General features: G+C 72.2%; 53 protein-coding genes (1 of these 53 running past the window's edge). 21 read left to right on the top strand and 32 right to left on the bottom strand.

The features are described 5' to 3' along the window. Position 1 precedes the first annotated feature (1 nt). From V6U79_RS09055 to V6U79_RS09040, 4 genes are read left to right on the top strand one after another with little or no spacing between them, the layout of a single operon-like run. The gene (locus V6U79_RS09055) at positions 2 to 742 is read left to right on the top strand and encodes a DUF1223 domain-containing protein (RefSeq protein ID WP_334521987.1); all 741 of its coding nucleotides are present in this window, start codon (positions 2 to 4) and stop codon (positions 740 to 742) included. 2 nt (positions 743 to 744) lie between these two features. Beyond that, complete coding sequence (locus V6U79_RS09050) at positions 745 to 1,626, top strand: thioredoxin family protein (protein ID WP_334614216.1); 882 nt, start codon at positions 745 to 747, stop codon at positions 1,624 to 1,626. Between the two features lie 42 nt (positions 1,627 to 1,668). Beyond that, complete coding sequence (gene msrA / locus V6U79_RS09045) at positions 1,669 to 2,178, top strand: peptide-methionine (S)-S-oxide reductase MsrA (RefSeq protein ID WP_334521981.1); 510 nt, start codon at positions 1,669 to 1,671, stop codon at positions 2,176 to 2,178. Between the two features lie 54 nt (positions 2,179 to 2,232). After that, complete coding sequence (locus V6U79_RS09040; protein ID WP_334614215.1) at positions 2,233 to 3,465, top strand: epoxide hydrolase family protein; 1,233 nt, start codon at positions 2,233 to 2,235, stop codon at positions 3,463 to 3,465. Positions 3,466 to 3,571: 106 nt separating this feature from the next. Here the strand turns inward: V6U79_RS09040 and V6U79_RS09035 are convergent, their stop codons facing one another. Then, positions 3,572 to 5,035: a protein adenylyltransferase SelO gene (locus V6U79_RS09035; RefSeq protein ID WP_334614214.1), complete on the bottom strand. Its 1,464-nt coding sequence runs from the start codon at positions 5,033 to 5,035 to the stop codon at positions 3,572 to 3,574. Positions 5,036 to 5,243: 208 nt separating this feature from the next. Here V6U79_RS09035 and V6U79_RS09030 point away from each other — a divergent pair, with 208 nt between their 5' ends. Next, on the top strand, positions 5,244 to 5,639 hold the full coding sequence (locus V6U79_RS09030; RefSeq protein WP_334521975.1) for an STAS domain-containing protein: 396 nt from the start codon (positions 5,244 to 5,246) through the stop codon (positions 5,637 to 5,639). A 105-nt stretch (positions 5,640 to 5,744) separates the two neighbouring features. On the opposite strand, the gene V6U79_RS09025 is transcribed toward V6U79_RS09030, so the two are convergent. Next, positions 5,745 to 6,461, bottom strand: a complete 717-nt coding sequence (locus V6U79_RS09025; protein WP_334521973.1) for a GAF and ANTAR domain-containing protein — start codon at positions 6,459 to 6,461, stop codon at positions 5,745 to 5,747. A 112-nt stretch (positions 6,462 to 6,573) separates the two neighbouring features. Next, positions 6,574 to 7,044, bottom strand: coding sequence for an ANTAR domain-containing protein (locus V6U79_RS09020; protein ID WP_442933761.1), 471 nt, complete (start codon positions 7,042 to 7,044; stop codon positions 6,574 to 6,576). A gap of 550 nt (positions 7,045 to 7,594) precedes the next feature. Here V6U79_RS09020 and V6U79_RS09015 point away from each other — a divergent pair. The 4 genes from V6U79_RS09015 to V6U79_RS09000 all read left to right on the top strand — a co-directional run bounded on the left by V6U79_RS09015 (position 7,595) and on the right by V6U79_RS09000 (position 11,743). Further along, positions 7,595 to 8,743 carry a zinc-dependent alcohol dehydrogenase gene (locus V6U79_RS09015; RefSeq protein ID WP_334521969.1) on the top strand — a complete coding sequence of 383 codons (1,149 nt, stop codon included), beginning with the start codon at positions 7,595 to 7,597 and terminating at the stop codon, positions 8,741 to 8,743. Positions 8,744 to 8,762: 19 nt separating this feature from the next. Beyond that, positions 8,763 to 9,338 (top strand): hypothetical protein, encoded by a 576-nt coding sequence (locus tag V6U79_RS09010; protein WP_334521966.1) that lies wholly within the window; start codon positions 8,763 to 8,765, stop codon positions 9,336 to 9,338. A gap of 110 nt (positions 9,339 to 9,448) precedes the next feature. Next, the gene (locus V6U79_RS09005; RefSeq protein ID WP_334614211.1) at positions 9,449 to 10,606 is read left to right on the top strand and encodes a low temperature requirement protein A; all 1,158 of its coding nucleotides are present in this window, start codon (positions 9,449 to 9,451) and stop codon (positions 10,604 to 10,606) included. Positions 10,607 to 10,810: 204 nt separating this feature from the next. Beyond that, the gene (locus V6U79_RS09000; protein ID WP_334521960.1) at positions 10,811 to 11,743 is read left to right on the top strand and encodes an NAD-dependent epimerase/dehydratase family protein; all 933 of its coding nucleotides are present in this window, start codon (positions 10,811 to 10,813) and stop codon (positions 11,741 to 11,743) included. Positions 11,744 to 11,774: 31 nt separating this feature from the next. On the opposite strand, the gene V6U79_RS08995 is transcribed toward V6U79_RS09000, so the two are convergent. The 3 genes from V6U79_RS08995 to V6U79_RS08985 form a co-directional block, all read right to left on the bottom strand. Further along, positions 11,775 to 12,563: an SIR2 family NAD-dependent protein deacylase gene (locus V6U79_RS08995; RefSeq protein ID WP_334521957.1), complete on the bottom strand. Its 789-nt coding sequence runs from the start codon at positions 12,561 to 12,563 to the stop codon at positions 11,775 to 11,777. Positions 12,564 to 12,589: 26 nt separating this feature from the next. Next, entirely contained in the window at positions 12,590 to 12,979 is a 390-nt protein-coding gene (locus V6U79_RS08990; protein ID WP_334521954.1) for a RidA family protein, read from the bottom strand. Between the two features lie 106 nt (positions 12,980 to 13,085). Beyond that, the gene (locus V6U79_RS08985; protein ID WP_334521952.1) at positions 13,086 to 14,612 is read right to left on the bottom strand and encodes a glycerol-3-phosphate dehydrogenase/oxidase; all 1,527 of its coding nucleotides are present in this window, start codon (positions 14,610 to 14,612) and stop codon (positions 13,086 to 13,088) included. 46 nt (positions 14,613 to 14,658) lie between these two features. Here V6U79_RS08985 and V6U79_RS08980 point away from each other — a divergent pair, with 46 nt between their 5' ends. Together V6U79_RS08980 and V6U79_RS08975 are read left to right on the top strand one after the other, a co-directional pair. Then, positions 14,659 to 16,224, top strand: coding sequence for an FAD-binding oxidoreductase (locus V6U79_RS08980; protein WP_334614209.1), 1,566 nt, complete (start codon positions 14,659 to 14,661; stop codon positions 16,222 to 16,224). A gap of 1 nt (position 16,225) precedes the next feature. Continuing rightward, positions 16,226 to 17,098: a diacylglycerol/lipid kinase family protein gene (locus V6U79_RS08975; protein WP_334614208.1), complete on the top strand. Its 873-nt coding sequence runs from the start codon at positions 16,226 to 16,228 to the stop codon at positions 17,096 to 17,098. 8 nt (positions 17,099 to 17,106) lie between these two features. Here the strand turns inward: V6U79_RS08975 and V6U79_RS08970 are convergent, their stop codons facing one another. The 5 genes from V6U79_RS08970 to V6U79_RS08950 form a co-directional block, all read right to left on the bottom strand. Beyond that, positions 17,107 to 17,667, bottom strand: a complete 561-nt coding sequence (locus tag V6U79_RS08970; RefSeq protein WP_334521946.1) for a TetR/AcrR family transcriptional regulator — start codon at positions 17,665 to 17,667, stop codon at positions 17,107 to 17,109. Positions 17,668 to 17,727: 60 nt separating this feature from the next. Beyond that, positions 17,728 to 19,281: a PP2C family protein-serine/threonine phosphatase gene (locus tag V6U79_RS08965; RefSeq protein WP_334614207.1), complete on the bottom strand. Its 1,554-nt coding sequence runs from the start codon at positions 19,279 to 19,281 to the stop codon at positions 17,728 to 17,730. Positions 19,282 to 19,418: 137 nt separating this feature from the next. Next, positions 19,419 to 20,276 (bottom strand): hypothetical protein, encoded by an 858-nt coding sequence (locus V6U79_RS08960; RefSeq protein ID WP_334614206.1) that lies wholly within the window; start codon positions 20,274 to 20,276, stop codon positions 19,419 to 19,421. Positions 20,277 to 20,410: 134 nt separating this feature from the next. Then, positions 20,411 to 20,557 carry a hypothetical protein gene (locus V6U79_RS08955; protein ID WP_334614203.1) on the bottom strand — a complete coding sequence of 49 codons (147 nt, stop codon included), beginning with the start codon at positions 20,555 to 20,557 and terminating at the stop codon, positions 20,411 to 20,413. A 215-nt stretch (positions 20,558 to 20,772) separates the two neighbouring features. Further along, complete coding sequence (locus tag V6U79_RS08950; protein ID WP_334614201.1) at positions 20,773 to 21,114, bottom strand: HflX GTPase family protein; 342 nt, start codon at positions 21,112 to 21,114, stop codon at positions 20,773 to 20,775. 372 nt (positions 21,115 to 21,486) lie between these two features. Here V6U79_RS08950 and V6U79_RS08945 point away from each other — a divergent pair, with 372 nt between their 5' ends. After that, on the top strand, positions 21,487 to 21,762 hold the full coding sequence (locus tag V6U79_RS08945; RefSeq protein ID WP_334521934.1) for a hypothetical protein: 276 nt from the start codon (positions 21,487 to 21,489) through the stop codon (positions 21,760 to 21,762). A 21-nt stretch (positions 21,763 to 21,783) separates the two neighbouring features. Here the strand turns inward: V6U79_RS08945 and V6U79_RS08940 are convergent, their stop codons facing one another. From V6U79_RS08940 to V6U79_RS08930, 3 genes are all read right to left on the bottom strand, one after another. Next, the gene (locus tag V6U79_RS08940; RefSeq protein WP_334614199.1) at positions 21,784 to 22,431 is read right to left on the bottom strand and encodes a GNAT family N-acetyltransferase; all 648 of its coding nucleotides are present in this window, start codon (positions 22,429 to 22,431) and stop codon (positions 21,784 to 21,786) included. A gap of 269 nt (positions 22,432 to 22,700) precedes the next feature. Next, positions 22,701 to 23,678: a hypothetical protein gene (locus V6U79_RS08935; RefSeq protein ID WP_334521930.1), complete on the bottom strand. Its 978-nt coding sequence runs from the start codon at positions 23,676 to 23,678 to the stop codon at positions 22,701 to 22,703. Positions 23,679 to 23,819: 141 nt separating this feature from the next. After that, positions 23,820 to 23,990, bottom strand: coding sequence for a hypothetical protein (locus V6U79_RS08930; RefSeq protein WP_334521928.1), 171 nt, complete (start codon positions 23,988 to 23,990; stop codon positions 23,820 to 23,822). A gap of 97 nt (positions 23,991 to 24,087) precedes the next feature. Between V6U79_RS08930 and V6U79_RS08925 the strand changes: the two genes are divergently transcribed. After that, positions 24,088 to 24,543 (top strand): VOC family protein, encoded by a 456-nt coding sequence (locus V6U79_RS08925; RefSeq protein WP_334521926.1) that lies wholly within the window; start codon positions 24,088 to 24,090, stop codon positions 24,541 to 24,543. Between the two features lie 133 nt (positions 24,544 to 24,676). Here the strand turns inward: V6U79_RS08925 and aceE are convergent, their stop codons facing one another. Beyond that, on the bottom strand, positions 24,677 to 27,370 hold the full coding sequence (gene aceE, locus V6U79_RS08920; RefSeq protein WP_334521925.1) for a pyruvate dehydrogenase (acetyl-transferring), homodimeric type: 2,694 nt from the start codon (positions 27,368 to 27,370) through the stop codon (positions 24,677 to 24,679). Between the two features lie 190 nt (positions 27,371 to 27,560). Next, positions 27,561 to 28,184: a GntR family transcriptional regulator gene (locus tag V6U79_RS08915; protein WP_334521924.1), complete on the bottom strand. Its 624-nt coding sequence runs from the start codon at positions 28,182 to 28,184 to the stop codon at positions 27,561 to 27,563. Positions 28,185 to 28,340: 156 nt separating this feature from the next. Here V6U79_RS08915 and V6U79_RS08910 point away from each other — a divergent pair, with 156 nt between their 5' ends. Beyond that, complete coding sequence (locus V6U79_RS08910) at positions 28,341 to 28,727, top strand: alpha-galactosidase (RefSeq protein ID WP_334614197.1); 387 nt, start codon at positions 28,341 to 28,343, stop codon at positions 28,725 to 28,727. An 81-nt stretch (positions 28,728 to 28,808) separates the two neighbouring features. Here V6U79_RS08910 and V6U79_RS08905 read toward each other — a convergent pair whose 3' ends face one another. The 4 genes from V6U79_RS08905 to V6U79_RS08890 are packed head-to-tail and all read right to left on the bottom strand — an operon-like array spanning position 28,809 to position 30,828. After that, positions 28,809 to 29,255, bottom strand: coding sequence for a (4Fe-4S)-binding protein (locus tag V6U79_RS08905; RefSeq protein ID WP_334521921.1), 447 nt, complete (start codon positions 29,253 to 29,255; stop codon positions 28,809 to 28,811). Further along, positions 29,252 to 29,548 carry a GNAT family N-acetyltransferase gene (locus V6U79_RS08900; protein ID WP_334521918.1) on the bottom strand — a complete coding sequence of 99 codons (297 nt, stop codon included), beginning with the start codon at positions 29,546 to 29,548 and terminating at the stop codon, positions 29,252 to 29,254. Before V6U79_RS08900 ends, V6U79_RS08905 begins: the two co-directional genes overlap by 4 nt. Beyond that, on the bottom strand, positions 29,541 to 29,786 hold the full coding sequence (locus V6U79_RS08895; RefSeq protein WP_334521915.1) for a hypothetical protein: 246 nt from the start codon (positions 29,784 to 29,786) through the stop codon (positions 29,541 to 29,543). The genes V6U79_RS08900 and V6U79_RS08895 overlap by 8 nt, the downstream gene beginning before the upstream one ends. After that, positions 29,779 to 30,828 (bottom strand): LLM class flavin-dependent oxidoreductase, encoded by a 1,050-nt coding sequence (locus V6U79_RS08890; protein WP_334521913.1) that lies wholly within the window; start codon positions 30,826 to 30,828, stop codon positions 29,779 to 29,781. Before V6U79_RS08890 ends, V6U79_RS08895 begins: the two co-directional genes overlap by 8 nt. A 107-nt stretch (positions 30,829 to 30,935) precedes the next feature. On the opposite strand from V6U79_RS08890, the gene V6U79_RS08885 reads away from it, so the two are divergent. Next, on the top strand, positions 30,936 to 31,421 hold the full coding sequence (locus tag V6U79_RS08885) for a MarR family winged helix-turn-helix transcriptional regulator (protein ID WP_334521910.1): 486 nt from the start codon (positions 30,936 to 30,938) through the stop codon (positions 31,419 to 31,421). 239 nt (positions 31,422 to 31,660) lie between these two features. Here V6U79_RS08885 and V6U79_RS08880 read toward each other — a convergent pair whose 3' ends face one another. From V6U79_RS08880 to V6U79_RS08870, 3 genes are read right to left on the bottom strand one after another with little or no spacing between them, the layout of a single operon-like run. After that, positions 31,661 to 32,431, bottom strand: coding sequence for a TVP38/TMEM64 family protein (locus V6U79_RS08880; RefSeq protein WP_334521907.1), 771 nt, complete (start codon positions 32,429 to 32,431; stop codon positions 31,661 to 31,663). Then, entirely contained in the window at positions 32,428 to 32,994 is a 567-nt protein-coding gene (locus V6U79_RS08875) for a hypothetical protein (protein ID WP_334521904.1), read from the bottom strand. The genes V6U79_RS08880 and V6U79_RS08875 overlap by 4 nt, the downstream gene beginning before the upstream one ends. After that, complete coding sequence (locus tag V6U79_RS08870) at positions 32,991 to 34,571, bottom strand: PQQ-dependent sugar dehydrogenase (RefSeq protein WP_334521901.1); 1,581 nt, start codon at positions 34,569 to 34,571, stop codon at positions 32,991 to 32,993. Before V6U79_RS08870 ends, V6U79_RS08875 begins: the two co-directional genes overlap by 4 nt. Positions 34,572 to 34,783: 212 nt before the next feature. On the opposite strand from V6U79_RS08870, the gene V6U79_RS08865 reads away from it, so the two are divergent. The 5 genes from V6U79_RS08865 (at position 34,784) to V6U79_RS08845 (ending at position 43,726) form a co-directional block, all read left to right on the top strand. Beyond that, a complete protein-coding gene (locus V6U79_RS08865; protein WP_334521898.1) occupies positions 34,784 to 36,175 on the top strand; it encodes an MFS transporter in 1,392 nt (463 codons plus the stop codon). Between the two features lie 61 nt (positions 36,176 to 36,236). Next, on the top strand, positions 36,237 to 36,992 hold the full coding sequence (locus V6U79_RS08860; RefSeq protein ID WP_334521895.1) for a formylglycine-generating enzyme family protein: 756 nt from the start codon (positions 36,237 to 36,239) through the stop codon (positions 36,990 to 36,992). Positions 36,993 to 37,330: 338 nt separating this feature from the next. Further along, a complete protein-coding gene (locus tag V6U79_RS08855; RefSeq protein ID WP_334521892.1) occupies positions 37,331 to 40,144 on the top strand; it encodes an AfsR/SARP family transcriptional regulator in 2,814 nt (937 codons plus the stop codon). A 159-nt stretch (positions 40,145 to 40,303) separates the two neighbouring features. Then, positions 40,304 to 40,783 (top strand): sigma-70 family RNA polymerase sigma factor, encoded by a 480-nt coding sequence (locus V6U79_RS08850; RefSeq protein WP_334521889.1) that lies wholly within the window; start codon positions 40,304 to 40,306, stop codon positions 40,781 to 40,783. Between the two features lie 138 nt (positions 40,784 to 40,921). Continuing rightward, positions 40,922 to 43,726 carry an AfsR/SARP family transcriptional regulator gene (locus V6U79_RS08845; protein WP_334614195.1) on the top strand — a complete coding sequence of 935 codons (2,805 nt, stop codon included), beginning with the start codon at positions 40,922 to 40,924 and terminating at the stop codon, positions 43,724 to 43,726. Positions 43,727 to 43,769: 43 nt separating this feature from the next. Here the strand turns inward: V6U79_RS08845 and V6U79_RS08840 are convergent, their stop codons facing one another. Continuing rightward, on the bottom strand, positions 43,770 to 47,102 hold the full coding sequence (locus V6U79_RS08840; RefSeq protein WP_334614193.1) for a S8 family serine peptidase: 3,333 nt from the start codon (positions 47,100 to 47,102) through the stop codon (positions 43,770 to 43,772). Between the two features lie 313 nt (positions 47,103 to 47,415). On the opposite strand from V6U79_RS08840, the gene V6U79_RS08835 reads away from it, so the two are divergent. After that, positions 47,416 to 48,696: a ThuA domain-containing protein gene (locus V6U79_RS08835; RefSeq protein WP_334614192.1), complete on the top strand. Its 1,281-nt coding sequence runs from the start codon at positions 47,416 to 47,418 to the stop codon at positions 48,694 to 48,696. A 159-nt stretch (positions 48,697 to 48,855) separates the two neighbouring features. Here V6U79_RS08835 and V6U79_RS08830 read toward each other — a convergent pair whose 3' ends face one another. The 8 genes from V6U79_RS08830 to V6U79_RS08795 form a co-directional block, all read right to left on the bottom strand. After that, positions 48,856 to 49,014, bottom strand: a complete 159-nt coding sequence (locus V6U79_RS08830) for a hypothetical protein (RefSeq protein ID WP_334521877.1) — start codon at positions 49,012 to 49,014, stop codon at positions 48,856 to 48,858. A 23-nt stretch (positions 49,015 to 49,037) separates the two neighbouring features. Then, entirely contained in the window at positions 49,038 to 50,078 is a 1,041-nt protein-coding gene (locus V6U79_RS08825) for a LacI family DNA-binding transcriptional regulator (protein ID WP_334521874.1), read from the bottom strand. Between the two features lie 208 nt (positions 50,079 to 50,286). Further along, positions 50,287 to 52,500, bottom strand: a complete 2,214-nt coding sequence (locus tag V6U79_RS08820; RefSeq protein WP_334521863.1) for an ADP-ribosylglycohydrolase family protein — start codon at positions 52,498 to 52,500, stop codon at positions 50,287 to 50,289. A gap of 1,021 nt (positions 52,501 to 53,521) precedes the next feature. Continuing rightward, positions 53,522 to 53,788 (bottom strand): nuclear transport factor 2-like protein, encoded by a 267-nt coding sequence (locus tag V6U79_RS08815; protein ID WP_334521860.1) that lies wholly within the window; start codon positions 53,786 to 53,788, stop codon positions 53,522 to 53,524. A gap of 23 nt (positions 53,789 to 53,811) precedes the next feature. Beyond that, on the bottom strand, positions 53,812 to 54,465 hold the full coding sequence (locus V6U79_RS08810) for a 3-oxoacid CoA-transferase subunit B (protein ID WP_334521857.1): 654 nt from the start codon (positions 54,463 to 54,465) through the stop codon (positions 53,812 to 53,814). Beyond that, on the bottom strand, positions 54,462 to 55,160 hold the full coding sequence (locus tag V6U79_RS08805; RefSeq protein WP_334521854.1) for a 3-oxoacid CoA-transferase subunit A: 699 nt from the start codon (positions 55,158 to 55,160) through the stop codon (positions 54,462 to 54,464). Before V6U79_RS08805 ends, V6U79_RS08810 begins: the two co-directional genes overlap by 4 nt. Positions 55,161 to 55,163: 3 nt before the next feature. Next, on the bottom strand, positions 55,164 to 56,354 hold the full coding sequence (locus tag V6U79_RS08800; protein ID WP_334521851.1) for a thiolase family protein: 1,191 nt from the start codon (positions 56,352 to 56,354) through the stop codon (positions 55,164 to 55,166). Positions 56,355 to 56,357: 3 nt separating this feature from the next. Further along, on the bottom strand, positions 56,358 to 56,731 hold the final stretch of the coding sequence (locus V6U79_RS08795) for a hydroxyquinol 1,2-dioxygenase (protein ID WP_334521848.1). Its footprint extends 520 nt past the window's final position; 374 of the gene's 894 nt are visible here — the last part of the coding sequence; its start codon lies off the right edge, out of view; it ends in the stop codon at positions 56,358 to 56,360.

Raw genomic sequence — 56,731 nt, 5'->3', positions numbered from 1 at the left:
CATGACGGACACATCGCGCACAGGGTCGGGTAGTGGACGGTCGGGGGCGGGCGGCGGCTTCGCCGTCGTGGAGCTGTTCACCTCCCAGGGCTGCAACAGCTGCCCACCCGCGGAGAAGGTGCTGTCCGGGATCGACCACGACGCGCGGAAGCGGGGGCAGGCCGTCTACGCCCTGGGTTTCCACGTCGACTACTGGGACCATCTGGGCTGGGCCGACCCGTACGGCGACCCGGCGCACACCCTCCGGCAGGAGGCGTACGCCCGGGCCTTCGGCGCCGGCGGGTTGTACACGCCGCAGATGGTCGTCAACGGCACCGTCGAGTTCGTCGGCTCCAACCGCCAGGCGGCGTCCTCGGCGATCGCGTCCGCCCTCAACGAGCCCGCCGCGACGTCGCTAGAGCTGTCGGTCGCGGACGTCGTCGAGGAGACCGGCGGCGGGCGCCGGGTGGTGGTGGACTATCAGGCCGAGCGACCGCCCCCGCGCGCGGTGTTGAACGTGGCGGTCGTGGAACGGGGCCTGGAGAACGACGTCCCCCGGGGAGAGAACGCCGGGCGGCGGCTGCGGCAGGACGGCGTGGTGCGGGCCTTCAGCTCCGCGCGGCTGGACCTGGGACGGGGGCGGGTCGAACTCACGGTGCCGCCGGAGGTCGACCCGCGACACGCCTCGGTGGTCGGCTACGTGCAGGGCGACGGTGACAGGGCCATCGCCGGCGCCACGGCCGTCGACGTGTCGGCGGGGTGACCGTGCGGCTGCCTCCCGTCACGGTCGAGCGGTGGGTGAACTCGCCGCCGCTGACCCCCGCCGACCTGCACGGGCGGGTGGTCCTGGTCGACATCTGGGAGTACACCTGCGTCAACTGGATCCGCACCGCGCCCTACGTCAAGGCGTGGCACCGTGACTACGCGGACCTGGGCCTGACCGTCGTCGGCGTGCACGCCCCCGAGTTCGTGTTCGGCCGGCACGCCGAGAACATCGACCGGGCGATCCGCGACCACGGGCTCACCCATCCCATCGCGATCGACAACGACTTCACCTTCTGGCGGGCCCTGCGCAACGACGCCTGGCCGGCGAAGTACCTCTTCGACCCCGATGGTCTGCTCGTCGGCCGGTGGGTTGGCGAGGGCAGCTACGAGCGGGTGGAGTCGGAGATCCGGCGCCTGATCGAGATCCGGGCGCCCGGGACCGGGCTGCCGCCGGTCAGCCCCGAGGCGATGACCTTCGCCAGGACGGGGCAACCGACCTACGTCGGCATCACCCCCGAGACGTACCTCGGCGCCGACCGGCGCGTGCCGGGCAGCTTCACGGTGGCCGGCGACTGGCTCAGCGGGGGCGAGTACGTCGAGCTCGCCAGCGGCACCGGCGAGCTCACGCTGCCCTTCAACGCCGGCGAGGTGAACCTCGTGGTCGACCCGGGGCCCGCCGGAAAGGCCACGGTTCAGGTGCTGCTGGACGGGAATGCGATCGCCGACGGGCGCGGCCCCGACGTCGACCCGGACGGCGTGGCGCGGATCGACAGGGCGGCCATGTTCCGGCTCGTCGCCGGTGCGCGCCGCGACGACCACCGGCTCACCCTCGTCACCGACCAGCCGGGCTTTCGCGCGTACGTCTTCACCTTCGGCCCATAGGGCGTGTCCTGATGTTCGAGCACCGGGGACGGGAGCGGAGCGATGACTGAAAAGGCGATTCTGGCCGGCGGTTGCTTCTGGGGGATGCAGGATCTCATCCGGAAGCGCCCCGGCGTGGTCACCACCAGGGTGGGATACACCGGCGGGGAGGTGCCGAACGCGACCTACCGCAACCACGGCACCCACGCCGAGGCGGTGGAGATCGTCTACGACCCCGAACAGTTGTCCTACCGGGACCTGCTCGAGTTCTTCTTCCAAGCCCACGACCCGACGACGAAGAACCGTCAGGGAAACGACGTGGGGGTCAGCTACCGGTCGGCCATCTTCTACCTCGACGAGGAGCAGCGGCGGGTCGCGGAGGACACGATCGCCGACGTGGACGCCTCCGGCCTGTGGCCCGGCAAGGTGGTCACCGAGGTCAGCCCGGCCGGCCCCTTCTGGGAGGCCGAGCCGGAGCACCAGGACTACCTGGAGAAGAACCCCGGTGGTTACACCTGTCACTACGTCCGGCCGGACTGGAAGCTCCCCCGCCGGAGCGAGAACGCCACCTGATACCCGGCCCGGTGCAGGTGGATCTTCGATGAACTGAACGAGAAGGAGGCCCACGTGGCTGCCAAGACGCAGACGCTGACCCGCACCACCACCGATGTCCGGCCGTTCCGCGTGGAGTTCCCGGAGTCGGACCTCGAGGCGCTGCGGGCGCGCATCGCGGCCACCCGCTGGCCCGAGAAGCAGACCGTCGACGACCAGTCGCAGGGCGTGCCGCTGGAGACGAGCCAGGCGCTCGCCCGCTACTGGGAGAAGGAGTACGACTGGCGCAAGGTCGAGGCGCGGCTGAACTCCGTGCCGAACTTCATGACCGAGATCGACGGGCTCGACATCCACTTCCTTCACATCCGGTCGAAACATGACGACGCGCTGCCGCTCATCGTCACGCACGGGTGGCCGGGCTCGATCATCGAGCAGCTGAAGATCGTCGGCCCACTCACGGACCCGACGGCGCACGGCGCGGACGCGTCGGACGCCTTCCACCTGGTGATCCCCTCGCTGCCCGGCTTCGGCTTCTCCGGCCAGCCGACCGAGCCCGGCTGGGGCCCGGAACGCATCGCCAGCGCCTGGATCGAGCTGATGAGTCGGCTCGGCTATTCGCGGTTCGCCGCGCAGGGCGGCGACTGGGGAGCGCTCATCACGGACGTCATGGCCCTGCAGGCGCCTGAGAAGCTGATCGGCATCCACACCAACATGCCGGGCGTCGTCCCTCCCGAGATCGACACGTTGCTCCAGTCCGACATCACCGGAGCGGGCAACGCGCTGGCCGAGCTGCCGGCCGACCTCTCCGCCGAGGAGCGGCGGACGTGCGAGCAGCTCAACTTCTTCTGGAAGCATTCCGCCTACGCGCTGATGATGGGCACCCGCCCGGAGACGCTGACCGGATTCGCGGATTCGCCCATCGCCCTGGCCAGCTACATGATCGACCATGACGCGGCCAGCCTGGACCTGATCTGCCAGGCCTTCGCCGGAAAGCCCGTCGGCCTCACGCGGGACGACGTCCTCGACAACGTCACGCTCTTCTGGCTGACGAACACCGGAGTCTCCGCGGCGCGCATCTACTGGGAGAACAAGCTCTCCTTCTTCGCCGCCAAGGGCGTCTCCGTCCCGGCCGCCGTGAGCGTCTTCCCGAATGAGATGTACGAGACGCCCAGGAGCTGGGCGGAGCAGGCGTATGCCAACCTCATCCACTACAACAAGCTCGACCGGGGCGGGCACTTCGCGGCCTGGGAGCAGCCGGAGCTGCTGACCGGGGAGCTCCGCACCGCCTTCCGGTCGCTGCGCCAGTGAGTCCGCGGTGACCGGTCGCTCCGGCGACCGGCGCGCGGGCTGACCCGGGTCGTGCCAGCAGCTCATCCTGCTCGCACGACCCGCGGTCATGGTCGCGCCCGGACCCTCACGTGCCGCAGTACGTGCGGTAGGAGCCGAAGTCGGGCGGCGCGGCAGCGGCGTAGCGCTCCAGGCCGGGGCGCTCGTCGTAGGGGGCGGTCACCGCCTCCACCAGCCGTTCGAGCGGGCGCAGGTCTCCGTGCGTGGCGGCGGCGAGGGCCTCCTCGACGAGATGGTTGCGGGGGATGTAGATCGGGTTGACCCGGTCCATCGCGTCGGCGTCCGGGCTCAGGGCACGCCAGCGCGCCAGCCAGTCGTCGATCGCCACCGGGTCGGGGAAGAGGCGACGCGTGGGCTCGGCGTCGTCGCGAGCGGCGCCGGCCAGCGCGCGGAAGAACGACGTGTGATCGACCCGGCCGCTGTGCAGCAGGGTGAGCAGCTCGTCGGCCAGCGGTACGACGCGGGTGGGATCGAGGGCGTCCGGCAGGCCGAGCTTGGCCCGGATCCCGGCCGACCAGGCGGCGCGGTACCAATCGGGGAACCGGTCGAGCGCGGCCGTCGCGAGGACGACCGCCCGCTCCTGATCTTCGTGCAGGAGGGGCAGGACTGCCTCGGCGAGCCGGGCGAGATTCCACTGGGCCGCGAGGGGTTGCCTGCCGTAGGCGTAGCGCCCGGCCTGGTCGATGGAGCTGTAGACGGCGGCCGGGTCGAACGCCTCCATGAAGGCGCACGGTCCGTAGTCGATGGTCTCGCCCGAGATCGTCATGTTGTCGGTGTTCATCACCCCGTGGACGAACCCGACGAGCATCCAGCGGGCCACCAGCGACGCCTGGGCGGCGATGACCGCCTCCAAGAGCGCCAGGTACGGCTGCTCCGTCTCGGCTGCCTCCGGGTGGTGCCGGGCGATGGCGTGGTCGGCGAGGCGGCGCAGGAGATCCGCGTCGCCGGTGGCCCGGGCGTACTGGAAGCTTCCGACGCGCAGGTGGCTGCTGGCGACCCGGGCGAGCACCGCGCCCGGCAGCGGGGTCTCGCGGTGCACCGTGCGCCCGGTGGCCACCACGGCCAGGGAGCGGGTCGTGGGGATGCCGAGCGCGTGCATGGCCTGGCTGACCACGTACTCGCGCAGCATCGGACCGACCACGGCCAGGCCGTCGCCTCCGCGCGCGAACGGGGTACGCCCGGAGCCCTTCAGGTGCAGGTCGCGGAGCTGGCCGTCGGCGTCGACGAGCTCGCCGAGCAGCAGCGCCCGCCCGTCGCCGAAGCGCGGGACGAAGTGGCCGAACTGGTGTCCGGCGTAGGCCTGCGCCACCGGCCTGGCGCCGTCGGGCACGCCGGCGCCGACCAGCAGGCGCACGCCGTCGCGGCTCCGCAGCCAGGCGGGATCCAGGCCCAGCGTGGCGGCCAGCGCCTCGTCGAGCACGAGCAGCCGCGGATCGGGCGGCTCGTCGGCCTGCCAGGGCACCGCCATCTCCGCCAGCTCGCGTGCGAAGCGGTCATCGAAAGTTACGGTCGGTGACGGTTCGTTACTCACTCATCGACAGTACGTGCTTCACCACCTCGACCGCCCGGCCACGGCCTCCCGGATCGGCCGGCCACCGAGCGGGACCTGCGGCGTCCGGCTCCGCCCGGCACGCGAACAGTGGCGCAACCGGCGATCCGGCTCTAGGCTCGCCTGTGGGTCAAGCCACGCGCCCACCTCACCCGAACCGGGAGGTCGGCTCGCCATGCCCCATTCATCGATGACAGATCCGCAGCGGCCGCCCGGCCGTGACGTACGTGTCGTCAACGCCACGGGCGAGATCGATCTCGAGACGGCTCCCGCGTTGAGAGCGGCGTTGACCGCCGCCGTCCGGGAACACCCCTGGGTCTGCTGTGACCTGAGCGGCGTCACCTTCTGCTGCGCGGCCGGCGTGAACGTCCTGATCGAGGTCGCGAACGAGGCGGCCCGCGTAGGGCACCGGTTCGACGTCCGCGGCGCCCGCGGTGGGACCGCCCGGGTCCTCGACATCACCGGCGCCGGCGTCCTCCTGACCGGCGGGAGCGCGCGGTGGACGGGGCAGCAGGCGACACGACCAACCGATCGGTCAGCGGCACCCGATCTCGGGCAGCCACCGGAGGTCGTCAGCGCTGCGTGAGGGTCGAGACATGTGCCCTCAGGTGGTCGTCCGTCCCCGGCCGAGGCTCGATGAGCACGAAGCCGACCGACCTCCCGCACCTGCGCCGAATGACCCGGAGCTGCCTCAAGACTGGAATTGGCGCAGGACGGTCGAGGCCGTCGCGGTCAGTGGCGATCCCGGCGGAGTGGACTCCACCAGCCGCTGATAGGCCTCGACGACGGAGAGCCCGTGCTGTCCGATGAGGACGCCCAGGGCGCGCTGAATCAGGTCCTGGCAGTGCAGGGCACCACGTAGGCCGGCGACGAGCTGCCGGCTTCCGGCGTCCACCGACGGCAGGGGTGGCAGGTCACCGGCGGGCTGGTAACAGGCCTGCACGTGCCGTACCAGGGCCGCCATCGCGACGGCGTCACGGGCGTAGAGGTTGAGCGCGGCGACCGTCGCACCGCTGCTGGCGAAGAGCGGAACGGACAGCGACGCCCGCACGCCGTTCTGCCACGCGACGTCACGGAACCGTGGCCAGACCAGGGCACCGGCCATGTCGGGCACCGCCACCGGCTCGCCCGAGCGCAGCGCCATCAGGCAGGGCCCGTCGTCCTGCGCGTACTGTGCCAGGTCCGCGGCCTCGGCCGTCCAGTCGCTGGCGGCCTGCGTCAGGTGGTCACCGTGCCGGGCGACGGTGACGGAGACGTGGTCGGCCGGGTCGACCAGGGCGGCGCAGGACCGGACGATCCTCGCGAGCAGCATCGGCACCGACGGGGATTCGTCCGGAAGACCGGCCAGGGCCACGAGGTGGTTGGTGAGATCACCGGACGACGGCTCGAGCCAGGACGCAGCTCTCACGTTTCTCCTTGCTCCACCGGGGTCGACCGAGGCCGCACACCGGAATCCGTCTGCGGATGTACCAGCTGATCCGGTGCCCCGCGGAGCGGCGGAGGAAACCACCGTGAGTGAATCAGTCGCGCCCGGTGCCGACGGCGCGGGAGACGAGTGCCGCGGCGACGTCCCGGACCTTGCGGTTGGTGTCCTGCGAGATCTTCGACAACAGCGCGAACGCCTCCTCCGGCGAGCAGCGCCGCTCGCCCATGATGATTCCCTTGGCCTGTTCGATCACGGCCCGGCTCCGCATCGCCTCCCGCATCTGCTCCGCGAGCGTGGCGGTGGTGTCGTAGAGGTGGGCATTGGCCAGGGCGACGGCGGCGTACGCGGCGAACCGCTCGGCAACGTCGATCGCCTCCGCGTCGAAGGCGTGGGCCTGCCCGCCGTAGACGTTGAGGGCCCCCACGACGGCCTCCTGGATCGGCAGGCCGACCGAGAGCGAGCTACCGACCTCCCGGCTGTGCGCGTACTCCGCCCACTCCGGCCACCGTTTCTCGGTCGCCATGTCCGGCACGCTGATGGAGTCACCGCTCGGCGAGGAGTCCAGGCAGGGACCGAAGCCCCGCTGGTACTGCCAGTCGTCGAGGTCGCGGGCAGGTCGCTGGTGGACACCACGGTTCGCGTGTCGCCGCCCCGGATCAGCGTCACCGAGACGTCCCGGGTTCCGGGGATGGCCCGGTTGGCCAGGTCCGCGATCCGCTGCAACATCTCATCGAGACCGACCTGGTCCAGCCTGATCGCTCCCAGCTCGGCGAAGGCGCTCTGCGGGCTGACCGACGACGGTCCCATGGTTCTCCTTGTCCTCCGGCGTGGCCCCTCGTACTCGGCCCGGGCAGCGGGTCCGCGGCTGACGTCGATGCCCCGCGAACCGCCTCGGGTGCCGTACCCGGTCCCCGTGCTGCTCACACCGCCGTGCTGTCCGGGACGCGCCCCGGCCAACGGCACGCGGGGGCGCCGCTGCCGTCGTCGGAATCGCCCCTGGTTCGCCGTTGCGGCCCGGCTGCGGTTTGTCTGCCGAACCCAGGGGTACCACCTGCGGTGCTTCGACGGGATTCGGGGCGAGACGTCCGCCGGCCCGCTGGTACAGGAGGCATCTGATGCAGGCAATGGTCTATCGCGGCCCGTACCGGGTGCGGGTGCAGGAGAAGGATCGCCCCGCGATCGAGCACCCCAACGACGCGATCGTGCGGGTGACCCGGGCGGCGATCTGCGGATCGGACCTCCACCTGTACCACGGGATGATGCCCGACACGCGGGTCGGGACGACCTTCGGTCACGAGTTCGTCGGCGTGGTCGACGAGGTGGGGCCGTCGGTCCGGAACGTGCAGCCCGGCGACCGGGTGATGGTGCCGTTCAACGTCTTCTGCGGGTCGTGCTTCTTCTGCGCCCGGGGCCTCTTCGGCAACTGCCACAACGTCAACCCGAACGCCACGGCCGTGGGCGGCATCTACGGCTACTCGCACACCTGCGGCGGATACGACGGCGGCCAGGCCGAGTACGTCCGCGTACCGTTCGCCGACGTCGGCCCGAGCCTCATCCCGGAGTGGCTGGACGACGACGACGCCGTCCTGCTGACCGACGCGCTCGCCACCGGCTACTTCGGTGCGCAGCTCGGCGACATCGTCGAGGGTGACGTGGTGGTGGTCTTCGGGGCCGGTCCGGTGGGCCTCTACGCGGCGAAGTCGGCCTGGCTCATGGGCGCCGGCCGGGTCATCGTCATCGACCATCTTCAGTACCGATTGGAGAAGGCGGAGTCGTTCGCCCACGCCGAGACCTACAACTTCGCCGAGTACGACGACATCGTCGTACACCTCAAGAAGATCACCGATCATCTCGGCGCCGACGTGGTCATCGACGCGGTGGGCGCCGAGGCGGACGGCAGTTTCCTCCAGCACGTGACCGCCGCCAAGCTGAAACTGCAGGGCGGGTCGCCGGTGGCACTCAACTGGGCGATCGACTCGGTGCGCAAGGGCGGCACGATCTCGGTGATGGGCGCCTACGGGCCGATGTTCAGCGCCGTGAAGTTCGGCGACGCCTTCAACAAGGGGCTCACCCTGCGGATGAACCAGTGCCCGGTGAAGCGGCAGTGGCCGCGCCTGTTCGACCACATCCGTAACGGCTACCTCAATCCCAGCGACATCGTGACCCACCGCATCCCGCTGGAGCACATCGCCGAGGCCTACCACATCTTCTCCGCCAAGCTCGACGGCTGCATCAAGCCGCTGATCGTCCCGAACGCCGCCTGAGAAGACCGGGAGCCGGACCATGGCCTACACGCCCGAGAAGCCGAAACTGGCTCGATCCAGCGAGGAGCTGCGCGCCAGCATCCCCGGCTGGGGTGCCGACCTCGACCCGAAGGACCGCCCGTCGGTGCCCCGGGAGCGGTTCGACCCGGACCTCAACGGGGCACACTGGCGGTTCCCGGAACGACAGCCCGAGAAGTGGCCGCGGGAGAGGTCAATCGAGCACCAGTTCCTCACCCCCGTGTTCGGCACGTCGTGCCCGCCCAAGGGGCTCTCCGGGGTGCTGCGCCGGTACGCCTACCGCACGTACAGCGAGGCACGCGCCGCACACTGGCTGCTCCTGCTGGCCGCGGACCGGGTGGACGCGGTGGAGAGCACCCTCGGGTCGTTCCTGACCCGCCGCCCGGACAACCCGCTCGCCGAGACCGGTGTCCGCAGCGAGCTCTCCCACCACGGGCTGGCCTCCCGCGCCCGCGGCCGGCGGGTGGATCGCGTACACCATCCGCTGGACCCGGTCGTCGTCGCGGCGCCCTGGTTGCTGGCGGGAGGGGCCGCCTACCTGGCCCTGAGGCGGATCGCCCGACGCCGACCGGCCTAGCATCCAGCTACCCGCGGCGGCTGCCGTGCGGTCCGACGACCTCGCCCGGGGCCGGGGCGGGCGGTGGTATGAAGGCGGAGGGAGGCGCCGGGAGTCCGGGAGGAGCCGCGATGTCGAGCAGCCCGGACGCGCTGCTGCGACGCCGCGACGAACCGCTCCAGGCATCGTTCCTGGAACTCTTCTTCGACCTCGCCTTCGTCCTCGCGCTGCGGCAACTCTCGCTCGTCCTGCTCGCCGACGTCTCCGTCGCCGGGGTGGCCCGTACCGCCCTGCTGCTGCTGCCGCTCTGGTCGGTCTGGGTGGTGACGGCCTGGTTCACCGACTGGTACGACCGCGCGAACCCCCGGGTGCAGGCCCTGCTCATCGGCACCACGCTCGGGGTGCTCCTGATGAGCGTCGCGATACCGGAGGCGACCGGGGACCGGGCCGGTCTCTTCGCCGGGGCGTACGTCGCACTGCACCTCGGCCGCAGCATCGTCACGTCGGTGACGCTACGTGGGCACGCCCTCCGTCGCCGGACGCTGCGCGTCCTGGTCTGGTTCGGCGCGTCCGGGATCTTCTGGTTGGCCGGGGTGGTGTGGCCGGGGGTACGGTTGCCGGCCTGGACGGTGGCCGTGGCGCTGGACTACGCGGCGGCGCCGCTGGGCTGGCCCACCCCCGGCCTGGGTCGCGCGCAGCCGGGCGAGCTGCGGCTACGGGGCAGGCACCTCACCGAACGGTTCCAGCAGATCTTCATCATCGCGCTCGGCGAGTTGATCATCACAGCGGGACTGGCGTTCTCCGCGGCCGGTCTGGGTGTCGCGCACTCCGTCGCGTTCCTGCTGGCCTTCGCCATAGCGGCGCTGACCGGCCGGCTGTACGTCACGCCGGCGGGCCGGTACCTGGGCGCCGCCATCGACGAACGGGACCCCACCCGGTTCGGCGTTCTCGCCGGCAACCTGCACCTGGTCATGATCGCCGGCGTGGTGGCCACCTCGGTCGCCGCCGACCTGGTGATCGCCCATCCCACCGAACGGGCACCCGGCACAGCGGTCGCCATCACCGTCGCCGGCCCCGCGCTCTTCCTCGCCGGCCGGGTCGGCCTGTCCGCCGTGATCTACCGCCGGGTCTCCCGTCCCCGGCTCCTCGGCCTGCCCGCCCTGGCGGTCATCGCGCTCGCCGGACCCGCGATGCCGCTGCTCGGCGTCGCCGCGGCGACCGTCGCCGTCCTGATCACCGTGGGAATCCTCGACGGCCGCTCCAAACGCTGGGAGGCCGCGCCGGAGTGATCGGCGCGGTACGACAGCGGAATGAGGTGGACCCCCGCCCGGGGCGCCCGACGTCGCGACCCGGAGATCCGTCTCGCTCTCCAGCCTCGCGTCCACGGCACCCACCGCCGCCACGACCGCGCCGAGCTTGACCGATTCGGCCGCGTCGACCGACGGCGCGGGTCACGATGAGTCGGACCGGGACGCGAGAGCGGGGAGACGACAGTGCGGATTTTCGTCGCCGGAGGAACCGGGGTGCTGGGTCGGCCCATCGTCGAGGCGCTGGTGGACCGGGGCCACGAGGTGGTGGCCACCAGCCAACGCCCGGAGAAATTCTCCGTCATAGAGGCGCTCGGGGCGCGGCCGGAACTGATGAACGGACTCGACGAGGCCACGGTGCGCCAGGCGATCGGCCGGGCCGAACCGGAGGTCATCGTCAACCAGATGACCGCGCTCTCCGCGCCGTCCCGCGACTACGCCACCTGGCTGGCGGTGACCAACCGGCTGCGCGCCGAGGGCACGAGGACACTGATGGCGGCGGCTCGCGAAGCCGGCACCCGTCGGGTCGTCGCCCAGAGCGCCAGCTTCATGACCCAGCCCTCCGGGTCCGGTCCCACGGACGAGGCATCACCGCTGTACCTGGACGCCCCGGAGCCGATCCGCAGCCACGTACAGGCGAACACCGCGGCCGAGACGCTGGTGTTGGAGACACCGGGGATCGACGGCGTCGTCCTCCGGTACGGCTTCTTCTACGGCGAGGGCACCGCGGTCGGTCCGGATGGCGAATGGGCCACCGGGGTCAGGTCCGGCGCGGTGCCGATCGTCGGCGAGGGCACCGGCCAGTATCCGTTCGTGCACGTGCGCGACGCGGTGGCGGCCACCGTGACAGCGGTCGACCGGGGAAGCCCCGGGATCTACAACATCGTGGACGACGAGCCGGCCCCCCAGGCCGAGTGGCTGCCGTACCTGGCCGACATCCTCCACGCCCCTGCGCCCGGGCGCGTGTCCGAGGCGGAGGCCGAGGAGCAGATCGGCGTGCAGGCCGTCTACTACGGCACCCAGCTCCGCGCGGCCAGCAACGCCAAGGCCAAGGCCGAGTTGGGGTGGACCCTGGAGTACCCGTCGTGGCGGGAGGGATTCCGAGAGCTCTTCGGGTAGCTCGCGGTGGAGCATCCGTTCCGAAAACCGGCTAACTCTCGTCGGTTTCCCCCCACGCGGCGGCGACCAGGGCCGGGAGGACCTGTGCCGCGGTGCCGCGCAGGTTGATGGCGCAGACCGGGTCGAGGGGGGTCGGCTGCGGGTTGACCTGGATCACGGTGGCGCCCGAGCGCGCCGCGACCTGCGGGATCTCGGCGGCCGGGTACACGACGCCGGCGGTGCCGACGGTCAGCAGCAGGTCGCAGGCGACGGCCGCTTCGACCGCCGCGGTCAACGCCGTCTCGGGCAGCGGCTCACCGAACCACACCACCCCCGGGCGGACGAGCGCGGTGCAGGACGCGCACCGCGGCGGTGGCACCCGGGAGCCTTCGTGCGGCTGACCGGGGCCGCCCGAGGTGTCCCCGAAGGTCGCGGGGTGGGCGGGCACCGCGGTGCAGCGGGGTGTGAACAGGCTACCGTGCAGGTGGATCGGGGCTCGGGTCCCCGCCCGTTCGTGCAGGTCGTCGACGTTCTGGGTGATGACGGTGCAGTCGAGGACCCGGGTCTGGATGGCGGCGATCGCCCGATGACCGGGGTTGGGCTCGGCTCGGGCCACCCGCGCGCGCCGCCATTCGTACCAGCCCCAGACCAGGTCCGGATCGGCATGGAACGCCTCGGCCGTGGCGAGCCGCTGGGCGTCGAACCGCGCCCACAAGCCGGTGAGGGCGTCCCGGAAGGTGGGCACCCCGCTCTCGGCGGAGACACCGGCGCCGGTGAGGACGACGACACGGCGCGCGTCGCCGAGGAGTCGGGCGGCGCGCCGGAGCAGATCAGCTTCCATGTGTGCAGATCCTGCCAGCACGGGGTTCAGCCGCTCCGGTCGTCCGGTCCCACCACGGCGTCGACCTCGAACTCCACCAACCACTCCGGGTCGATGAAGCGCGACACTTCCACGAAGGTGCACGCCGGGCGTACCTGAGCGAAGCGTTCGCCGTGTGCGCGCGCCGCCTCTCGCCACCGGGCGATGTCAACCAGCATGACCCGGGTCCTGATGACGTCTGCCAGCGTCGCACCGGCGTCGCGCAGTGCCTGCTCGGCGATGTCCAGGCAACGCACGGACTGCGCGTACACGTCTCCCGGGCCGGCTGTCGTCCCGTCGTCCGCGATCGGCGCGGTGCCCGCCACGGACACGTACGGCCCTATCCGCACCGCGCGGGAGAAGCCGATCTCCGGTTCCAGCGGTGATCCTGACGTCACCGAACGGCGAGGATAAGTCACGGCCGAGAGCATCGCAGAAAGATGTGGATCCCGGGGTGACCGACGAAACCGCCGCCCTCCTCACCACGCCGGCGCGACGGCGCGGTCACCCCTCGGCGGCGAGGGCGAGGATGTCCCGCGCCACGGGCAGCGCGGCCTCCCGGTGCGCCGGGACGAGCCCGATGCGGGTGCGCCGGTCGAGCAGGTCGTCGACGGTGAGCGCGAGTTCGTGCCGGGCGGCCCAGAGCAGCTCGGCGCCGGTGACCGGGATGTCGGGCCCGATCGGCCGGCGGAGTCCGGCCGGCGCCCCGGCCAGGACGTCGACCGCCTCGGTGCCGTAGCGCTGGACCAGCCGGCGGGGCGCCGGAACCCGGGCCAGTTGCGCGCGGCTCGCGGCACCGGGGAGCGGAAGCCGCCGGGTACGGCAGGCGCCGGCGGTGAGCCCGCGCCCGCGCACCGCGGTGTCCACCGCGTCCTGCGCCATCCGGCGGTAGGTGGTGAGCTTGCCGCCGACCACGCTGATGATGCCGTCCGGGTCGTCGATGACCGCGTGCCGTCGGGAGATGTCGGCGGTCCGGGAACCACCGTCGGCCAGCAGCGGGCGGAACCCGGCGTAGGCGCCGAGGACGTCGGCGGGTCGCAGGGGCGCGTCGAGGACACTGTTGAGCACGTCGAGCAGGAACGCGATGTCGGCCTCGGTGGGTTCCGGCACGTCGGGAACGGGCCCGTCCACCGCCTCGTCCGTCAGGCCGGCGTAGACCAGGCCGTCGGTCTGGGGCAGGGCGAAGACGTAGCGGGTGAACTCGCCGGGCACGGGGATCGTCAGCCCCGCCCAGAGCCCGCCCAGGCGGGCGGCGGACAGGACGATGTGGGTGCCCCGCGACGGTCGTAGCCGGACGTGTGGGGTGAGCTCGCTCGCCCAGACGCCGGTGGCGTTGATTACGGCGCGGGCGGAGACGTGCAGCCGACCACCGGTGCGGGTGTCCTCGATGGTGGCACCGTCCCGGTGCAGTTCGACGGCCCGGCAGCGGGGCAGGATGCGGGCGCGCCGGGCCGCGGCCGCGCGAGCGAGGCCGACGACGAGTCGGGCGTCGTCGCAGAGCTGGCCGTCCCAGGACAGGTGCGCCCCGCGCAGCCCCGCCCGGCGCAGCGCCGGTGCCATCGCGCCGGCCTCGGCCGCGCCCAGCCGGCGGGTGCCGGGAAGGGTGCGGCGGGAGGTCCCGGCGCAGGTACGCAGCAGGTCTCCGGCGCGCAGCCCCGCCGCCGCGGCGCGGTCCTGCCAACCGGTGGTGAACCCGGTCGACGGGAGCAGCATCGGCAGGGCGCGCGTGAGGTGCGGGGCGGTACGGGTCAGCAGCAGGTGGCGTTCGGCCGCGCTCTCGTAGGCCACGCCGACCTGACCGTGGGCGAGGTAGCGCAGGCCACCGTGGACGAGCTTGGAGCTCCACCGGGAGGTGCCGTGCGCGAGGTCGTGGGCGTCGACGGCGACCACGGAGAGCCCACGGCTGGCGGCGTCGAGCGCCACCCCCGCGCCGGTGACGCCCAGCCCGACCACGAGCACGTCGACGGCGAGGCCCGCGGCCAGCTCGTTCAGGTCACGGTCACGGCGGGCGCCGGTCAGCGATGCTTCCACCGGGCCTCCTTGCTTCTGAGTGACATTGGATGTAACTCTGTCACACATGAATGAACGAGGGGAAGCGTCGAGCGCCGGTTGGGCCCGCTGGGGGACGGCGGAGGCCGCGAAGGAGCTACCGGACGCCGCGAGGAAACTGCTGGCGCAGGTGCTCGACCTGACACCCCCGCCGACGACCGTGCCGCTGGCCGAGGTCGCCCTGCCGGACTGCGAGCTCGACGGCGCGGTCCTCGACGCGCTGCGACAGGTGGTCGGCGACGGACACGTGGTCACCACCGCGCCGGCCCGGGCGCGGCACGCGGCCGGCATGTCGACGCCCGACCTGCTGCGCGACCGGCTCGGTCGGCCGGCCCTCGCCCCGCAGGCGGTTCTCCGCCCGGCCGACCACGCCGAGGTCCTGGCCGTACTCGACGTCTGCTCCCGGCACGGCGTGGCGGTGGTCCCCTTCGGTGGCGGCACCTCCGTCGTGGGTGGCCTGACACCCACCGCGGCCGGGCACGTCACCGTCGACCTCAGTCGACTCGACCACCTCGTCGCCGTCGACCCGGTGTCGCGGACCGCGACCCTGCAGGCGGGGCTGCCCACCCCCCGGGCCGCGGAGCTGCTCGCCGCGCACGGGCTCACGCTCGGCCACGTTCCCCAGTCCTACGAGTACGCGACCATCGGCGGGTTCGCCGCCACCCGCTCCTCCGGCCAGGCATCGGCCGGCTACGGCCGCTTCGAGGACATGGTGACGGCGTTGACCGTCGCCACGCCCCGCGGCACCCTGCGGATCGGTCGCGCTCCGGCCTCCGCCGCCGGTCCCGACCTGCGGCAGCTTTTCCTGGGCAGCGAAGGGACGCTCGGCATCATCACCGACGTCACCGTGCGGGTACGACCCCTGCCGGCGCAATCCCACTACGAGGGCTGGCGGTTCGAGTCGTTCGCCGCCGGCCTGGAGGCCGTACGCCGGTTGGCGCAGGACGGGCCGCGACCCACGGTGCTGCGGCTCTCCGACGAGGTCGAGACGATGATCGGGGCTGCCGGGTCCGGCCGCTCCGACGGCGGATGCCTGCTGATCGCCGGATACGAGGGCGGCGACGTCCGTGCCACCGCCGACGCGGCCGCCGGCGTGCTGGCCGCACACGGCGGTGTGCCCCTCGGCGCGGAGGCGGGGCAGCAGTGGGCCCGGCACCGCTTCGACGCCCCGTACCTGCGCGACGCGCTGCTGGACGCGGGGGCGTTCGCCGAGACCCTGGAGACGGCGGCGTACTGGTCGACGGTGCCGCAGGTGCACGACCGCGTCCGGCAGGCCATCCTCGACGCGCTGCCGGACGGGGCGCTGGTGCTGGGTCACGTCTCCCACGTCTACGAGACCGGCGCCTCGCTGTACTTCACCGTGATCTGCTCCCCCGGGCCGGACCCGATCGACCGTTGGCGCACCGCGAAGGCGGCCGCCAGCGACGCGATCGCCGCCGCGGGCGCCACCATCACCCACCACCACGGGGTCGGCGCCGACCACCGGACGTGGTACGCCGCCGAGATCGGTGAGGTCGCCGTCGACCTGCTCCGGACGGTCAAGCGGCACCTGGACCCGGCCGGCATCCTCAACCCCGGCATCCTGGTGCCGTGAGGTGCGCGCCTTCGCCGTGATCCTCGGACCGGCCGCACGCCGGGGACTGTCCCGCCTGATGCCGGTGGCCCACCACCTCCGCGCCGCCGGCGCGCGGATCCGGGTGGAGTACACGCAGACCGCCGAGCAGGCCCGCCGGTGCGCCGCCGAGGCGGCGCGGGCCGGTGAGGTCGTCGTCGCCGCCGGGGGCGACGGCACCATCCGGCTGCTCGCCGGTGCCGTCGTCGACGCCGGCGGCCTGCTCGGCGTCATCCCCGCCGGCCGCGGCAACGACCTGGCCCGCCAGCTGAAGCTGCCGCACTCCCCCACCGAGGTCGCCGACCTGCTGCTGCACGGTCGGCCACGGCACCTGGACGTGCTGCGCGTCGCCGAGCACACGATCATCGGCAGCGTCTACGCCGGCATCGACGCCGCCGCCAACGAGCTGGCCAACCGGTCACGCCTGCCCGCGTCGCTGGTGTACCCCACCACCGGGCTGCGCGCGCTGCTGCGCTGGCCCCGCACCCGGTACACGATCACGCTCGACGGCCGGACGGAGCAGGTGCACGCGTACACCGTCGTCGTCGCGAACTGCGGGTACTACGGCGGTGGGCTCCACATCGCCCCCATGGCGCGGCCCGACGACGGGGCTCTGGAGGTGGTGGTGATCCGACACGCCAGCAGGCTGCTGTTCCCGGTCGCGCTGTGGCGCATGCGTACCGGCTCGCACCTGCGGCTGCCGCAGGTCACCTTCCAGCGCGGCAGCTCGGTCACCGTACGCGCCGACCGTCCGGTCGCGGTGTACGGCGACGGGGACCCCGTCGGCCGGGAAGCGGAGGTGCACGTCGAGGTACGGCCGGGAGCGCTGCGGATCATTGCCGGCCAGCGGCCGTGACACCGGCCCTAGTCCGGGCGCAGGTAGCCGTCGACCAGGCGGGCCAGCTCGCGGTCGAAGTCGGCGACCGGCGCGCCGTCGGCGACCGTACGGACGGAGAGCACGAAGGACTGCGTGGTCAGGAAGACGGCACGGGCCATCAGCTCGGCGTCGCCGGGCCGGACCGAGCCGTCGGCCTGGCCGCCGGCCACCGCCGCCGCGAGGAACCGCAGCATCTCGTCCTGACCGCCGCCGCGCCGGTCCAGGAGGTACGGCAGCAGCACCTCCGGGTCGACGTCACGGATCTTGCACAGCAGCGGGTGCTCCCGCAGCAGCCGCGTGCCCGCCGTCACCCGCGCCACCAGGCGTGACCGGGCCGGCCCGGTCGGCTCGTCCTCGCCGGTGGCCACCAGCACCTGATGCCACTCCCGGCTCATCAGGTCCCCGATCAGTGACTGCACGTCGGGCCAGCGCCGGTAGACGGTCATCCGCGAGACCCCGGCCCGGCGCGCCACGTCCGTCAACGTCGTACGGCGCACGCCGTAGGCCAGCACGCAGTCCCGGGCGGCGTCCAGCACCAGGTCGTCCACGCGGCATGTCTACCACGCCCGGCGGCGGCACCGGTGCACACCCGACCCGCCGCCGATCGCTCACGGCAGTACGCGCACCGCCAGGGTGCAGGTGTCGTCGTCCGGACTCGGGTGGTGCAGGAGGTCCCGGAGCCGCGGCAGGGTCTGCTTCCCCGGTTCGCGGGACAGGGTCGACAACCCTCGCATCACCGGGACCAGCAGCTCGTCGACGTCGGCCGAGCGTCGCTCCACGAGTCCGTCGGTGTAGAAGAGGAGCAGGTCGCCGGCGCGCAACGACTGCGCGGCGACCGGGTAGGTGACGGTCTGGTCGACGCCGAGGAGGACGCCCGACGGCCGGTCGAGCGTGGTGGTCGCCCCGGCTCGGGCCAGCAGCGGAACCGGATGGCCGGCCTGGGCCCAGCACAGCGACCGGGTCGAGGCGTCGTAGAGGGCGGCCACCGCGGTCCCGGTGACGCCCAACTGCCCGCAGAGCCGGTTCAGGTGGCCGAGCAGCACGCCCGGATCCCGGATCCCGATCGACAGCCACGCGACCAGCGCGAACCGGAGGTGGGCCATGCCGCTGGCCGCCCCCAGGCCGTGCCCGGCGACGTCTCCGACGGCGAGCGCGACCAGGCCGTCCGGCAGGGTCTGCGCGTGGTACCAGTCACCGCCGACCTGGAGTACGCGTTCCGCCGGCAGGTAGCCGACCAGCACCTCGAGACCCGCGAGTGACACGGGGTCGCGGGGCACCGGCTGGATCAGGTTCTGCAACTGCCCGGCGAGCCGGTGCTCCGCCAACGCGGTCATCTCGCGCGTCCGCAACTGGTCGCTGAGACGCTCGATCGCCGTCCGCGAGTCCACCCGCGCGGTCACGTCCTGCACCACGGCGTAGACCTTCATCGGCGCCCCGTCGCCGTCCCACGCGGCATCGGAGAGGATCCGCAGGTACTTGACCGAGGTGCCGGCCCGGAAGCGCACCGTGACGTCCGAGGACCCCCCGCTGTCCAGCGTCTGCCAGGCCGCCTCGCGCAGTCCGTAGTCGTCGGGGACGAGCGCCGCGGCCTGCTCGGCGCGCGACATGGGGCCCAGGGCGGGATCCCGTTCGAAGATCCGGAACATGCCGGGTGACCACTCGCTGCGCCCGGTGACGAGGTCGTACTCGGCCCAACCGAGGCTCCCCAGCAGCTCGGTGCGCTCCAGTCGGCGCCGGTCCTCGTCCAGGCGCTGCCACCAGACCAGCAGGCCGCCGAGGACCCGATGGGCCGTCACGTCGAACAGGGAGTCCGCGACGACGCCCGCCCGGCTGCCCACGTAGCGGAAGTCGGGCAGCCGGCGCGGCTCTCCGCTCGCCAGCACCTGGTGGTAGGTCAGCCAGAGCGGACCGCCGACGATGCCGGGGTACAGTTCGCTGAGCAGCCCACCGATCCGCCCGGCGCCCCGACCGTAGACATCGCCGGCCTGGTCGCTCGTCGCCGCGATCCGGAAGTCGACGACCTCCCCGTCGGCCGCCGTGACCGGCAGCAGCCACGTGCAGTTGGCCGGGATCGCGGAGAGCACCTCACGCACCGCGGCCACGGTGGAGGCACCCGGCGATGACGCGGCGGCATGCGGAACCGGCAGGCCATCGTGAACCATGCGAGCAGCCTAGCCATCGTAGCGGCGACTCCGGGGCATCCGCCCACGCCGGCACCCGGAGGCTCGTAGGCCCACGCGAGCGTCGTCATGACGACGCTCGCGAGCACAAGGAGCTGCCATCGTTCGCGCGGCGCGAGTCAGGCCGGGTCCAGCCGGTAGTGCAGGCGGAGCGCGAGCGACCGGTAGACCCGCAACTCGTGGTCGGTGCGCAGCACACCGCGGTGATCCCGGTAGACGTGGAAGCGTTCGTGGAGGGGAACACGCGCGGCCCAGGCTCCGCCGCCGCCGTCCCGGACCACGACATAGGCTCCGTCGCCGCCGAAGACCCCGGGCGGCGAAGACAGCACCAACGAACCGTCGGCCTGGATGCTGGGACGCAGGAAGACCTGCACGTTGCCGGACTCCAGTGGGAAGGCCACATGTACCGAGGGCTGGTCCGAGCCGGGCAACAGCCGGGCCGAGTAGCAGCCGCTGTAGACGAACTCGCCGGTGGCCGAAAGGGTCCGCAACCATCCGGCGGCGTGCTGGTCGCCGTGGGCGTCGACGATGTGCACGACACGCGAATCCATGCCGTGGGCGACGTCGAGTGGGCGGGTCGGCAGGGCGAGCTGCTGGACGCGGCGGCCGAAGAGCCGACTGACCAGCTCACCGCCCGGCTGGAACCGCGCCGACCACTGCGCCCAGACCTCCATCCGCCAGCTCGCGGTGTGCTCGTAGAAGTGCCGGACCGTCTGGTCCAGCTCGGCGGCGCGGAAGCCGGCACCGTCCAGAAGCGACATCGAAGACAACAGACCGCCGCCGGCGACATCCTCCCGCACGACGCCGCCGACGCGCTTCGCCTCGGCCGTGAGCCAGGAGGCCCCGACCGGTCCGGGACCGCAGGTCGGCGCGTCCAGCCATTGGTGGCGGCCGTCCAGGTCCACCCGGCGGCCGACCAGGCGCCACCAGGCGCGCGAGCCGAGGTCGAGTGCCCTACCGAGGCGCCCACCGGTCACTGCGGCATCCTCCCCGGCAGTCGTCGGCCTTGACTGCCTGAGCCATCGACACGTAACGCACTTCGACACCGGCACTGGTGGACTCACCGCTGACCGCGGCCTGCAGAGTGACCGCCCGCCGGATCCGGGCCACACTACCGGGGCGTCAGCACACAGAACCCGTTGCCGGCGGGGTCGGCCAGCACCACCCAGTCGACCTCGCCCTGACCGATCTCGATGGGAAGCTCGTAGAATCCGCCGTGCCAGTTGTCGGCCTCCGTGGACGCGGCCGGATTCGTCATTGATCGACACCCATCAGATCGGCCGCAGCGGTCCACCGGGTTCAGCCGCTCCTGCTCTGACACGATGGCGGAGTGCGCCCCAGCACGCCGGCGATAGCAGGACCTACTCGCCGGATTCCGCCCTGTGACCACGATTGAAGCCCGAAGTCGCGCTGCCCTGGTCGGGTGACCTGGCAAGCTGACCTGGTTGCCAGGTGAGCGGTACGTCCGGGCGCTCACCGACCGCGCGGAAAGACGTCCTCGCCGCTGATCACGAGGCATCCGAACATGCCGCCGAGGACAGCTCGCTGGTGCTCCGTCAGCGGGTTCGCGAAGACCGCGACGCCGACCTCCGCGGCTCGGCACAGGTGCGCGATCTCGCGCGCCTTGCCGGGGCTGATCAGTGTCCGTCGGGAGAACGGCACGTTCATCCTGGCCGCACCGCCGTGCGAGACACCCCTCCGCTGTACGTGCCGGCCCACCACCCGCCCACCACGTGCCGCCACCGAAGCCGCCAGCAGATCGAGCTTCGCGCCGAACTCCTTGTCCTTCGCGGAGAACAGGCCGACGAGCACCACGTCGGCACCCGCCAGCACAGAGGCCGGTAGCCCGGTCGGATCTCGCCGCACGGTGCCATGGTGCCAGACCCCGCACGGGCATTCGCTCGGATCGGACAGGTCAGGTCGTTCGTGTCCGTCCTCGGAAGGTCGTGCCGGCCACCACCGCCAGGCCGATCACCGCGGGCAGCCCGACCAGGGCCATGGCCGCACCGACGTTCAGCGTCGAGGTGTTCGCGGCTGGCCGATGGTGCCAGCACCAGCAGGGCCGCGGTGCGGTGGCCGACGGAGAGCACGGTGAATCCGGACCCGGGCGGACCGGGCGCCCGGGCGGCGGCGTCGGCCAGTCGCGGCGTGAACACCGACGTACCGAGACCGACCAGCAGACACCCGATGAGCGCCGCAGGCTGGTCGGGCCTTGTCGGCCGGATTGGTGTCGTGGACCACCGTGGTGATGTCGCCGAGCGCGGTCACCAGGGTCGTGGTTTCTGCTCGGCTCATCCGGCGTGGGGTGATGCCCGCGTTCGCGTGGGAATCTGCTTCCGCGCGGGCGCGCTCGGCCTGTGTCTGTGCGATCCAGCCGTGACGGCCGACGCGTCATCGACGCTGATTCGGTCGCCGGCCATCCCGGGTCTCGACATGCACCACGTGAGCGCCGCGTTCGGCTGACCGGTCCGTTTCGTGGAATGCCTACGTGTCGAGGAGGAGCGCTTCGGCGCCCACCGGGCGAAATCCCGCCGCCTGGAAGGCGCGCACACTGCGCGCGTTGCCGGCGGCCTGCTGTGACCAGACCGGTTGCCCATCGGGCACCAGATGCCGGGCGGCCGTCGCCAGCGCTCGCCCCAGGCCCCGGTGGCGACATCCCTCGTCGACCTCGATGGCCGTCTCCCAGCGGCCCGCCACCCCCCGGTCAAGGACGACCACCCCACCGTCGGCCGCCCAGATGCGGACGTCATCGCGGCGCTTCCGCGCCCTGTCTCCGCGGGGATGATCGGCGTCCACGAGCTCGATCAGCTCCAGCGGTGGCGCACCGGCAAGAGGGGTCGCGACTGTCAGCAGGTCGATGGTGTCCATAGACCGCCGGGTGCGGTCGAGCAGCGCACCCAGGAAACGCGGATTCATGGTGGCCGCCAGAGCATCGCAGTCGAGAACAGCCAGGGTGCGACGTACCCACTCGGGGTCTTCGTCGGTGAACACCACAGAGTGCGCGGTGAAGGCGATCACTCCGGCGTCGCGGTGGCTCGGCTGCGGTACCACGGTGGTCCCGCCGTCCGGCGACGGGAAGTGCCCACGTGCTGCCGCGTCCAGGATGTCACCCAACGTACGACCTCTGGTCATGGTCTCCTCGGTTCCGGCCGGCCCGGGCGCGGTGAGCGGCCGGGCCGGGAGCGCACGCTGGAATGCGCGAGCGTGATTGCCCAGGCGAAAGCCTCGAACGCGGCACCGCCTCGTCCGGGCCAGACCCGTCAGCAGAGCAGCACGCCGGGGGTCCACCGGCCATAGGACGGGCCAGCCAGACGGTCGCGCCGGCGGCGAACCTCAGGTGTCCACCACCGGCGCGACCGCCGCGTCGGGACTGTCCTTTACGCCCTGACAACCGGCAGGAGTCAGATGTCGTTCAGGTCGAACACGCCGAGGATGTTGCCGCCATAGGAGAATGAGTAGAGCGAGGCCTCCACCACGACGAGGCCTCGGAAGGCTCCGTTGTCGTCGATGATCTGCAGGGCCGGCTTGAGGTGGCCGGCGGCCGTCGTTCCAGTGCCGATGCAGCGGTCGGCGTTCACCTCGTACAGCTGGTGGTTGTAGTACATCTTTCGGTCCAGGCCGTTGCCCGCCAGGTAGACCTTGTTGCTGGGAACCACCCCGCCCGCGCCGTCGGATTTCATCGTGGACAGGTTCATGCAGTTCACGTTGCACAGCCGCACCGAGTTGTAGGCATCCGGGTGATGAATCGTCTGCGACGATGCCGGGAATTCGGTGATGGTGCCGTAGTTGTTCTCGACTCCGGGCCCCGTGTAGGTGCCGTGGGCATTGTAGATGTCAGTCACGCTGACTCCGGTGCGGAAGTGCACCGTGCTTCCCCAGCCGAACCCGCGGTTGGCGGTCGGGTGACTCGCCAGGTCCAGCTTGGTCACGGTAGCCATGTTCGAGAACTTCCACCGCTCGGTCTGGGAGTTCGTCGTCCACTGGATCGTCAGATCGCTACCGGAGACGGACCAGGTCCCGTACAGCTGCTTGGGGTCACTCTCGAAGCCCGCAGCCGTGTACACCTTGCAGGTCTGCGCGCAGCCAGCGGTGGTGAAACCCGTTTCCGCCCGGCCGGAGAGGGTCTTGGCGTTCCAAGCCCAGTAGTCGGCACGTGCCGTACCGTCGGAACGCAGGCTGTACTCGGCCAGGCGCACGAACGACTCCGTGCCGACATTGCGCATCAGGGCCACGACGTAGTTCGCCCGCCCACCCGGGGGCACCGCCACGGCCTGCGCCGGTGCCGGCGCCGCCGTCAGAACGGTCAACGCCACCAGCAACAATGTCATCAGCCGGGCACCAAATGGCGATGGTCTAAAGCGGCTCATCAGCACAGACATCAACTCCCTCTCGTCACCAGCCGGCAACCCGTCCTCGGGCAACCGTCGCCGGCACGGGAAGTCTCCGCTGTGCCGACTGCCGGGGAGCTTCGCACAAGACCGTGTTCTCTGGGGCCCCGCTGCATCGGTCGAGGAGATGCCTCAACGCCAATACCCGACGACCTCGCCGAGCCCCGGGAACGAGACCGCTGAAAGCCCTGCATCCAGCCGGAGAAGGTTTAGGAAGATCACCACCGCCTGGGCCACGATGATCCGCAGCACCGGCACCGGTGGACGTTCGGCGGCGAGCGCCGTTTCCCGCAGAGCGGCCACCCGGCCGCGGCGGAGCTGGGAGGCTGGGACCGCGTGGCGTGGTGGACCGGCTGAGCCCACCGGAGCCGGCCGGACCGGACAACCGTGAGGAGCACCGATGGTGGACCGCGACGACCTTCCCGCGCCACAGCACGGCCTGGTGGTCACGCACTTTCTGACGGTGCGCGACGTCGCGGTCTCGCGGGAGTTCTACGCCGACATCTTCGGCGGACAGGTCGTCCTGGCCGAGAACCCCGCGATCGTCCGGATCGCCAATAGTTGGATCATCATGAACCCGGGCGGTGGACCCACCCCCGACAAGCCCGGCATCACCCTGGCCCCACCCGAGCCGGGCGACCCGGTATCCGCGTTCCTGAACGTCCGGGTTGCCGACATCGCCGCGTTCCACGCCGACGCTCGGGCGAAAGGCGCGCGGTTCCTGACCGAACCGCTCGACCGCAAAGCGGAGGTGCGCTGCTACCTACGCGACCCGGACGGCTACCTCATCGAGATCGGGCAGGCCACCGGGATGCTGCACGGGCTCTTCGCCGACAGCCCGGGCGACCACACCTAGCAGCCCGGCGGCGGCCGACAGGGGAATCGCCGCGACCATCCCGATCAGGATCGAGCGGGCCGCGAGCCGACGTACGAAGGGGGTCGAAGGGGCGACCGGCCGCCGCCCTTCGACCCCCCACATCCACCAGGGTTCAGTTGTCGTCGGTGATTCCGTAGCGCCTGCGGGCCTCCTGGACGGTCTCCGGCTTGACCTCGCCGCGCCGGGCCAGGGCCGCGAGCGCCGCGACCACGACCGACTGCGGGTCGACCCCGAAGTGGCGGCGGACGGCCTCGCGGGTGTCGGAGAGGCCGAAGCCGTCCGTACCGATCGAGTGCCAGTCCTGCGGCACCCACTGGCTGATCTGGTCCGGGACCGCCCGCATCCAGTCGCTCACGGCGAGCACCGGGCCGGGAGCGCCATCCAGCGCCCGGGTGACGTACGGGATCCGGTCCTCGCCCTTGAGCAGCGCGGCGTCGCAGTCCAGGGCGTCGCGGCGCAACTCGCTCCAGGAGGTGGCAGACCACACGTCGGCCGCCACGTTCCAGTCCGCGGCCAGGAGCCGCTGGGCCTCGAGGGCCCAGTGCATCGCGGTGCCGGAGGCGAGGAGCTGCAGGCGCGGCGCATCCGCCGTCACCTGGTCGGCGTCGGCTTCCCGGTACCGGTAGAGGCCCTTGAGGATGCCCTGCTCGACGTCGGCACCCGACGGCATCGGCGGTTGGACCTTCGCCTCGTTGTAGACCGTCAGGTAGTAGAAGACGTCCTCGGCGTCCGGCCCGTACATCCGGCGCAGGCCGTCGCGGACGATCACGGCGATCTCGTACGCGAAGGCCGGGTCGTAGGCGATCGCCGCCGGGTTGGTGGACGCGATCAGGTGGGAGTGCCCGTCCGCGTGTTGCAGGCCCTCGCCGGTCATCGTCGTACGGCCGGCGGTGGCACCGATCAGGAAGCCACGGCCGAGCTGGTCGGCGAGCGCCCACATCTGGTCGGCCGTCCGCTGCCAACCGAACATCGAGTAGAAGATGTAGAAGGGGATCATCGGCTCGCCGTGGGTGGCGTACGACGTGGCGGCGGCGGTGAAGTCGGCCATCGAGCCGGCCTCGGTGATGCCCTCGTTCAGGATCTGCCCGTCGCTGGCCTCCTTGTAGTACAGGAGCGTGTCGCGGTCGACCGGGTCGTAGGTCTGGCCGTGGGGCGAGTAGATCCCGGCGGACGGGAAGAGCGACTCCATGCCGAAGGTACGCGCCTCGTCGGGGACGATCGGCACCCAACGCCTGCCGGTCTCCGGGTCGCGCAGCAGATCCTTGACCAGGCGGACGAAGGCCATGGTCGTCGCGATCTCCTGGCTACCGGAGCCCTTGGCCAGGGTGTCGAAGGGCTTGGCGGGCGGCGCGGGCAGCACCACCGGGTGGACCCGACGGGCCGGCGCGGGGCCGCCCAGCGCGGCCCGGCGCTCGTGGAGGTAGCGGACCTCCGGCGAGTCGGCGCCGGGGTGGACGTACGGCACCACGTCACCGTTGAGCTGGCTGTCCGGGATGGGGAGTTCGAGGAGGTCGCGCAGCGCGCGGAACTCCGTCCCGGTCAGCTTCTTCATCTGGTGGTTGGCGTTGCGCGACTCGAAGTTCGGGCCGAGCGTGTAGCCCTTGACCGTCTGGGCGAGGATCACGGTCGGCGCGCCGCGGTGCGTGACGGCGGCCCGGTAGGCGGCGTACACCTTGCGGGGTTCGTGGCCCGCCCGCGAGGTGTGGAAGCACTCGGCGATCTGCGCGTCGGTCAGCACCTTCGCCATCTCGACGAGCGCCGGATCGGCGCCGAAGAAGTGCTCGCGGATGTAGTGGACGTCCCGGGCCGCGTAGGTCTGGAACTGCCCGTCGGGGACCTCGCGCAGTCGGCGTACGAGCGCGCCGGTGGTGTCGAGGGCGAACAGGTCGTCCCAGGCCGAGCCCCACAGCGACTTGACGACGTTCCAGCCCGCGGCGCGGAACTGTGCCTCCAGCTCCTGGACGATCTTGAAGTTGGCGCGCACCGGACCGTCGAGCCGCTGGAGGTTGCAGTTGATCACGAAGGTGAGGTTGTCCAGGCCCTCGCGACCGGCCAGGGCGAGCGCGGCGGTCGACTCGGGCTCGTCCATCTCGCCGTCGCCGAGGAACGCCCACACCCGGGAGGCGGAGGTGTCCTTGATGCCGCGGTGCTGGAGGTAGCGGTTGAACCGGGCCTGGTAGATCGCCGACAGCGGGCCCAGGCCCATCGACACGGTGGGGAACTCCCACAGCCACGGCAGCCGGCGCGGGTGCGGGTAGGAGGGGAGGCCGTCGCCCCCCGCCTCCTGCCGGAACCGGTCGAGGTGGCCCTCGGTGAGCCGCCCCTCCAGGAAGGCCCGGGCGTAGACGCCGGGGGCGGCATGGCCCTGGAGGTAGAGCTGGTCGCCGGAGCCGTCGGCCTCCTTGCCGCGGAAGAAGTGCTGGAAGCCGGTCTCGTAGAGCCAGGCGGCGGAGGCGTAGGTGGCGATGTGGCCGCCCAGCCCGTAGCGGCTGCCGCGGGTCACCATCGCGGCGGCGTTCCAGCGGTTCCAGGCGGTGATGCGCCGTTCCATCTCCTCGTCCCCGGGGAACTCAGGCTCGGCGGCGGTCGGGATGGTGTTGAGGTAGTCGGTCTCCACCAGCTTCGGCAGCGCGAGACCGGAGCCCTCGGCGTGTTCGAGAGTGCGGCGCAGCAGGTACGAGGCACGGTGCGGCCCGGCCGCCGCGGTGACGGCGTCGAGCGACGCCGCCCACTCGGCGGTCTCCTCGGGATCGCGGTCCGGGATCTGATCGAGGGGGCTTGGGGTGTTTCGCCCGATGTCGGTCATGATGGCCGCCTTCCGACGGTCCGGGACCTCGTTGTCCTCAGGACGGAGGTCGAGACGGTGAGGCAGGAGGACCGGTCCGCCGCAGCTCGCGGCCGGTGGTCCGGGGCCAACGATAGCTCTGATCGATGATCGATCAAACTTTGCCAAGGGCGTCCGCGCTGGTGGTGTAAGTGGCGTCTCAGTCGCGGAATCAGACCTGAGGGGCGCAGCCGAGCACGTGCTCCTTGACCAACTCGTCGACCCGCGGATCCCGCCGCCGGAAGGCCTCGACGATGGCCTCGTGCTCCTCCGCGTACGACTGCTGGCGGGTGCCGAGCCACCGGATGGCGAGGGTGGTCCACACCTCGATGCCGAGCGACTCCCAGGTGTGCAGCAGCACGCTGTTCCCGGACGCGCGCACCAGTTCCCGGTGGAAGGCGACCGTGTGGCGTACCTGGGCCGCGGCGTCACTCCTGCGGTCGGCCTCGCGGAGCGCGGCGACCTCGGGCTCCAGGACGGAGACGTCATCGTTGAGCCGTGGCGCGGCGAGCGCGGCGGCGACCTGCTCCAGGCCGGCCCGCACGGGATAGATCTCCTCCAGGTCGGCGGCGGAGAGATTCCGTACCCGTACGCCCTTGTTGGGTGCGGACTCGATCAGTCGCAGCGCCTCCAACTCGCGCAGCGCCTCCCGGATGGGTGTCTGGCTGACCTCCAGCTCCACCGCGATCCGCCGTTCCACGATCCGCTCCCCCGGCTTCCAACGCCCGCCGACGATCCCCTCGACGATGTACTCGCGGATCTGCCGAGGCAGCGAGTGGACGACGGGCGGGGCCATGGGTCACTCCTCGGGAGGTTTGGTGGCTACTCAGACAATACGCAGGCCACCCCGGGGCGCGACGGGAGCCGGGACGGCGGGGCCGGAGCGGCGGCGCCGCTCCGGCCCCCGTGCGAGCCACGCCTACCGTACGGTCAGCGCACCTCGATCCTGTCGATGTCGGGTGAGCAGACCGGCGTCGTGCTGTCGATCTCGATCGTGTTGGCGCCGGCCCACAACTGCACGGCCACGGTCACCGTGGCCGTGATGTCCCAGCCACCGCTGGGCGGCGACGTGTGGCCGGACGGCCTCGGCCCGTTCGTCGAGGTCGTGCGCTCCCACGGCATGCAGTTCGGGCGCTGGTTCGAGCCCGAGATGATCAACCTCGACTCGGAGCTCGCCCAGCGACATCCGGACTCGTCCCGGCGGACACGGCCCTCAACGCCGTCGGCGACGCCGCCGGCCTCGCCCCCGACGGCGTCCACCCGGCCACGAGATGCTCGCGGCCCTGTGGTTGGAACACGCGACCGCCCAGTTGACGGCGGCGCTCCGGCGTTCAGGTGACGCGCCGCCTCGCCCCGGGTCGGAAGCTCCGGTGCCCACCAACTGATCCGCGGACCGGGTACCGAAACTCCTGGCAGGGGACTAGAGATCCACGCCACACGATCCGTCGCAGTACGGAGCGAGCCCGGTGGCACCGCAGGCGCAGGCCGCCATCCGAGTTTCGCGGCGCATTCCGACACCCTCGTCGGGCTGGTCCGTCCGCACCCGCAGGTCGCCTCGCAGGAGGAGGGGACCACCGGGCACCGCTCGTACGGTCGTCACCGGATCAGGTTGCTCGGTGTCGGCACCGGTTGTCGGCCGGTACTGCAGAGCTCCGGTCGGGCACCGCCGGATGACGGTCGCGACCTCGTCTCCCGGTGCGGCCCCGGGCAGGATCCAGGGGCGTCGTCCGACGTCGAACACCTGCGGTAGACCCCGGACGCACTCGCGGGCGTGCCGGCACCGGCGAGCGTCGAAGCTGACCAGGATCTCCGGGCCGGAGTACCGCTTCCCGTCCTCGAAGGGGTCGTGCGCGGCCGGCTCGGTCACGGGAACCTCACCAGGTCGGCGTACTCGGGATGACGGCGGATGTAGGAGGCGACGAGCGGGCAGAGCGGGGTGACGAACCGGCCCTGCCGTCGCACGTCGTCAAGCGCCGCTCCGACCAGCCGCGAACCCAGTCCGCGCCCCTGGTAGGCGACGTTCACCTCGGTGTGGGTGAACACCACCCGGTCGCCGACGAGCCGATACTCGGAGGCGCCGGCGAAAGTGCCGTCAACCAGCACCTCGTACCTGTCCAGTTCCGGATTGTTCCGGATGACGATCATGTCCACGTCACTCACTCTCCGCCTCCTGGTTGATCGGCCCCGCCAGGTGCACCCGGAGCGGTCGTCCGTGCTGCGCCACCTTCATGCCGGTGCCGTTCGTTCCGAAGCCCGGCGTCTCGGCGCCGAAGCGCTGGAACACCTGAATTGGCTCGTCGACGACCTGCGGGATGGCGGCGGCATGGGAGGTCGGTGTACCGGAGTCGTCCTGCGGCACGTCACCGAAGGTGTCGAGGCCCCACCCGAGATCAGGCATTGGCGGGCTCCTGGGTGAGTAGTTCCCGCACCCGCGGTGCGACCTCACGGCCGAGCAGCTCGATGGTGCGGGCGCGGGCCTGGCGGGGCAGGTGCATGATGTCGTACTTGAGGTCGAAGCGGCTGAGCCGCAGGTCGCGGGCCACCTGGGCGATCTTCTGAGCGACCGTCTCGGGCGAGCCCACGAAGAGCGCCCCGGAGTCGATCTCGGCCGCGTACCGTTCGCGGGTCGGCTTGTGGAAACCGCGCTCCCGGGCGGCCTGCTGCATGACCGGCTCCCAGTAGCGCCACCAGGTCTCCGCGGCCTCGTCGTCCGTGTCGGCGATCAGTCCGAGCGAGTGCTGCCCGATCGGCCGCGCGGAGTGCCCGAACTGTGCGAGCGCGCGGTGGTAGAGGTCGATGTGGCCCGCGAACCGTTGCGGGCGCCCGCCGATGATCGCGAGCATGAGAGGAAGCCCGTAGCGGGCGGCGCGGATCACGGAGTTCGGGCTGCCGCCCACGCCGATCCAGGTGGGGATGCCTCCCGGCTGCATCCGGGGATGCAGCCGCTGCTCGACCAGCGGGCTACGGACGGTGCCCGACCAGCTGACCGGGTCCTCCCGCTGGAGCCGCATGAACAGGTCGAGCTTCTCCTCGAACAACCGCCGGTAGTCGGTCAGGTCGTAGCCGAACAGCGGGAACGACTCGGTCGCCGAGGCGCGTCCGAGGACGAGCTGGGCGCGGCCGTTCGACACCGCGTCGAGGGTCGAGAACTCGTGGTAGAGCCGTACCGGGTCGTTCGTGCTGAGCACCGTGACCGCGGTGCCGAGCTTGATCCGCTCGGTCGCCGTCGCGATCGCCGCGAGCAGCACGGGCGTGGCGGAGTCGTTGTGGCCCTCGCGGTAGTGCTCGCCCACGCTGAACACGTCCAGGCCAACCGACTCCGCGAGTCGCGCCTCCTCGACGATCAGCCGCACGGTCTCGGCGTCGCTGAGGACGCGATCGCCGTCGGTGGCCACTTCCCCGAATGAGTTGAGTCCGAGTTCGAAGCGTTCGGCCGTCATGGGTTCCTCCTCCTGCTCCGGTCCCGGCGGTGCGGCGGTCAGCCCCGCCGACTGATTGACGTGTCAATCATGCCCACGATATGATTGACACGTCAATTGGAGGACGGATGACGGAGAACACACAGCGGCGGGGGCGCCAGCTCCCGACCACGGAGCAGCTGCGGATCTGGCGCGACTTCATCGAGACGGCGGAGGTACTGAAGGCCGAGATCAGCACCCGGCTGCAGAGCGAGACCTCGCTGTCGCCCGGCGACTACGTGGTTCTCCTCGCTCTGACCGAAGCCGAGGGGGGACGGATGCGCTCCTCCGAGCTCGCGGCCGTCATCGGCTGGGAGCGCAGCCGACTCTCCCACCACCTCGGCCGCATGGAGCGGCGCGCGCTCATCAGCCGCCAGGAGTGCGTCTCCGACAACCGGGGAGCTGAGATCGTGCTCGCCCCGGCCGGCGCCGAGGCGTTCCAAGGCGCCACGGTCCCGCACCTGCGCGCCATCCGCGAGATCTTCGTCGACGCGCTCACGCCCGATCAACTCACCGCGGCAGGCGAGTTGGCTGCGAGCCTCCGCGCGCATCTCGGCTCGTCCCGCCCACGGTGACGATCCGCGGCTGACCTCCCGCGTACGACGAAAGGCCGGCGTACGCGGGAGGGTGCAGGCCGCCCGCGTACGCCACGCCTCGTCGGGTCAGGTCCGCCCGAGGCTGAGGCATCGTCCGGCCCGGACGGCGCCCAGCGCCGACGGTGGCACCGCACCAGCGGTCGCCTCCGGGCACCTGGTCGAGATGGTCGGCGATCCGCGACCCGCCCCGCTGCCCGCGACGGACCTACCGGGCCCGGTCAACGACGCGAGACATGACCGCCGATGCTCCGGCTGCCGGGGCCACCGCCCGGGCCATCCAGATCCCGGTCGTCCTGGCACGATGGCGGTTCGCCGGCTGATCCAGCCGAGCGCCCGGCAGGACGCGACGCCTCGGGGGCGGCCTTGCGCCGGACCAGCCATCCGGCGAGCGTCACGACGCCGAGCAGCACCACCACCGTGATGGTGGCGCCCCGCGCGGTCCGCGCCGCGGCCCCCGCCGTCGCACAGACCAGTGCGGTCGGCAGCACTCCCCCGGCGCCGGCCAGCGCGACCCGGCGCCATCCGAGTCGGTAGGTGCCGGCGAGCAGGGCGACGGTCTCGGCGAGCACCGGTACCGGTCGGGTCAGCAGCACCGCCATCAGCCCGTAGCGCCGGAGCAGCGCCTCGGCGCGGGCGTGTTGCGTCGGCGTCGTGGCGCGTGCGATCAGGTGGCGGCTGTTGGCGCCGATGCCGAATGCGACGAGCGTGGCCCCGAGCCCGCCGATCAGGGACAGCAGCGTGCCGGCGAGCACGCCGAACAACGCTCCATTGGCGGTCATCACCAGGCTGGATGGCACGGGCAGCGCCACGTCGACGAGCAGCAGCCCCACCCCGGCGGCGGCCGCGGCCGGACCCGCCTCCCGCGGCATCGGCGTCGGACCGGTCAGCACCGGCACGTCCAGCGCCTCCACCACCAGGAAGACCACCACCAGCACGGCGGGTATCCCCGCGAGGACGACGGGGTACGCCCAGCGGCGCGCGCTGCTCACACATCCCGCCGGTACAGGATCGCGTTCGCCGCCATCTCCAGGTAGCACTCGCGGATCAGCAGTTGGTGCCGGGTCTTCTCGGCCACGATCGGAAAGGCGATGTCGACGGCGTCCGGACGGCCCAGGGCCAGGCCGAGCTGCTCGGCCACGGCGAACCCGTTGATCGCGTCGAGGTTGCTCAGCAGCAGCATCCGCATGTGCCGCCACGCCGAGCCTCGTACGCCCGCGAGCCGGCCCTCCGCCTCGCCGACCAGCTCACGGGCCGCGCCCAGCACCGTCGCGACGACGGGGACCAGCTTGCCCGCCGCTCCACCCGCTGCCGGCGCCGTCCGGCCGAACGCGCGGTACAGGTCCGAGACGGCTTCTTCGTGCTGCCGAGCCGGTGCCGCGATCTCGCGGAGCCAGCCCCGGATGTGCGGCTCGCCGACAGCGTCGGCGGTGTCCTCCAGGATCTTGCGGTAGGCCGACTGCAGCGTGCGCGTGGTGACCAGCCACGGTGCCACGCGGTCCAGGTGAGCGGTGACGGTGGCGTCGTCGAGTTCCACCAGCAGTGGGCGGTTCACGACCCGCTCCCGTCGCGCACGACGCGCCACAGCACACCCGTGTGGCCGTAGGACATCTGCGTCTTCTCCAGCACGCGGGAGACTCCGAAGTCGAGCACGTAGAGGCTGCCGTCGGGGGCGAACTTGGCGTCCACCGGTCGCTCGACACCGCCGGTGCCCAGCGCCGACGCCGGGCCGGGCCGGGCGTTGCGCAGGAACGGCTCGCTGCTGCCGTCGGCGGGGTCCACCGTCAGCACGCGGAATCCGTGTTCGAGGTCGCGCGGGTCGGGCGAGTTCATCGGTGCGAGGGTGCCCCACTCGCAGACGAACAGTCGCCCACGGTGGCCGAAGGCGTCGCTGCGCGATACGTCCAGGCCGGTCATCGCCGAGTGCGGTTTCTCGAGGAACACCGCGGGTCCCGCCCACGGCGGCGGGTCCGCGAGCAGCGGCTCGGCCGGCCGTCCGCGCCGGGGCAGGTGTGATTCGTGCCAGGCGGGCAGCCCGTCGCCGCAGATGTCGGGAAAGCCGTACCAGGCGGGGCGGTCGATCGAGCCGTGTGGCGTGCGGGCGGCGTCGATGCGCCAGATGCGATCCGGGTCGTCGCGGATCGCCCGATCGCCCGTCTCCTCGAAGTCGTTGTCGGAGACGTACAGCTCGCCGTCCTCCCCGAACGCCATGCCGTAGGGGTTGCGCAGGCCCCAGGCCACGAGCTCCATCTCACTGCCGTCGGGCTGCGCGCGCCACAGCCCGGAGCTGCACTTGAGCTCCCCACGGACCACTTCGCCCCGGCGCGCGGGGGTGCCGAACGGCTTGAACGGCCCGGTCTCCACCAGATACGGGTACGGCCCGGTGGGGTCGTAGCTCTGCACGTTGTTGCCGGTCAGTTCGACATCCTCACCGGGCACGTCGTGCACGCCGATGTGTCGTGCCACGTCGACCTGAAACCCCTGGGGCAGCATCACGCCCTGCTGGGACACCGACCCCTGCGCGAAATACATCAGACCGTCGGGGCCGAACACCGGCCCGCCGGGCTCGTGCCAGCCGCCGTTGGGCAGTCCGTCGATGACCACCTGGCGGTCACCTGTGGCGAGGTCGATCCGGTCGATCCGGGCGTGGCGTCCGCCCTTGCACGACACGAGCAGCGCGCCGTCGTGCACGGCGACGTGCCGCGGCCCGCCAAGGGTCTCCTCGGAGACGACGTCCAGGTGACCGGTGGGGTCCAGCCGCAGGATCCGCGCGGGTAGATAAGGGCGGGTGGGCCAGGTACTACCGCCCTCGAGCACGAACAGGGTGCCATCGTCGGCGAACCCCATGCCGCAGGGCATCGACAGGCCGACGAGCACCACCTCCACGCGGTAGCCGTCCGGCACCACGACGTCTGCCGGGTCGACCCGCGCACGCGCGGGTGTCGGAAGCTCGCTCAGCGCCTCGGGCGCCGCCACGCTCACCGTCAGCGGGATCAATGAGGTCATGGCAGTCCCTACAAGTGGATCGAGGCTCGGCGTCCGCCGGGCTGTGGCCGCGCACCTGTTCCCCGGTCCCCCGCCGCCAATCCCCTCCAACGGGTGAAAGCCGACGTCGCGGCCGCTCCGGCTCACCGTCGGCGATCCCGCCGCAGGGCGGACGGAGGGTCGTTCGCCAGCGGATCGGTACGGTCCCCGGTATCGCGACGGTGACGCGCCCCTTCGGCTAGCCTCGCAATCGGGGAGGACGCATCGCGTCGCCCCTTCGCACACACCCGTGGCCTGCCGCCGCCAACATGGCGTCGGCGCCGCGGCACCGAACTCCTCGGCTGGTGCGAAGGGCGCAGATGACCACTCGGCGGCAGGACGGGCCCTGGCGTTCCCAAGACTTCCGGCTCCTGGTCGCCGGCCAGACCGTGACCCAACTGGGCACCGACGTCACCACATTCGCCTTCCCTCTGATCGCCGTCCTGCTCCTGGACGCCACGCCGTGGCAGCTGGGCGTGCTCGTGGCCGTGCAGAACGGCGCGTTCCTGCTGCTGGCAGTGCCGGCCGGGGTCTGGCTGGACCGGCGGCGGCTACGACCGGTCCTGATCGCCACCGACCTCGTCCGGTGCGCCGCGCTGGTGACCCTCACCGTCGCGGCCGCGCTGTCCTGGCTCAGCCTGTCGCTGTTGATCACGACGGCCGCGGTCATGGCCGTCATGCGGGTGCTGTTCGACATCGGCCACCAGTCCTACCTGCCGATGGTGCTGGGCCGCCGGCACCTCCTCCGGGGCAACTCGGCCGTGGAGACGGTCCGCTCCTCCGGGCAGGTCGCCGGTCCCAGCCTCGGCGGGTGGCTCACCCAACTGGTCGGCGCCACGAACACGCTGCTGGTCGACGCGGTGAGCTTCCTGCTCAGCGCCGCCTGCCTCGCGCGGATCCGGACCCGCGAGCGGGCGCCGCGGCGGACCGGCCGCTCCCGCATGGTGCCGGACGCCCGCGAGGGGCTGCGCTTCGTGCTGACCCATCCCGTCCTGCGCGCGATCGCCGCCACCAGTGCCCTGTCGAACCTCCTCTTCACCGCCGCCACGGCGCTGCTCGTCCTGTTCGTGGTCGACACCGTGGGCTTCGCGCCCGGCGTCGCCGGCATGCTGCTGTCCGCCGCCCCGGCCGCCGCGCTGCTCGGCGCCGCCACGGCCACCCGGTTGGCCCGCCGCGTCGGGTCGGCCCGGATCATCTGGCTGTCCCTGGTGGTGACCAGCCCGGCGAACCTGCTGGTCCCACTGACCGGCCCCGGCTGGGGCGCCGTCCTCCTCGTCGCCGGCCTTGCCGGCAGCGGGATCGGCCAGGTCGTCTACGGGATCACCCAGGTCACCTACCGGCAGACGGTCGTGCCCGTCCGGTTGCTGTGCCGGATCAACGCCAGCATGCGTCTCCTGGTCATGGGCGCGATGCCACTCGGGGGCCTGCTCGGCGGCGTGCTCGGTGACGCGCTCGGCGTCCGGGCCGCCCTGCTCGTCATCGGCGCCGGGCTCACCCTCGCACCGGTCCCGCTGCTGCTGTCACCCCTTCGCCACGCACGTGAGCTGGAGGAACTGGCGCGGCGGCCGATGAGCGACGAGGCTCCGCCGGCAACCAACCGGGCGCGCGCCGCACGCCGGCGGCGGCGACCCGCCTGCCCGCGGCCGGACGGTCGACGGCGAAGCGCACGGAGCAGCCGGCGGGCCACGCGCCGCACCTCGATGGGATCGTGACCACTGCCGCGGCGCCGTCGGGACGGACCGCCCGGCGTCCGGGCTGCTAGCGTTCGGCGCCATGTGGATCGAGGACCTCGTGGCCGGGCGCCCGGCGTGGCGGCACACCCCGTCGGGCGTGGTGTTCCGGGAGGTTCCGGGCGGCACGTTCCGGATGGGCCTGTCCGACGCGGAGCTGGAGGCGGTACGCGCCATCGAGCGCAGCGGCGGGGTCGAGGACACCATCGAGCCGTTCCTCGCCGAGGCTTGGGACGCACAGCCGGTACGCGAGGTGCGGGTCGAGCCGTTCCTGATCGCCCGGCACCCGCTGACGGTGGCGCAGGTCCGGCACTGGCTGCCCGAGTACGAGGACGAGTACGCCGAGGCGGACAGCGGCACGGCCCGGCTCGAAGACGACCTGGACGACCTGCTCGAGCTGTTGCCGTTCCGGCTGCCCAGCGAGGCGCAGTGGGAGTACGCGGCCCGGGCCGGCACCACCACGCTGACCTTCCGCGGTGACGGGAAACCCGGCGAGGACCAACTGCTCGACGACTTCGCCGACGAGACGCGGACGGCTGCCGGGGAGAACGCGTTCGGGCTGGCGGCGATGGGGTCGGCGAACGAGCTCTGCGCCGACGTGTGGATTCCCGGGTTCGCGGGCGCGCCGGCCGACGAACGCCCACGGACCGGCGACGGACCCCGGACCGTACGTGGCGGAGCTGCCGACGTCCACCCGTGGCAGGGCTGCGACGAGTGGCTGCTGCTGCTCTCCGCCACCCGGTACGAGCACGCCGACTTCACGGCGGTTCGCCCGGTCGCCCCACTGCCACCCCGCTGAAAGCCGTCTCAGCGGGTCCGCCACGTTCTGCGTCCGCGTACGACAGGCGTCCTGCGGGCGGATCACCAGACCGGCGAACCGTGCCAGCTGCAGCTGTCGCGCAGCTCGTACTCCGGGTCGCCGGGCTCGACGGACCTGGCGGTCAGCGACGCGGGCAGCTCGGCCAGAGTGGCCGGGCGGCCCCGTCCGGTGCCGGTACGTTCCTTCGCGACGGCCTCGCGCAGCGCGGGGGCGATCCACGCCGCCGCACCCGGGACGGACCCCGTGCGCCGCGGTGACCAGCGTCCTCCCCCCGGCGAAGCGATCCGCCCGCTGACCGACCGGATACCGTTGCCGGCGTGCGGGCGGAGGCGGGCGACACGATCGGTTTCTCGGTGCTCGGCCCGATCAGGGTCGTCCGCGCCGGTGCCGAGCTGCAGCTGGGCGCCCGCCAGCAACGCCTGGTGCTCGCGTTGCTGCTGGCCCGGTCCGGTGCACCGGTCTCCCTGGCCGAGCTGGTCGAGCTGCTCTGGGGCGTGGACGCCCCGGCCAGCGCCGCGAACGTCGTGCACCGGCACGTCGGGGTGCTCCGGCGGCTGCTCGAGCCCGACCTGCCCGCCCGCTCGGCGGGCCGGCACATCCTCCGGGAGATCTCGGGCTATCGGCTGCGCGCCGACGAGGACTCCCTTGACCTGCTGAGGTTCCGGTCGCTGAGCCGGCTGGCCGGCCGGCGCCTGCAGGACGGCGACGCGGAGTCGGCGCTCCGGCATTCCCTCGACGGGCTGCGGCTGTGGCGCGGCCGCTGCGCCGCGGGCCTGGAACCGGCCTCCCGCCTGCATCCCGCGTTCCTCGCCGTGGAGGCCGAACGCGCCCAGGCCGTGCGCGAGGCGGCCGACGCCGCCGAGCGCTGCGGCCGGCTGAGCGCGGTGCTGGCGCCGTTGCGGCAGGCCGCCGAGCAACACCCGCTCGATGAGTCGCTGCAGAGCCGGTTGCTGCTGGCGCTCGCCGCCGACGGCCGTCAGGCCGAAGCCGTCGAGACGTACCGGGTGGTGCGCCGCCGGCTCGCCGACGACCTGGGCATCGATCCGGGCGAAGAACTGCGGGAGGCGTACGACCGGCTGCTGCACCAGCGCACCCAGCCGGCGCGCACCGATTCGCCACTCCCCCGGCCCGCGCAGCTGCCGCCGGACCTGCCCTTCTTCAGCGGCCGGGACGACCTCATCGCCGAGGCCCGCGCGGCGGTCGCGCGCCCGGACGGGCCGGCGGTGCTCGCGATCGACGGCATGCCCGGGATCGGCAAGACCGCCCTCGCCGTCCATCTCGCCCACCAGTTCGCCGCCGACTACCCGGACGGGCAGCTCTACGTCGACCTGCGCGGATACGACGGGCGGGAACCGGCGATGAGCCCGGCCGAGGCGCTGCGCGGTTTCCTCGGCTCGCTCGGGGTTCCCCAGGAGGGCATCCCCGCCGAACTACACGCCCAGGCGGGCCTGTACCGCAGCAGCCTCGCCGGCCGGCGCCTGCTGATCGTGCTCGACAACTGCCGGGACACCGAGCAGATCCGGCACCTGCTGCCGGGCAGCCCCGGCTGCCTGGTGATCGTCACCAGCCGCAGCCGGCTCAGCGCCCTGCTGACCACGGCCGGCGCCCACCCGTTGCCGGTCGGCCTGCCGAGCGTCGACGAGGCCCGCGCGGCGCTGCTGGGACCGCTCGGCGCCGGCCGGGTCGCGGCGGACCCGGCCGCGATCGACGCCATCATCGCCAGCTGCGGACGGCTGCCGCTCGCGCTGGCCGTGGTGGCCGCCCGCGGGGCGAGCCTGCCGCGGATGCCACCGGCGCAGATCGCCACCGAGCTGACCCGAGCGCCGGGCAGCTTGGACGGCTTCGACGGCGACGACCCGCAGACCGGGCTGCGTGCCGTCTTCTCCTGGTCCTACCAGGCACTCTCCGCCCCGGCCGCCCGCCTCTTCCGGCTGCTGCCGATCCATCCCGGCCCCGACGTCTCGATCGCCGGGGCGGCGTGCCTGGCCGGCGTCCCGCCGCGCAGCGGGCGGGCGCTGCTCGGCGAGCTGAGCCGCGCCCACCTGATCAGCGAGGACCTGCCGGGCCGCTACCGCACCCACGACCTGCTGCTGGCCTACGCCACGGAGCTCGGTGAGGAGAACGACAGCCCGGCCGAGCGCGCCGCCGCGGAGCTGCGCTGCCTGGAGTTCTACCGGGCCACCGGCTATCAGGCGCACCGGCGGCTGCTGGCCCACGCCGGGTACCACCCGATGATCGAGCCGGGGCCGGGCGAGACCCCGCTGCGCTTCGCCGGCCACGGCGACGCCATGCGCTGGTTCACCGCCGAGCGGCAGGTCCTCATCGCGCTGGTCGGCCGGGCCGCCCGGCAGGGCCGGCACACCGAGGCCTGGCAGCTCGCCCTGAGCATGCAGCACTTCTTCGAACGCAGCGGCCGGTGGGCCGACTGGACGACGACCGGCGAGGTGGCCCTCGAGGCCGCCCGGGCGGGCGGCGACCTGGTCGGGCAGGCCCGGATGCACCGCAGCCTGGCCGGGGCGGCCTACTTCCGAGGCGAGCACGAGAGCGCGATCGGGCACCTCGACCGGGCAGTCGAGCTGCTCGCCCGGCTCGGCCTGCACGACGAGGTGACCCGGGCCCGGATCAACCGGGCGATGATCCGGCGCGCCCAGGGGCGACACGAGGAGGTCGTCCGGACGCTGCCCGCGGCGCTGGGGCCGGCTCTGGCGGCCGGAGACGACAAACTGCTCGCGAGCGCCCTGGTGATCATGGCCGCGAGCCACGCCGAGCTGGGCCGGGGGGAAGAGGCCGTGCGCTGCGCCGAGCAGGCCATGGCGCTGTCGCGCGGAGCGCGGGACGGGCTGGGCATCGCCGAGGCCTGGGAGGTGCTCGGCCAGGTGCATGCCGCCCGCCGGGAGCGTGACAAGGCGGTCGACTGCTGGCGCGAGGCGGCCGTCGCCTACCAGGAGGCCTCGGCGTCGGCGCCCGCGGCGGAGGTGCTGGCGCTGCTCGGCGACGCCCTCGCCGCCGGCGGCGACCAGGGCGCCGCGGTGCGGGCGTGGCAGGAGGCGCTGGCCCTGATCCCGTACCCGCAGACCCGGACCGGCCGGCGGCTGACCGACCTGCTCGCGGCGGTCACGTCGGGTCCGTGACCGGTCGCGATCGGCGACGGCACTCGATTCTCACTTCCGCGTCAGTCCATTCGCATCGGCCGCCCCTAGGCTCCTGCCTCAATCACCGTTGCTCCTGCCTGTGGGGGAAATATGGTGCTGCGGGCACCCGACGAATCACCGGACGGCCGGACCGAGCGCATGACCGCGCTGCATGCGGACCACGCCCGTGCCGTGCTGCGTCTCCTGCTGGTGCTGACCCGCGGCCAGCGGCAGGCCGCCGAGGATCTGCTCCAGGAGACGATGCTGCGGGCGTGGCGGCACCTCGACTCGGTGCCGGCCGAGCCCGATGCCGCCCGCCGGTGGCTCTGCACCGTCGCCCGGCGGCTCGTCATCGACGGGGTCCGGCTGCGGCGGGGCCGCCCGGCCGAGGTCCACCTCGTCGACATGACCTGGATTCCCGCTGGTGACGACACCATCGGCAGCGCGCTCGCGGCGCACGCCATGCGGCACGCGCTCGGCCGGCTGACCCCGGCGCAGCGCAGTCTCCTCTCCGAGGTCTACCTGGTGGGCAGGTCACCGAAGGAGGTCGCGGGCCGGCTGGGAGTGCCGATCGGCACGGTGAAGTCCCGGACCCACCATGCGCTGCGCGCCCTGCGCACCGGCCTGATGGCGGCCTGAGCAGGGACGAGTCCACCGGCCGCCGAGCCGTCTGCTGCGTCGAAGATCACATTGCTCCAACGCGCGCCCGCCTGACGCCTTGAGGCTTTGCCATGCTGACGCGATCGTGGCAACCAGCCCAGCACGGATCGCAGCAGCATGACCAGCCCGCTCTCCTTCGCCGTTCTCGGCCCGGTGCGGGCCTGGCGCGGCCAGTCCGAGATCGACCTGGGCACCCGGCAGCAGCGGCTGCTCCTGGCGTTGCTGCTCGCCCGCGCCGGCGGCGCGGTCAGCGTCGCCGAGCTCGTCGACCTGCTCTGGGAGTCCGACCCCCCACCCAGCGCGGTCAATGTGGTGCACCGGCACGTCGGGATGCTCCGGCGGCGCTTCGAGCCGGGCCTGCCGACGCGGGCACCGGGCTCGGTGCTGATCCGCGACGGCGCCGCGTACCGGCTGCGCATCGACGGGCAGTCGCTCGACCTGCTGCGGTTCCGGCGCCTGGTCGCCCGGGCCGGTGCCAGCTCCGGCGAGCCGGCCGTCGAGCTGTACCGGGAGGCGCTGACGCTGTGGCGCGACCGGTGCGCCGCCGGCCTGCAGGCCGGCGGCCGGGCCCATCCGGAGTTCGTCGCCGTCGACGGCGAGCGGTTCGCGGCCGTCCGGGCGGCGACCGACGCCGCCCTGCGGGCCGGATGCGTCCACGTGGTGCTGCCCGCGATCCGGCGGGCCGCCGAATACGAGCCGCTGGACGAGGCGCTACAGGCGCGGCTGCTGCTCGCGCTCGCCGCGGACGGCCGGCGGACCGAGGCCCTCGCGGCCTATGCCGACATCGAGCACCGGCTCGCCGAGGAACTCGGCATCCAGCCGGGCGTCGAACTGCGCGCGGCCCGGGACACCCTGCTCGACCACGACGCTCCGGCCGACCACGCCAGGTCGCGGCGCGGCGTCGGACGCGCCGAGCTGGAGGTGTCACAGCCGACCCGGGCCGAGCCGCCGGCGCAGTTGCCGGCCGACCACCCCTACTTCACCGGTCGCCGCGGCGTCCTGGCCACCGCGAGGGCGCTGCTGGCCGGGGACCGGACCACCGCGCTGGTCATCGACGGGATGCCCGGCGTCGGGAAGACCACAGTCGCGGTGCACCTGGCCCATCAGCTGGCCCCGCGTTACCCCGATGGGCAGTTGCACGCGGACCTGCGCGGTTTCGACTCCGGCGACTCGGCGATGACACCGGCGGAGGCGCTGCGCGGCTTTCTCTGGTCCCTCGGGGTCGCGCCGGCGGCGATCCCGGCCGAGCTGCACGCCCAGGCCGGCCTCTACCGCAGCATCCTGGCCGAGCGCCGGATGCTGATCCTGCTCGACAACTGCCGCGACTGGGACCAGATCCGGCACCTGCTGCCCGGCACCGGAGGAAGTCTCGTCATCGCCACCAGCCGCCGCCGGATCACCGGTGCGGCCGGCCCGGCGGGCGCCCACCCGCTGCACCTCGACCTGCTGACCGACGCCGAGGCTCGCGAGCTGCTCACCCGCCGGCTCGGCGACGCGGCGGCCGCCGATCCGGCCGCCGTCGACGAGATCATCGCGCGGTGCGGCCGGCTGCCGCTGGCCCTGGCGCTGGTCGCCACCCGCGGCGTCGGCCGACCCGGGCTCAGCCTGCCCGCGGTCGCCCGTGAGCTGGCCGAGGCCGACGGCCGGCTGACCGGCTTCGGGGACGCGCACGCCGATCTGGAGGCGATCTTCTCCTGGTCCTACCGGGCCCTGACTCCCGGGGCGGCCCGACTGTTCCGGCTGCTGCCCCTGCACCCGACCGGGGAGCTGAGCACGGAGGCGGCGGCCGCCCTCGGCGGCCTGTCCCTGCGCGCCGCCCGCGGTTTGCTCGCCGAGCTCGGGGCGCAGCTGCTGGTCCAGCCCGACAGCGGCCGGTGGCGGATGCATGATCTGCTGCGCGCCTACGCCGTGGAACTCGGGGAGGAACACGACGACGCGGCCGAGCGGGACGCGGCCGTCGAGCGAATCTACGACTTCTACCAGCTCAGTGCGTACGCGGCGCAGCTGCCCCTGCAACCGCAGGTGCCGCTGCCGGAGCCGGAGCCGTCCGGGCGCGGGGTCACCGGGCGCGGCTTCACCGGCCGGGCCGAGGCGATGGCCTGGTTCGCCGCCGAGCAGCGGGTACTGACCGACATCGTCGCGCGGGCCCACGAACGCCGCCGGCCCGGTACGGCCTGGCAGATCGCGTTGGCGATGCAGAACTTCTTCCAGGACACCGCGCAGTTCAGGCAGTGGGCGGCAACGGCGGACGCCGCCCTCGCCGCGACCGGGGACGACCCCGCCGCCCAGGCCCTGCTGCACCGCAGCCTCGCCGGCGCCTGCTACTTCCTGGCCGATCTGGACCGCGGGTTGTCGCACCTGCAGCAGGCCCGGACGCTCTTCGACCGGCTGGGCCGACGCACCGAGCAGGGCCACGTGGAGAACAACATCGCCGAGATCCGGTTGGATCAGCGGCGCTACCGCGAGGCGGTCCGGCACGCCGAGGCCGCGCGGGCGCTCTTCCGCAGCGAGGGCAATGTCCGGGGTGCCACCACCGCCCTGCTGGCCATCGCGCGGGCGCAGGGCCGGCTCGGCCGGCACGCCGAGGCACTGGGCATGTTCGTCGAGGCGCGGCGGCAGTTCGAGGCCCTCGGCGACCTGCACGGGGTGGGCACCACCCAGGCCTGGCTGGCGCACACGTACTCGATGATCGACGACCTGCCGCACGCGTTGGCGAGCTGGCAGCAGGCGATCGACACCTTCCGCGCCGCCGGGGCCACCCACCACACCGCCGAGGTACTGGTCTCCATCGGCGACTTCCACTCCGCCAACGGCGACCCGACCCAGGCCGGGCAGGCGTGGAGCGAGGCCCTCGCCGAACTCGACGGGACGGACTCCCCGCTGGCCCGGCAGATCCGCGACCGGCTGCGCTGGCACCGGTGACCCCGGACGCGACGCCGGTGGGCGCCGCGTCCGGGTCCCACCGTCAGTACCGGTAGGCGCGGATGACGGTCTGCTTGACCGTGTTACCGCTGGTGTCCGTCGCCGCGGCGCGCAGCGAGACGAAGCCGCTGCCGGCCGGGTTGCGCACCCAGGCGACCGCCTTCTCGCCGGACCGCTTCACGGTCAGCGGCTGCCAGGTCTTGCCGTCGTCGAAGGACGCCTCGACGGACAAGGTCCTGGTCCGGCCCGGCGCCGCACCGACCTGACGGTCGAGCGAGACCGGGATCGCGAACAGCCGGTCGGCCGGCGCCCGGTTGTCGATGTCGAGCTCCGGGCTGTACCGGATCGCCGTCATCGGCAGCTTCACCAGTTCGCCGTCGGCCACGTGCCCGGACTTGAAGGTCCACTCCGCGTCGACCACCGTCGAAAGGGTGAACTCCGGATCGCTGCGGTAGGTCGCGGTCAGCCGGTAGTCACCTTCCTCCGCAGGCACCTGCCACAGCGAGCGGGCCTCGGTCTTGTCGCCGAGGTTGACCCCGTTGCGGTAGAGGCTCACCTGCACGCTGCCGTTGCGCTCGTGCCGGATGCCCATGTGGCCGCTGCCGTCGCCGTGCAGCGGACCCGGCCCGCCAATTGTGTCACCCCAGTAGCGGGTGGCGTACTGCTGGCCGAAGTTCGGCTCGGGGAAGACCGGCCCGACCACCCCGTTGGCCCACTTCACGTCGTACGTGCGCCCGGGCTGGAAGCTGGTCCATGCCGACTCGTAGTACGTGTACCGCTGCTGGTACGAGGTCGACTGCCACACCGCCTGCTTGTCCTGGTGGTAGTACTCGGTGATGGTGTTCGGCACGTCGTAGGTGAAGGCCGGCTGGAGATCGTGCCCGGCCCGGTAGACCGGCGAGTTGCCGGGCGCGTGCGCGACCGCGGTCCGCGACACCGGCACGCCGGCCACGTCCGCACTGATCCGGGAGCGGACCGTGGCGAAGTCGCCCGCACGCAGCCTGCGGGTCAGCCCGGTCATCATCTTCTTCGGCTCGTACAGGTAGACCCGGTAGGCGTACGGGCTGTTGTGCAGGGTGTTGTCCTGGGTCACCTGGCCCCACATGCCGTGGACGTAGGAGACGAAGCCGGGGGTCTCGCCGGCCCCGATCTGCGCGGTCCGCAGGTGCTCGAAGGGGACGCCCATCACCGCGCCGTACGGGTCGTTGCTGCCCCAGATCTGCGGCTGCTCGGTCCGGATCGTCCAGCCGAACTCCTGGTGGACGGCGGTGGCCTTCGCGTTCGGCACCGACACCGCGATCGGCTTCGCCAGGCGGGCGTCCATGGTGAGCGCCTGGTCCGTGGTCAGGTCCAGGCTCGGGCGCACCATCGTAGTGATGTGGCTGAGGGAGTCGCCGGTGAACAGGTAGGTCTGCACCAGGTAGCGGCCCGCCCGGACCCGGTACGTGCTGGCCTTGGGGTCGTTGAGCACCAGGATGGTCTGCCGGTCCAGGTCGGTCAGGACGGTCACCCAGCCCTGCTCGGCCGTCGGCGCACCGCCGTCCGGCCCGACGAGCTTGAGGGTCAACCTGCTGCGGGCGATGTCGAGCGCGACCGGGGTCTGCACCTGCGCGCCGCCGCCGGTGGCGGTCACCGTACCGCCGAAGTAGCGCTCGGGCAGGCCGGCGCCGGACTGCACGTTCACGGTCACGGTGGCCGTGCCGCCGGCCGGGACCGTCACGGAGGAGGCGCTGAGGCTGAACAGGCCGGCCGGCGCCGGGGCTCCCTCGGCGTCCCTGGCGTCGAGGGAGACAGCCAGGGTGACGGCGGAGGAGCCGCTGTTCGCGTACGTGATCGTGCGCTGCTGCGCGGTGGCGGTCCGCTCGAAGGCGACGCTGACCGGGCTCGCCGTGACGCTCTGCTGGATCGCCCGGGCCACGTCGAGGAAGCCGGCGCCCTGCTCGTAGACACCGATGGTGGCGCTCGGCTGCGCGGCGGCCATCAGCGTGGACTTGATCCGCTCAGGCGTCCAGTCCGGGTGCTGCTGGGCCAGGATCGCCGCCGCACCGGCCACGTGCGGAGCCGCCATCGAGGTGCCGTCCATGCTGGCGTACTGCGGGTTTTCGGCCGGCCACAGCTGGGAGGCCGAGCTGCGGGCGGCGACGATGCCGACGCCGGGGGCGGTGATGTCCGGCTTGATGCCGGCGTCGCCCGCGCGCGGACCCCGGCTGGAGAACTCGGCCAGCTCGCCCGTCTTGCTCACGGCGCCCACGGTCAGCGCCTCGTCCACGCCGCCGGGTGAGCTCACCGTGGACTCGCCGGCCAGGCCCTCGTTGCCCGCCGAGACGACGAAGAGCACGCCGTGGCGGTGCGTGAGGTCGGTCAGGGCCGCCTCGATCGGGTCGGTCCCCGGGCTGTCCGGGCCGCCGAGGCTCATGTTGACGACCTTGACGCCCTGCTCCGCCGCCCAGGTCATGCCGGCCAGGATCGCCGACTCCGGGCAGCCCTCCCGCATGCAGACCTTGGCGCTGTAGAGGGTCGCCCCGGGCGCCACGCCCTTGTGACTGCCCTGCGACGCGGCCCCGCTGCCGGCGATGGTGGAGGCGACATGGGTGCCGTGGCCGACCCGGTCGAGGGCGTCCGGCTCGGCGGTGAAGTTCTCCGCGGCGGCGACGTGGCCGGCCAGGTCGGGGTGGGTCAGGTCGACGCCGGTGTCCACCACGCCGACCTTCACCCCCGTTCCCGTCCAGCCGGCCTGCCAGGCCTTCGGCGCGCCGGTCAGCGGGACGCTGACGTCGAGGGTGGGCTTGCGCAGTCCATCGAGCCAGACCTTGTCGAACCCGGCCCGCAGTCGCCGCTCGGTGCCGTTCGCCGTGGAGGTGAGGTTGTTCCAGAAGGACACCGCCTCCGCGCGGTTCTCCGCGACGGCGCTCGCCCCGGAGAGCTTCCGGGTGGTCCGGGCGCCGGCGAGGGCGGCGGGGGCGGCGCTGCTGCTGTGCTGGACGATGAGCGGCAGGGTGGACCGGGTGTCGTCGTAGCCGAAGTCGACAAGCGTCGAGATGTCGAAGAGCCGCTCGTCGAGCTTGCCCCGGTTGAGCAGGCCGACGGCGTCGGCGGGGATGACCCGTACGTCCTCGCCGGCGCTGTGGGTGAGGAACGGGATCCGCTCCCGCCCCTTGCCCGGCACGACGTCGACCGCGGTCTGGCCGTTCACGGTGCTGACGTGGACGGTGTCGCCGGTGAGCAGAGTGACCGTCCGGGGCTTGGACGCGACCTTGGGTTTGGTCGTCGGCTGCGCGGCCTGGGGCTGCGCCGACGCCGGCAGACCGCCCGGCGCCACCGCCGAGACGCCCAGCACCAGCAGTGCCAGCGCCGATATCTTGCGAACTGAACGCATCATTCTCCCTGGATGAACGCGAGAGCTATCCAGGTGTCCTGGACGTGAGCGGCGGGTGAAAGTTCACCCAATGTGACCTGGATCACGTCGGCCGAAGTGATGCGGGGCCCGCATGTCGGGTCCGCCGAGCCTCCAAGGCGGCCAGCTCACGATCACCCTCAGGCTCCGCAGGGCGGAGATCAGAGCTATCCACCCGGCTCCGGCGCAACTATTGTAAAGATTAGTTTCAATTAGCTCGGTCGGGAGACAGGGTGTCGCCGACCGTCGTGCCTCGACACCCCCATCAGCGCGACGACAACCGGGAGGACGCAGCATGATCGCCCGTACCCATCGCACCGTGGCCCGCAGGGTGGTCCACTTCCTCACACTCTGCCTGGTGCTGGTGACCGGCTTCGCCCAGCCCGCCCACGCGGCCCCGGCCTTCAAGGTCATCGCCTTCTACAACGGCAACCACGACCAGGCCCACATCAGCTTCGTCCGGGAAGCCAACCAGTGGTTCCCGCAGATCGCCGCACAGCACAACTTCTCCTACACGGCGACCAACGACTGGAGCCAGCTGAACACCGCCAACCTGGCCCAGTACCAGGTGGTGATCTTCCTGGACGACCTGCCGCCGGTCGCCCAGCGCCCCGCGTTCGAGCAGTACATGCGCGGCGGTGGCGGCTGGCTCGGCTTCCACGTCTCCGCCTTCACCACCAACCCCGGCGGCTGGGACTGGTACCACAACCAGTTCCTCGGCACCGGCGCGTTCCGGACCAACACCTGGGGACCCACCACCGCCACCCTGCGGGTCGAGAACCGCACCCACCCCTCCACCGTCCGGCTGCCCGCCACCTTCACCTCCTCGGTGAGCGAGTGGTACAGCTGGAGCCGCGACCTGCGGACCAACCCGGCCATCAACATCCTGGCGTCGGTCGACCCCAGCAGCTTCCCGCTCGGCACCGATCCGAACCAGACCTGGTACAGCGGCTACTACCCGATCATGTGGACGAACACCAGCTACAAGATGCTGTACGCGAACTTCGGCCACAACGCCATGGACTACGCCAGGGACGTGCCGTTGTCGTCCACGTTCGCCAGCGAGGTGCAGAACCGCTTCGTCATCGACGGGCTGCTCTGGCTCGGCGGTGGTGCCACCACTCCCCCGCCCTCCGATCCGATCTCCTCGACCTCCTGGTACAGCCTGGCCAACCGGGGCAGCGGAAAGTGCGTCGACGCCCGCGCCGCCGGCACCGCGAACGGCACCGCGATCCAGCAGTACGCCTGCAACGCGACCTTCGCCCAGCAGTACCAGTTCCAGCCCACCAGTAGCGGCTTCACCCGGGTGAACAACCGCAACAACAGCGCCCAGGCGCTCGACGTGACAAACGTGTCCACCGCCGACAACGCACCGGTCCAGCTCTGGGCCTACGGCGGTGGCGGCAACCAGCAGTGGCAGCCGGTCCCGGAGGGCAACGGCTACTACCGCCTGGTCAACCGGCTCAGCGGCAAGTGCCTGGACGTGCCGGGCGCCTCCACCGCCGACGGTGTCCAGCTGGTGCAGTACACCTGCAACGGCACCGCCGCCCAGTCGTTCCGGCTCCAGGCGCGGTAACCACGCGGCCGTGAGGAGGCAGGGGGCGTGACCCCCTGTCTCCTCGTTGCCGGGGAGGCAGCGAGCACGGCCGCTGGGAGGTGCCGCCGTGGTCTCAGTTGGCGGACAACCGCAGGGAGAGCCGGCGGCGGTAGGCGTCGAGCACGACGGCGACGATGATCACGCCCCGGTGATCATGGCCCGCTGGAAGTCGGAGACCCCCATCAGCAACAGGCCGTTGCTGAGCACCCCGAGCGCCTCGCCGGTGACCGTCTCGCCGAGCTGCGGCAGCCGCGGCACCCGCACGCAGAGATCCATGTTGAGACTGCCCACGACCATCAGCCGCGCGGTGCTGCCGGCGTCTACGCCGGACCGTCGATGCCGTGGTCCCCGCCGGCCGGGTCCGGGCATCCGCACGAACCCCGGGCGATCAGGCTGGATCGCAGCACGATCCGGGCGACCGGGGTGGACGGCTCCGCCACCCGCCGCACCATCCACTCCACGGCGGCCCGGCCCAGCTCCTCGAAGGGCTGGCGCATCGTGCTCAACGCCGGCACGGTGTACGCGCTCGCTCCGATGCCGTCGAAGGAGCACAGGGCCAGGTCTTCCGGTACCCGCACGCCCAGTTCGGCGGCGGCGCGCAGCACTCCGATGGCCTGCTCGTCGCTGGTGACGAAGAGCGCCTCCGGGGGGTTGGGGGCGGTCAGCAGTTGGCGGCCGGCCCGGTAGCCGTGGGCACGTCCGAACGGCACATGGATCAGCGGCGAGCCGGCCGGGTCCAGGCCGCCCTCGGCCCCGGCCCGGCGCCAGCCCGCGACCCGGTCCACGGTGGGGTGCATGTCGGCCATGCCGGCCACGCATCCGATGCGTCGGTGCCCGTGCTCCAGCAGGTGGGTGGTCGCCTCGTAGGCGCCCGCCTCGTTGTCCACCAGCACGTGGGTGGCGTGCGGGATGGCGATCTCCCGGTCCAGGACCAACCGGGGAACCGGTGTCTGGGAGAGTTCCGCGGTCCAGGTGCGCGCGCCGTGCGCGGGTACCAGGATCAGCCCGTCGACCTGCCGGTCCAGCAGCGCCCGCACGTAACGGGCCTCCCGCTCGTCGTCGTCCATCGCGTTGCCCAGCAGGATGGTGTACCCGTGTTCGAAGCCGACCTCCTCGATGCTGCGGGCCAGCTCGGCGAAGAACAGGTTCGAGTTGTCCGGGATGACCAGCCCGAGGGTCATGGTCCGGCTCGTCCGCAGCGACCGGGCCACCGCGTTGGGGCGGTATCCGAGTTCGGCGATGGCGGCCAGGACGCGTTCCCGGGTGGCCGGGGCGACGCCGCGGGGGCCGTCGTTGAGCACGTAACTGACGACGCTGGCGGACGTGCCGGCGAGACGCGCGACATCACTTCGGTTGGCCATTGGCGTCCTATCAACTCGAATTGCCAACTCGTGTTGATTCGGAGTATCGATCGGCGTGAGAGGGTTGCGCAACGGTTGCGTCGGTAACGAGGCGATAACGCACGTCGATGTCCGGCGGGCCGACGGGACGCCGGCCCGGGTCACGCGCCAGCGGCCCACCGCGCGGGATTCCGCGCGGTGGGCCGGAGTCGGGGATGCCGGTGGCGGGTCAGCCGAGCGGACCGAGATAGCGCAGGTCGATCGCGTCCAGCCCGAATCCGTACCGCGGTGAGGACGCTGGTTTGCCCGTCACCTCGAAGGTGAGCGTGTGGGTGCCGGCGGCCAGTTCCACCACGCCGTGGTCGCGGCGCGCCGTGTCGACGCCACCGCCGGTCAGGCCGTGGGAGAAGGTGCCCAGGTCCCGGCCGTCGAGACGGGTGCGCTGCGTCCCGAAGTCCCAGGCCCGGGTGTACGAGAGGCCGAGGTCGTACCGTCCGGCCCGTGGCGCGTTGAAGGTGAGAGAGAAGGTGTCGCCCACCGAGTCGCCCTGGAACAGCACCTGCGCGTCCGCCGACCAGGTCACGCCGCAACAGTTCTCCTGCCGCCCGGCGGGAGCGGTGGACCGCAGGGTGGGCAACAGGCTCTCCGCCTCGATGACCGTCGTCGCGCCCGGCCCCGGAGCGCTCAACGCGTCCAGTTCCGCCAGGGTGGTGTAGGGATTCGTACCGAGATCACCGATCAGGCGGACACCCGTGGCCGTGACCGCCCGGTCCAGTTGCAGGTCGCTCTGCTGGTAGGGGCGCCCGCTCAGGGGCCGGGACCAGACGGAACCGCTCGCCGCGTCGCGCCAGACACCGTCCGTTCCGCGCAGTTGCACCCTCGCCGACCGCAGCCCCGCCGCAGCGCCGGCAACCACCCGGACGGTGTGGACCCAGACCGGCCGGTCGTAGGTGACCGTGAAGGTCTGGGTGCCGCCGGAGCCGCGCGCCGAGACGTACCGGGCCTGGTGCTGCGACGGCTCGACACCGGAGAAGTCGGCCTCCCGCCCGTCGGCGATGGCCGACGCGTACGACACGCCTCCGCCATCGGTGCTCCCGGCCGGATCCAGGTTGGCCCACACCGCACCACCGGCCCTGCGGACCTGGTTGTTGGCGCTACGCCGGTGGAGCTCGACCAGCGGGTTGGCCGCCGCGAGGGAGGCCGGATCGCTCGGCGCCGGTGCCCGGTCCGGGATGCCCCAGCCGCCGCCACCGGCGCTGCCGCGTGCCTCGCGTACCACCTGATCCACCAGGGGAAGCATCCGCTGCGCCATCAGGGTGAAGGTGTCCTCCGCCGCCGGGTCGCCGGGCAGGAAGTCGGGGAGCGCGTCGCGGGTGCGCAGGCTGTGGTACCGGTCGGAGAGCACGCGGTCGGGGAACTGGGCCCGCAACTCGGCGGTGCCGTACAGCAGGCCGAGCAGGCCACCGAGGGTGGCGGTCGGGTTGTCGGAGTCCCATCCGCTGAGGGTGCCGATGCGTACGGTGCGCTTGAAGTCGCCGAGGCCGTAGAGCAGCGCCAGCACGCCGGTGGCCAGGTTGACGCTGGACTCGTACCAGTCCCGGTAGACGAAGCCCTTCTCGCCCGCCCTGGCCTGGTAGCGCTGGTAGATCTTGTCGCGGGTGGACTCCCAGTCGTCGACGTCGGGGTTGGCCAGGAAGTCCGCCAGCACGAAGTCGACGACGTCGGCGCTCTTGGAGCCGTTCGGCAGGTACCGGCGGGCTTCGCGGGTCAACCAGAGCATCTGGTCGCGCCGGGGGGCGGTGGTGTCGACCGCCGCGGCCAGCGAGTAGAGAAGCACGAAGAACTGCGCCGCGTGCGCCGCGTAGCTGTCGGCGGTGGTGCGGATCGGCAGTTCGGACAGGCGCAACGCCTGTTCCGGCATCCGGGGTGCCAGCGCGCCGAAGAACTCGGTGGTGAGTTGCGCGTCGATGCGCAGGGAATGGGTGTTGGCGACGTTCATGCCGGTGGCCGGCGGCAGCGCCCTCTCCCCCATCAGGGTCCGCGCCCGGCTGTTCGAGACGTAGATGTAGCGGTTGACGTGCCGCTGCCAGGTGGTGGCGATCTGCTCCGGGGTCAGCCGTACGTCCCGGTAGGTGCTGGCCATCGCGTGCAGGTAGGTGTACTCGATGTCGGTGTCGTCGTCGGCTCCCCAGGGATCCTGGACGACGTAGTCGATCCTCCTGCCGTCGCCCAGCCGGGTGCCCCAGTCGGCGTCGGTGAAGAACGGTGTGGTGACGCGGAGCCCCTCGGTGGTGAGCCCGGTCCAGTTGGCGAGCGCCTCACCCTGCCACATGGCCCGCAGCTTGTCGGCGTACGCGACCCGGTCGACCGGGGCCGCGGCGGTCGCCGGCGACGCGGCGACGGCGGCGGCGGACGACGACGCGAGCAGCGCGGCAGTCGCCACGACGGCACACCTTCGGCGGAATCGCTTCATCGAATTCTCCACTGCTGATGGACGGAAAAGCGCCTGATCAAACGCTCCTGCGACGACGGTTCCCACTCCGGACAGACGCTGTCGGCATATACCGGCACGCCCGACGGCTAATTGAGGAAAGCCGATGGAGAAGATTGTTGTGAGCCATTTCGGGGTTGCGCAAGGGTTGCGGACTTCGTCGATGCGACGGTGTGGGCGACACTCGCGGACGACCACGTCACCTCCGGGGTTCGACGCGCCACACGAACGCGTCGCTGATCAGCGTCGGCGGACCGAACAGCGCCTCCAGCGTGTCGCGCAGGGCCGCCGACCGGGGCCCCTCGACCGCGGCGGCCACACACGAGGCCCGTCAGAAACGCACGTCCCAGCCGGCCCGGGCGCGGTCTTCCGGGCTGATCCGGGGGACCATCCCGGTTTCCGCCACCGTGGCCAGCAGCTGCGAGGTGGGCTGGGGTACGTGCCAACCGACGCGCGTCCACCGGCGCCGTAGGGGGCGATGAAGAAGCCCTCCGGGATCGCGAACCGGGCGTCGGCGGCCGCCGCCCAGCCCATCGTCCAGGGTTCCCGGGGCGTGGGCAGCGGCACGGGCACCAGCACCCGGCCCGGCTCGACGCACTCGCTGCCAGGCCCCGCTGGAGAAGCAGTCGGGCGTCGGCGTCCGCTGGGTGGCCGGTAGCGGCGCGGGCGCGACGGACAGCACCGCCAGCAGCACCGCCGCGGCACCGTGAACCGCACCGGCGCGAGGGGTGACGCCAACGCCCGGTCCGCCGCCAGCACGAACAGCGTCGCCACCAGGGGTACGAGCGCCAGCGCGAACCGGGTCGGCAGCGCCCCGTCGACGACCGGAAGGCCCTCGATCAGCGCGTACGGACCCGTCCCTCGCGCTGGCCTGGCTGCCGCCCACGAGCGTCGAGAAGCCCGCCCGCACCCTCCTGCTCCGCGGCCTTCCCACCGGTCGCGGCGGTCGGCGCGCCGGGCAGGCCGGCTCGGCTCACCCCTGCTGCAGCCAGGGGTAGCGGGCGGTGTCCTGCCCGGCGTAGTCGGGATCGAGGTAGATGAAGACGCGCTGGATCTTCCAGTCCCGGATCTCGAACACGTCGCACCAGCGTCCGGCGCCCCACTCGGGGACCCCCGCCCGCCACGGTCCGTCCCGGTGCTCGCCGTGGCTGGCGCCCTCGCACACCACGGTGTCGCCGCCCGAGAAGACCCCGTTGAAGTGCGGGTAGTGGTGCTCGATCTGCTTGATCGTGCCACCCACCTCGGTGAACAGTCTGCTGCGGTTCAGGTCCGGTCCAGCAGCGGGACCTCGAGAAGACCCACGAGTTCGTCGAACGTGCAGTCGAACAGCTCCCGTACCGCCACGCCCTCGTCCTCGATGAGGAACACCGCGAGGTCGGTGTAGACGCGGCTGACGCAGCCCACACCGGTCAACGGGTAGGTGCACTCCGGCACCAGCTTCGCAACCCCGTCCCGCGACAACAGATCCATCATCACGAACGTCTCCTTGGCCCCGATGGCGAGGTCCATCGCGCCGCCCACGGCCGGGATGTCGTCGGGCCGGCCGGTGTGCCAGTTCGCGAGGTCACCGCGGGCCGACACCTGGTAGGCGCCGAGTACGCAGACGTCCAGGTGGCCGCCGCGCATCATGGCGAAGGAGTCGGCGTGGTGGAAGTACGAGGCGCCGGGCAGTTCGGTCACGGGAACCTTGCCGGCGTTGATGAGGTCGAGGTCGATCGCGTCCCCCTGCGCCTCGGGCCCCATGCCCAGCATGCCGTTCTCCGTGTGCAGCACGATGCCGCTGCCCGGGGAGAGGTGGTTGCTGATCCGGGTCGGCAGCCCGATGCCGAGGTTCACGAAGGCTCCGTGCGGGATGTCGCGCGCGACGCGGGCGGCGAGCTCGTCCTTGCCGAGGCCGCGCCGGCCCACCCCGGTCACTGGCCCGCTCCGACCGGCTCGGGCACCGGCACGGGCGCCGGCACCTGGACGATGCGGTCGACGTAGATGCCCGGCGTGACGATGACCTCCGGGTCGAGCGCACCGACCGGCACCAACTCCTCGACCTGCACGACCGTGGTCGTCGCGGCCGCCGCCATGATCGGCCCGAAGTTGCGCGCGGTCTTGCGGTAGACCAGGTTGCCGAGTTCGTCGGCCCGGTGCGCCTTCACCAGGGCGTAGTCCGCTCGCAGCGGGTACTCGAGCACGTAGTGCCTTCCGTCGATCTCCCGGACCTCCTTGCCCTCGGCCAGCGAGGTCCCGTAGCCGGTGGGCGTGTAGAAGGCTCCGATGCCGGCACCCGCGGCGCGGATCCGCTCGGCGAGGTTGCCCTGCGGAACGAGCTCCAGCTCGATCTCACCGGCCCGGTACTTCTCGTCGAAGTGCCAGGAGTCCCGCTGGCGGGGGAAGGAGCAAACGATCTTGCGTACGCGGCCGGCACGGATCAGCGCCGCCAGGCCCACGTCGCCGTTTCCGGCGTTGTTGTTGACCACGGTGAGATTCGTGGCGCCGCACGCGATGAGCGCCTCGATGAGTTCGACCGGCTGGCCGGCGGTGCCGAATCCGCCGATCATCACCGTGGCGCCGTCGGGGATCCCCACCACCGCCGCGGTCGGGTCCTCCAGGATGCTGGCCATGGCTCAGGCGTCCAGGTTCTCGAGGACCACGGCGAGCGCCTGCCCGACACCGATGCAGATCGCGGCGACCCCCCACCGCTGGCCGGAGGCGCACAGCGAGCGGGCGAGCGTGCCGAGCACGCGGGTGCCGGAGGCGCCCAACGGGTGACCGATGGCGATGGCGCCGCCGTGTGCGTTGACGATGTCGGGGTCGACGCCCCAGGCGTTGACGCACGCCACGGTCTGGGCGGCGAACGCCTCGTTCAGCTCGACCGCACCCACGTCACCCCAGCCGATGCCGGCGCGCTTGAGCGCCAGGTTGGCGGCCTCCACCGGCGCGAACCCGAAATACTGCGGGTCGTTCGCGGCAGCCCCGCGACCGGCGATGCGCGCCAGCGGCGCCCGACCGACGATCTCTTCGGCGGACGGGCTGCCCAGCAGCACCGCGGAGGCGCCGTCGTTGAGCGGCGAGGAGTTCCCGGCGGTCACCGTGCCGTCCTGCTTGCGGAACACCGGCTTGAGCGCGGCGAGCTTCGCCAGGCTGGTGTCGGACCGGATGGACTCGTCGCGGGCGAGGTCCACCCCGGGCACGCCGACGACGAGGTCGTCGTAGAACCCCGACTCCCAGGCGCGGGCGGCCGTCTGGTGCGAGCGCAGCGCGAAGGCGTCCTGCGCGTCGCGGTCGACCTGCTCGCGGATCGCGAGCAGCTCGGTGGCCTCGCCCAGCGAGACCGTCCACTCCGGGTTCATCCGCGGGTTCACCAGCCGCCAGCCCAGGGTGGTGGACACCAGCGCCGCGTCCCCGGCCGGGTACGCCTTCTCCGGCTTGGGCAGCACCCAGGGCGCCCGGCTCATCGACTCCACACCGCCGACCAGCACCACGTCGGCCTCGTCGAGGGCGATCTGGCGGGAGGCGACGATGGCGGCGTCCAGGCTGGAGCCGCAGAGCCGGTTCACCGTCGTGGCCGGTACCGACGTCGGCAGGCCGGCCAGCAGGCCGGCCATCCGGGCGACGTTGCGGTTGTCCTCCCCGGCGCCGTTGGCGTTGCCCAGCACGATCTCGTCGACGCGGTCCGGTGCCAGCGCGGGCGCGCGCTCGACCAGCGTCCGCAGCACGTGGGCCGCCAGGTCGTCCGGCCGCACGCCGGCCAACGCGCCGCCGTAGCGGCCGAAGGGGGTGCGGACGGCGTCGTACAGATACACGTCGGTGGGCATGGGTCAGGCCTCCTCGTGAGCCGCGGTCGCGGGCGCCAGGACGATGTCGAACCGCACGCGTGACCACGCGCGGTCTCCCAGGTCGCGGCCATCGGGGGTCGGGGATCCGGCCGGCTGGGGCGCGAAGTCCTTGACCAGCGAGTCCCGTACTCCGAAGACGCTGTCGCGGTCCAGCAGCTCGTCCCCGCGGACGAAGATGTGGGTCACCAGGGTCCGGTAACCCTCCCCCTGGATCATGAAATGCAGGTGTGAGGCCCGCATCGGGGACCGGCCGGTGAGGGCCAGCAGCCGGCCGACCGGTCCGTCGTGCGGGATCGGGTACGGCGTCGGGGTGACCCCCCAGAAGCGGTAGCCGCCGTCCGCGTCGCTGTACAGGT

The sequence above is a fragment of the Micromonospora psammae genome, from assembly GCF_036902725.1.
Taxonomy (GTDB): Bacteria; Actinomycetota; Actinomycetes; order Mycobacteriales; family Micromonosporaceae; genus Micromonospora.
The sequence above is the reverse complement of the archived record's forward strand: the minus strand, read 5'-3'. Positions and strand labels throughout refer to the sequence as shown.

Excerpts from the sequence above, each read along its gene's own strand:
- V6U79_RS09055 (WP_334521987.1), top strand. The coding sequence starts at position 2 with ATGACGGACACATCGCGCACAGGGTCGGGTAGTGGACGGTCGGGGGCG.
- msrA (WP_334521981.1), top strand. The coding sequence starts at position 1,669 with ATGACTGAAAAGGCGATTCTGGCCGGCGGTTGCTTCTGGGGGATGCAG.
- V6U79_RS09030 (WP_334521975.1), top strand. The coding sequence starts at position 5,244 with ATGACAGATCCGCAGCGGCCGCCCGGCCGTGACGTACGTGTCGTCAAC.
- V6U79_RS09015 (WP_334521969.1), top strand. The coding sequence starts at position 7,595 with ATGCAGGCAATGGTCTATCGCGGCCCGTACCGGGTGCGGGTGCAGGAG.
- V6U79_RS09010 (WP_334521966.1), top strand. The coding sequence starts at position 8,763 with ATGGCCTACACGCCCGAGAAGCCGAAACTGGCTCGATCCAGCGAGGAG.
- V6U79_RS09005 (WP_334614211.1), top strand. The coding sequence starts at position 9,449 with ATGTCGAGCAGCCCGGACGCGCTGCTGCGACGCCGCGACGAACCGCTC.
- V6U79_RS08995 (WP_334521957.1), bottom strand. The coding sequence starts at position 12,563 with ATGGAAGCTGATCTGCTCCGGCGCGCCGCCCGACTCCTCGGCGACGCG.
- V6U79_RS08980 (WP_334614209.1), top strand. The coding sequence starts at position 14,659 with ATGAATGAACGAGGGGAAGCGTCGAGCGCCGGTTGGGCCCGCTGGGGG.
- V6U79_RS08965 (WP_334614207.1), bottom strand. The coding sequence starts at position 19,281 with ATGGTTCACGATGGCCTGCCGGTTCCGCATGCCGCCGCGTCATCGCCG.
- V6U79_RS08955 (WP_334614203.1), bottom strand. The coding sequence starts at position 20,557 with ATGACGAATCCGGCCGCGTCCACGGAGGCCGACAACTGGCACGGCGGA.
- V6U79_RS08945 (WP_334521934.1), top strand. The coding sequence starts at position 21,487 with ATGAGCGCCGCAGGCTGGTCGGGCCTTGTCGGCCGGATTGGTGTCGTG.
- V6U79_RS08940 (WP_334614199.1), bottom strand. The coding sequence starts at position 22,431 with ATGACCAGAGGTCGTACGTTGGGTGACATCCTGGACGCGGCAGCACGT.
- V6U79_RS08935 (WP_334521930.1), bottom strand. The coding sequence starts at position 23,678 with ATGTCTGTGCTGATGAGCCGCTTTAGACCATCGCCATTTGGTGCCCGG.
- V6U79_RS08925 (WP_334521926.1), top strand. The coding sequence starts at position 24,088 with ATGGTGGACCGCGACGACCTTCCCGCGCCACAGCACGGCCTGGTGGTC.
- aceE (WP_334521925.1), bottom strand. The coding sequence starts at position 27,370 with ATGACCGACATCGGGCGAAACACCCCAAGCCCCCTCGATCAGATCCCG.
- V6U79_RS08915 (WP_334521924.1), bottom strand. The coding sequence starts at position 28,184 with ATGGCCCCGCCCGTCGTCCACTCGCTGCCTCGGCAGATCCGCGAGTAC.
- V6U79_RS08910 (WP_334614197.1), top strand. The coding sequence starts at position 28,341 with ATGTCGGGTGAGCAGACCGGCGTCGTGCTGTCGATCTCGATCGTGTTG.
- V6U79_RS08895 (WP_334521915.1), bottom strand. The coding sequence starts at position 29,786 with ATGCCTGATCTCGGGTGGGGCCTCGACACCTTCGGTGACGTGCCGCAG.
- V6U79_RS08890 (WP_334521913.1), bottom strand. The coding sequence starts at position 30,828 with ATGACGGCCGAACGCTTCGAACTCGGACTCAACTCATTCGGGGAAGTG.
- V6U79_RS08885 (WP_334521910.1), top strand. The coding sequence starts at position 30,936 with ATGACGGAGAACACACAGCGGCGGGGGCGCCAGCTCCCGACCACGGAG.
- V6U79_RS08865 (WP_334521898.1), top strand. The coding sequence starts at position 34,784 with ATGACCACTCGGCGGCAGGACGGGCCCTGGCGTTCCCAAGACTTCCGG.
- V6U79_RS08860 (WP_334521895.1), top strand. The coding sequence starts at position 36,237 with ATGTGGATCGAGGACCTCGTGGCCGGGCGCCCGGCGTGGCGGCACACC.
- V6U79_RS08850 (WP_334521889.1), top strand. The coding sequence starts at position 40,304 with ATGACCGCGCTGCATGCGGACCACGCCCGTGCCGTGCTGCGTCTCCTG.
- V6U79_RS08845 (WP_334614195.1), top strand. The coding sequence starts at position 40,922 with ATGACCAGCCCGCTCTCCTTCGCCGTTCTCGGCCCGGTGCGGGCCTGG.
- V6U79_RS08840 (WP_334614193.1), bottom strand. The coding sequence starts at position 47,102 with ATGCGTTCAGTTCGCAAGATATCGGCGCTGGCACTGCTGGTGCTGGGC.
- V6U79_RS08835 (WP_334614192.1), top strand. The coding sequence starts at position 47,416 with ATGATCGCCCGTACCCATCGCACCGTGGCCCGCAGGGTGGTCCACTTC.
- V6U79_RS08830 (WP_334521877.1), bottom strand. The coding sequence starts at position 49,014 with ATGGTCGTGGGCAGTCTCAACATGGATCTCTGCGTGCGGGTGCCGCGG.
- V6U79_RS08825 (WP_334521874.1), bottom strand. The coding sequence starts at position 50,078 with ATGGCCAACCGAAGTGATGTCGCGCGTCTCGCCGGCACGTCCGCCAGC.
- V6U79_RS08805 (WP_334521854.1), bottom strand. The coding sequence starts at position 55,160 with ATGGCCAGCATCCTGGAGGACCCGACCGCGGCGGTGGTGGGGATCCCC.
- V6U79_RS08800 (WP_334521851.1), bottom strand. The coding sequence starts at position 56,354 with ATGCCCACCGACGTGTATCTGTACGACGCCGTCCGCACCCCCTTCGGC.